Origin of the sequence: Aquabacterium sp. (assembly GCF_036279655.1) — a bacterium.
In the GTDB taxonomy this organism is placed as follows: Bacteria; Pseudomonadota; Gammaproteobacteria; order Burkholderiales; family Burkholderiaceae_C; genus Aquabacterium.
Window position 1 is genome coordinate 1 of the sequence record NZ_DASUIT010000131.1, and the last position, 50,240, is coordinate 50,240.

The window sequence follows — 50,240 nt, forward strand, 5'->3', positions numbered from 1 at the left end:
TCAACGCCGGGGGCAACCTCAGCGTGTCGGGCTCCAGCGCGGGCCTGAGCACCACCACGACCAGCGGTGGCAGCACCACCTTCGGTGCCACCGCCGTCAGCGGCAACCTGGGCATCACCAGCGCGGGGGCCACGGCCTTCAATGGCGCCACCGGCGTCACCGGCAACCTGACGCTGTCCAGCGCAGGCGCCGTCACGCAGAGCGCGGCCCTGGATGTCGATGGCACCACCGGCGTGTCGGCCAGTGGCCAGGCCGTCACCCTGAGCAACACAGGCAACGATTTCACTGGCCTGGTCACCGTCACCGGTGCCGGCGTGTCGATCACCGATGTCAACGCCCTGAGCGCTGCGCTCACGGCTTCGGGCGCCAGCACCCTCACCGCCGGGGGCAACCTCAGCGTGTCGGGCAGCAGCGCGGGCCTGAGCACCACCACGACCAGCGGTGGCAGCACCACCTTCGGCGCCACCGCCGTCAGCGGCAACCTGGGCGTCACCAGCGCGGGGGCCACCGCCTTCAACGGCACCACCAGCGTCACTGGCAACCTGACGCTGTCCAGCGCGGGCGCCGTCACGCAGAGCGCGGCCCTGGATGTCGATGGCACCACCGGCGTGTCGGCCAGCGGCCAGGCCGTCACCCTGAGCAACGCAGGCAACGACTTCACTGGCCTGGTCACCGTCACCGGTGCCGGCGTGTCGATCACCGATGCCAACGCCCTGAGCGCTGCGCTCACGGCCTCGGGCGCCAGTACCCTCACCGCCGGAGGCAACCTCAGCGTTGAAGGCACCAGCGCCGGTCTGAGCACCACCACAACGGGCAGCGGCACCACCACCTTCGGGTCCACCAACGTCACAGGCGGGGGCAACCTGCTCTCCAACAGCGCCGGCGCGATCGGCCAGAGCGGTGCGCTGAATGTGTCAGGCATCTCCACCCTGACCGCAGGCAGCGGTGCCCAGGCCATCACGCTGACCAACGCCAGCAACGATTTCACCGGCACCGTCACGGCCACCGGCTCGACCGTCGGGCTCGTCGACACGAACGCCCTGAGCACCGTGCTCAATGCGACCGGCGTCAGCACGATCCAGGCGGGCGGCAACCTCGGTGTCTCGGGCAGCACCGGCAGCCTGACCGCCAACGCCGACAACGGCACCACCGTCTTCGGCACCACCACGGTCACCGGCAACCTCGTGGCCACCAGCGATGGCGACCTGAGCAGCACAGGCCTCGTGACAGTCTCTGGCACCACCAGCGCCACCACCACCGACACCAACGCCACCATCACGCTGAACCAGTTGGCCTCGACAGGCGCCGTGGATGTGCACACCAACGGCACCGACGGCCACGTCTCCGTGAGCAATGCCTCGGCCCTGACGCTGGACGCCAGCGACATCCAGGGCAACCTGAGCGCCAGCGCCCAGGGCAACCTGAGCCTCACGGACAACGTCAGTGTCAGCGGTGGCAACCACATCCGCCTGCGCGCCATCGGTGCCACCAGCGACATCAGCACCAGCACCACGCTGTCGAGCACCACGGGCGAAATCAACATCCGTGCCGATCGCCATGTGGCGCTCGGCGCCTCGGTCACCACGGGCGGCAACGTTTTTGTGCAGTCGGGCGGCAACACCTCTCAAAGTGCAGGCACGGTCTCGGCCGGCAACATCGGCATCGTGGCGACAGGCTCGGTCACGGGCCTGAATGTGGATGCCAACACCACCGCACTGATCAAGGCAGGTCTGGACATCTCGGGCCAGATCACGGCAGACACGGCAGCCCTGCAATCGACCGGCGGTCTGGTCAATGTCAGCACCTCGGTGGACAACCTGAATGTGCAGGCCACAGGCAACGTGACCGTGGTCAACGACAAGACCCTGATGGTGGGAGCCAGCTCCGGCGGCAATGTATCCATCACCGCCGATGGCGAACTGACGGTGGACAACATGGCCGCCGTCAGCCTGGGCGCCAGCGACGCGGGCGTGCTCACGAGCAAGGCCTTCGAGTCGGCCGAAACCATCGGCGCACAGAACGGGGTCCAGACCGGCTCGGCCAGCACCTCGACGCTGACCCTGGTCAGCGGCGGATCCAACAACGACCTGACCCTCAACGGGGTGGTCAGCACCGCGGGTGGCGGCAGCATCAGCGCCTCGGGCAAGGTCATCCTCAACAATGATCTGACCTTGACGCAAGGCACCCTGTCCATCACCGCAGACGACGTCCCGGGCTTCGTGAGTCGCCCCGGTCTGTTCGGCCTGGGCAACGCGGCCGTCCAGATCACCGAAGGCGTGATCGAGCAGAGCGCCGGCAGCATCACCACGGGCGTGGCCTCGACCCTGGTGGTCAAGTCATCGCAGAACGGCTCGATCTACCTCACCGGTGACAACAACATCCTCGGCGGACTCTCCGTGGTCAGTGGCGCGTCCGGTGATACCGACACCACCCGCTTCAACACGCCGGTCGCGGTCACCGTGAGCGAGGTGAGCATCAAGTCCTCCGAGATCAATGTGGCGGGCCAGCCCGACATCACCAATCCGACTGCCACACCGCTGGGCATCGAGGCTGACAGCGTGGTGCTGGAGACCAGCAAGATCAACACCAGCACCTACGATGGCGTGATCCGTGGTCGCATGCCCTTTGACAAGACGCAGCAGTTGACCTTCACCTCGCTGCCTTCGCTGACGATCAAGATCCCCAGTGCCTCGCTGGGTGGCGGCGGCAGTCCCTTGTTCGTGGGCGGCGGGGTCAGCACCTCGTGGATTCAGACCCAACTGGGCGATGGCACCATCGATGGCCTGGTCACGGTCACACCCACTGGCGTGGGCCAGGACAAGGCCATCGTCTTCCTGGGTGGGCCGGAGAACATGGTGCCCATCTACCCCGGCAGCGGCAAGCCCACTGAAATCCGCGTCTTCTACAACGGTCTGGCCGCAGCCACCCCCGAAGAAGAAGCCGCGCTGAGCTCGGTGCTGTCCATCATCGAAGACCAGCGGCGCGTGCGCTTCGAAGAAACCGTGCGGACGGAAAACGTCTCCTCGCGTCTGCGCTCGGGCGTGATCGCCGAAGTGGGCTCGGGCCGCCCGGCCACGGAAGGCAGCGATTCGATCCGACCACCGGCGTCCTGCACACCAGCCGCCGGCTCCTTGAGCTGCCAGTGACGAAAAGGGCACACGGGATGGACCGCTTTCAGGGTAAAAATGCAGTTCGCCCTCGAATGGCTTCACCTTTGTGCCCGACATGATCCGAAAACCCGCCCGTCCCACCTTCCAGCGCCGCCGTCGCCGACTGCTCGGCTGGCCTCTGGCCACCTGGGCATCGGGCGGGCTGAGCAGCCAGGTGCTCGCCCAGGGATCGCTCTATGGACGGGTCAATGGTGACGCCGACGGCGGCGCCCCCACCCGGCTGGCCTTGCTGATCGGCAACCGCATCTACCCCAACCCCTTTGATCTGCCCCCGGTGCACAAGAACGTGCGGGACCTGCAGGCTGTGCTGGAAAAGCGTGGCTTCAAAGTCACATCCGCCGTCGACCTGGACCCGGCCAATCTGCGTCGGGTGATCACGCAGTTCGCCAAGGAGGCGGTCAATGCGCCCCCGGATGCCTCGGTGCTGTTTTACTTCACCGGCCACGGCATGCAGGTGGATGCCGAGAACCTGCTGCTGGGTGCAGGCATCAACCCCAGCGCCAACGAACCCGTGCTGCTCGACAGCAGCCTGCACTTCAAGCGCGATGTGATCGACATCCTGCCTCGCCGCCCTGCTGGCCTGACCATGACGGTGATCGACGCCTGCCGCACCAATTTGCGGGCCGCGCTCAAGGCGGGTGATGGTTTCAACCAGGTCGAAGCCCCGCTGGGCTGCCTGATCGCCTTCTCCACCGGTGCCGGCAAGCCCGCCATCTCGCCGTCGGTCGAAACCCAGAACACCTTCTACACCGGATCCCTGGTCAAGGTGCTGTCCACGGCCTCGGACGACATCACCTTTTCCGACATGTTCCGCCTGGTCAAGTTGGATGTACAACAGACCATGCTCAATCACCCCATCCCCGCCATCCGGCAGATGGCGCAGTTCCCCTTCATCGCGGAGAACCTGCGGGTGCGCATGCGCCTGTCGCTCAAGGCCGCCGAGGTGACCGCGCCGGTCAAGTTCACCAATGTGGACGAATCGACCGAATGGCAGGCCCTGGAAACCAGCTCCTGGCCCACGGACGTGATTCGCCTGGCCGACACCTACCTCAAGCACTACCCCAAGAGCACCCTGGCGGGCAGTGCCGAGGTGGCCAAGGACGGCGCCACCGAGGCCGAAAAGGCCATGAAGCGCAACGACGTCAAGCTCTACCGCAGCGCCTTCTTCCCCAAGTCCGACAACCAGACCCTGTGGCTGGAAGTGCGCAAATGCGCCCGGGGCGACAAGGATGCGGCCGCGCGTATCGCGCGCATGTACCGCCAGGGCGATGGCGTGCCCAAGGACGACAACCGCTATGAAGGCTGGCTGCAGTTTGCCGCGGCCCTGGGCAACGGTATTGCCTCCTATGAGCTGGCCATCCACTACCGCAACCAGGACCAGCCTCTGCTGGCCTCCCAGTTCGAGACCCGCGCCAAGGAGCTGGGCTACACCCCGCCCCCGACGCTGGATCATTCACGCAAGTAATCCTCCACAGGCCCGACCATGACCTGGACCAACAAAGTCATCTGGACGGAGGGCATGTTCCTCCAGCCCCAGCACTTCCAGCAGCACGACCGCTACCTGGAGCAGCAGTTGCGCGACCGCCTGCAGTCGGCCTGGCCTTACGGCTGGGGCTTTGGCGCGCTCACCCTGGACGAAGCCGCCCTCAACCTGGGCAAGCTGGCCGTGGCCTCGGCCCAGGGCATGCTGCCCGATGGCACGGCCTTCTCCCTGCCGGGCAACGATGCGGCGCCCGCCGCCTTCGATGTGCCCGCCGATGTGCGCAATGAACTGGTCGTGCTGGCCCTGACCCTGCAACGCCCCGGCGTGATCGAATCCGACGCGGAAGAAACCGGCGGCTCCCTGGGCACCCGCTACAAGGTGGTCGAGCTCGAAGTGGGCGACAGCAACACCAACGCCGACCGCGATGCCGCCCTGCAGATCGGCCGGCTGAACCTGCGCCTGATGCTGGCGCGCGACGCCGTTGAAGGCTATGCCACCCTGGGCGTGGCCCGCGTGATCGAGCGCCGCGCCGACAACAAGGTCGTGCTCGACCCCAACTACGTGCCGCCCCTGCTGCACGCCCGCGCCCACGTCATTCTGGACGGCTACACCCGTGAGCTCTACGGCCTGCTGCACCAGCGCGGCGAAGCCCTGGCCTCGCGCCTGGCCCAACCCGGCCGCAGCGGCACCGGCGAAATCGCTGACTTCCTGCTGCTGGAGACCGTCAACCGCAATGAGCCGCTGTTTGCGCACCTGCAGAACGTCTCGCAACTGCATCCCGAGCGCCTCTACAGCGCCTGCCTGACCCTGGCGGGCGACTTGTCGACCTTCCGGGACAAGCGCCGCCCGACGATCTACCCCGAATACAACCACGATGATCTGGCCCGCACCTTCCGGCCCGTCATCGATGACTTGCGGCAATCCCTGTCGATGGTGATGGAGCAGACCGCCATTCCCATCGAGCTCCAGGACCGCAAGTACGGCGTGCGCGTGGCCCTCATCCCCGATGTGGAATTGCAGCGCCATGCCCAGTTCGTGCTGGCCGTGGCCGCCCAGATGCCGGGTGAAGCCCTGCGCGGGCGCTTCCCGACCCAGGTCAAGATCGGCCCGGTCGAGCGCATCCGCGATCTGGTCAACCTGCAACTGCCAGGTGTCACCCTGCGTCCGCTGCAGGTGGCCCCACGCCAGATCCCCTATCACGCAGGCTTCAACTACTTCGAGCTGGAAACCCGCAACAACGAACTGTGGAAGCAACTGGAGACCTCCGGGGGCATGGCCATGCACATCGCTGGCGAGTTCCCGGGCCTGGAGCTGGAGTTCTGGGCCATCCGCGCCTGAGGCCCACCGGCCTTGATCTGAATTGCAGGAAAGCATCGTCATGAGCGATCAAGATCCGTTTGCCGCGTTCGAATCCGAGCGCACCGTCATCAAACCCAGCGCAGGCCGTGGCCGCGCCGGCGCCCCTGCGGGCGGCGGTGCCGGTGGTGGCGGGGGCCCCGGTGGCCCGGGCGGTGGGGGATTCGGTGGAGGGGGTGGCGGCGGTTTCGGCGGCGGCCCGGGCGGCCCCGGCGGCGCCATGGGGGGACCGGCCGGTGGCGGCAAGGAAGCCCCCCTGGCCATCGATGCCCTGATGAGCGCCAGCCTGAACCCGCTGGTCTCGGCCGCCATGCCCTTGCTGACCACGGCCCCGCGCATCCGTCACATGGTGCAGCACCCCAATCCGGCCGGCCTGAAAGACGCGTTGTCAGAGGGTATCCGCAAGTTCGAAAGCCAGGCCCGCGCCGACGGCCTGCCCAACGAACAGATCATTGCCGCCCGCTACGTGCTGTGCACGCTGCTGGACGAGTCCGCCGCCAGCACCCCCTGGGGGGGCTCGGGGGTGTGGTCAGCCCAGAGCCTGCTGGTGCAGTTCCACAACGAGACCTGGGGCGGCGAGAAGGTCTTCCAGCTCATGTCCAAGCTGGCCGAGAACATCCCGGCCAACCGCAACCTGCTGGAGCTGCTCTACGTCTGCCTGGCCTTCGGCTTCGAAGGCCGCTACCGCGTGCTCGACAACGGCCGCGCCCAGCTCGATGCCGTGCGCCAGCGCCTGTCGCAACTGCTGAGACAAGGCCGCCCCGAACCCGACAAGGCCCTGTCGCCGCGCTGGAAGGGCGAAGAAGCCCAGGCCAGCCGCCTGCGTGACGGCATCCCCCTGTGGGTCATCGGCGCCTTCGCCGGCCTGCTGCTGCTGGGCATCTACATCGCCTTCCGTTTCAGCATCAACAGCCATTCCGACCCGGTCTTCTCGGCCCTGCAGGCCATGGACGCCAAGGTCGGTGCCCTGGCCGCGCCCACACCGCCGCCGGCCGAACAGCCGCGTCTGGCGGGCTTCCTCAAGCCAGAGATCGACGCCGGGCTGGTCAATGTGCAGGATCTGGCCGACCGCTCCATCATCACCATCAAGGGCGATGGCTTCTTCGAGCCCGGCAGCGCCGACATCGCCGACAAGGTGCTGCCCCTGCTGGTGCGCATCGAAGCCGCCCTGCAATCGGTGCCTGGCTCGGTGCTGATCACCGGCCACACCGACAACCAGCCCATCCGCTCGCTGCGCTACCCCTCCAACTGGCACCTCTCGCAGGACCGCGCCAACGCCGTGCGCACGGTGCTCAGCGCCAACCTGCCGGCCGACCGCCTGCGCGCCGAAGGCCGCGCTGACGCCGAAGCCGTCGCCGAGAACACCACCCCCGAGGGTCGGGCCAAGAATCGCCGCGTGGAGATCACGCTGTTCGTGCAACAGGCGCAAACCAACAACGGCGGCAAGTGACGATCATGAAGAAAGTACTCTCCTTCCTCCTGCATCCCATCTTGCTCGGTCTGCTGGGCGTGCTCGCCCTGTCGGCCCTGGTCTGGTGGGTGGGCCCCCTCATCGGCTTCGGTGAGAGCAAGCCCTTTGAATCGACCTGGGTGCGTCTGAGCATCATCGGCGTGATGTTCGCCATCTTCGCGCTGAGCTTTGGCATCGGGGCCTGGCGTCGCAAGCGCGCCAATGCCGCCCTGCTCGAAGGCATGGCCAAGGGCCCCAGCGCCGCCGACAAGGAAGCCGCCACACTGGACGAGCGCTTCACGCAGGCCGTCAAGGTGCTGCAGGAATCGGGCGGCAAGAAGAACTCCATCTTCCAGCGCGGCCAGTTCCTCTACGAGCTGCCCTGGTACATCTTCATCGGCGCGCCCGGCTCGGGCAAGACCACGGCCTTGCTCAATGCGGGCCTGACCTTCCCCCTGGCAGAAAAGCTCGGCCAGGCCAGCGTGCGCGGTGTGGGTGGCACCCGCAACTGCGACTGGTGGTTCACCGACGAATCCGTGCTGATCGACACCGCCGGCCGCTACACCACACAGGAATCCGACAGCGATGTCGACTCCGCCGCCTGGAAGACCTTCCTGGCCCTGCTCAAGAAGTCGCGCCCCCGCCGCCCACTGAACGGCGTGCTGCTGACCATCAATGTGCAGGACGTGCTGCAGCAAAGCCCGGCCGACCGCAAGGAACACGCCGCCAAGCTGCGCGCGCGCATCCAGGAGCTGCACACCCAGTTGGGCATCCGCCCGCCCGTGTATGTGCTGCTGACCAAGACCGACCTGATTGCCGGCTTCAACGAGACCTTCGGCAACATGGGCAAGGAAGAGCGCGACCAGGTCTGGGGCTTCACCTTCCCCTACGCGCCTGACAGCGACAACGACCCCTTGCGCGAGTTCCAGTCCGAATACGCCGCCCTTGAAAAGCGTATCCGCGAGCGCGTGCTCGAACGCATGGAAGCAGAGACCGATGTGCTCAAGCGCGCGGCCATCTTCGCTTTCCCACAGCAGTTCGCCGGCCTCAAGGGCCTGCTGGGCGGCTTCATGGAGCAGGTCTTCAGCGGTGGGGGTTCGCTCGAAGAGCGGCCCATCCTGCGTGGTGTGTACTTCACCAGCGGCACCCAGGAAGGCACCCCCATCGACCGCGTGCTGGGCACCCTGGCACGCACCTTCGGTGTCGAGCGTCGCCTGACCGCACCGGCAGGCGCGCGTGGCAAGAGCTTCTTCCTGAACCGCCTGCTCAAGGAGGTCGTGTTTGCCGAGCAAGGCCTGGTCGGCGAGAACCGCGCCGTCGAGGCACGTCGCCGCAAGCTGCGCCTGGCGGGCGTGGCGGCCATCGCGCTGCTCAGCGTGCTGCTGGTGGCAGGCTGGAGCGTCAGTTATGTGCGCAACAAGGCCTATGTGGCCGAGGTCGATGCCCGCCTGCCCGAGCTCAAGAAGCTGGTCGATGGCCTGCCCCCTGCCACCAATGGCGACGTCACCCCGCTGCCCGGCGTGCTGGGCACGGTGCGTGCGGCAGCCACGCCCACGGGCTTCACGCTCGATGACGTGCCCCTGTCCTACGGCTTCGGCCTGTTCCAGGGCCGCAAGCTTGATGCGGCGGCCGAGCAGGGCTACAACCGCCTGCTGGACCACGCCATGATGCCGCGCGTGGCGCGTCGCCTGGAAGAGCGCCTGCGCGCCGTCAACCAGAACAATCTGGAGCTGGCCTACGAAGCCCTCAAGGGCTACCTGATGCTCTACACGCCCGACAAGTTCGACCCGGAGGCCATCAAGCCCTGGATCACGCTGGACTGGGACATCAACCTGCAACGCAGCCTCACCCCCGAGCAGATCGAAGCCCTCAACAAGGACCTCGACGCCATGCTGGCCCGTGGCGCACCGCAACCCTCGGTGCCCATGGACAAGGAGCTGGTGGCCAGCGTGCGCGAGATGCTGGCGGCCTACCCGCTGGAGTACCGTGTCTTCAGCCGCCTCAAGCGCCAGAAGCTGGGCGCCGACCTGGCCGAGTTCTCCGTGGCCTCGGCCGGCGGCCCCAACTCGGCCCAGGTCTTCGAGCGTGCCAGTGGCCAGCCCCTGACGAAGGGCATCCCCGGCCTGTTCACGCGAGAGGGCTACCACAAGGCCTTCAAGGATTCGGTCAACAAGGTCGTGGACCAACTGGCCGCCGAAGAAGGCTGGGTGCTGGGCACCAAGTCCTCGGGCCTGGCCAGCATCAAGGACAAGGCCATGGGCGGCAACAACGAGATGGGCGACCGCGTCCGCCGCCTGTTCCTGGAGGAGTACATCAAGGTCTGGGACGCCTACTTGGCCGATGTCCGCCTGGTCAAGCTCGGCGGGCTGGACCGCAGCCTGCAGGTGGCCCGCGTGCTGGCCGCCCCGGACTCCCCCCTGGCCGCCTACCTGCGCGGCGTGGCACGGGAAACCCATCTGGTGCTGCCCAAAGGCGAGAAGGCCGACAGCGGCACGATCGCCGGACGCCTGGGCATGAAGGCCGACAAGGCCAAGGAAGAAATGGCCGCCCTGGCCGGCGGCGGCGACCAGCCCGCACCCACCGATGGTGGCTCGGGTGGCCCCATCGAGCAGATGGTCGACGACCACTTTGCCCACATCCACCGACTGGTGGAAGGCTCGCCCGCCCCCATCGAGGACGTCACCAAGATGTTCAACGAGGTGTATGTGCAACTGGCCGCCGTGGACGCAGCCCAGAAGAGCAAGGCCCCCCCGCCTCCTGGCGGTGGCGGCGGTGGTGCCCTCAAGGCCGCGGCCGGCCTGCAGCCCGAGCCCATCAAGTCCATGCTGGAATCGCTGGCCGATGCCGGCGCCTCGCAAAGCCGCGTGGCCGAGCGCCAGGGCCTGACCTCCGCACTCAAGCCCGTCAGCGAGTTCTGCTCGCGGGCCATCGCGGGGCGCTACCCCTTCGCGCGCGGCTCCAAGGCCGATGTGCTGCCCGACGACTTCTCGCAGATGTTCGGCGTGGGCGGCATGATGGACGACTTCTACCAGCGCAACCTCGCGGCCCTGGTGGACACCGGCACCGACCCCTGGAGCTTCAAGCCCCTGCCTGATGGCAGCAAGCCCGCAGGCGGCGCGGCCCTGCCAGACTTCCAGCGCGCTGCGCGCATCCGTGATGTCTTCTTCCGCAGCGGTGGCCGCACCCCGGCCTTCCGCGTGGACATCCGTGCGCTCGAACTCAACGACGGGCTCAAGGAGCTGTCGCTGGACATCGATGGCCAGGTCATCAAGTTCGTGCCAGGCAACACGGCCGCTGCCACCGTGCAATGGCCGCCCGTGCGCCTGGCCTCGCAGGTCAAGGTGATGACCCTGCCGGCCAGCTCGCCCCTGATGTTCGAAGGCACCTGGGCCCTGTTCCGCCTGTTCGACCGCTTCGACGTGCAGTCCACCGGTCAGAGCGAGCGCTTCCAGGTGCTCATGAACATCGACGGCAAGCGCGCCCGTCTGGAAGTGATCGCCAGCAGCGCCTTCAACCCCTTCCGCCTGCGCGAGATCCAGCAGTTCCGCTGTCCGGGGGCGCTGTGAGCGGCGCCGACACCTCGGCGACCCCGGGCTGGTATGGCAAGTTGCCCTCCACGGGCGACTTCGCCTCCCGGCGCTTGTCCCACGAGCTGATCGAAGCCTGGGACCGCTGGCTGGCCGAGGAGATCGGCGAGCTGCGCCAGGAATATCCCGACGACTGGCTGCAGGCCTACCTGGACAGTCCGACCTGGCGCTTCGTGCTCAGCGCCGGCCTGCTGGGCGAGGCTCAGCCTCAGGCCATGGCGGGCATCCTCATGCCCTCGGTCGACCGCGTGGGGCGTTACTTCCCCCTGAGCATCATGGCCCCACTGCCCAGCCTGCCTCAGGACGCCGCGCAGGCCGACGCCCTGCTCAACTGGCTGCACGCCCTGGACGATCTGGCGGCCGATGTTCTGCAGGAAGACTGGCCCATCGACGACATGGAGCAGGCACTGGCTCGCCTGACACCGCCCCAGTGGTCCACCACGGACCCGGCCCTGAGCCAGGCCTTGTCGCGGCTGAGTGCGGGTGACACCCGCATGGTGGCCCTGCCCCTGCCCGAAGCGCGTGCCGCCATGGTCCAGACCCTGGGGCAGGCCCTGCTGGGTTGGGGCCTGCAAGCCCCACCTCAAGGCGCACTGGGACGTCAGATGGCCCCCGGCCTGGCGTGGTGGTGGAGCGACCCGCAGGCCACGCACCGCGAGCGCCAGACCCTGCTCAGCCGGGGGCTGCCCAGCGGGCAGGACTTCAGCGTGCTGCTGGGGTCGGTTCACCACAATGGCATGGCATCCAGCCAGGACCTCGGCGATACTGCACCTTTCGATCACCCCGCCGCCTGACGACGTACGATGAGCAGCGATCCATTTTCCAATCTGCCGCCCGCCGATGACAACGAGCGCACGGTGATCAAGCCGGTCAACACGATGTCGACCGGCGCGTTTCCCGCTGGCAGCCCCACGGGTCCTTCGCCCACCCTGATGCCGTCGAGCGCCCCCAGCTCCGGCAACCCCAAGGGCGACCACGACAGCATCCTGCCCGTGGGCACCTACCTGGGCGAATTCGAGATCACCGACCTGGTCGGCCAAGGGGGCTTCGGCATCGTCTACCTGGCCTGGGACCACTCCCTGGAGCGCCGCGTGGCCCTCAAGGAGTACATGCCCGCCGCGCTGGCCATGCGCACTGAAGGCATGACGGTGCAGGTCAAGGCCGCACGTCACCAGGAAACCTTCGAAGCCGGTCTGCGCAGCTTCGTGAACGAAGCCAAGTTGCTGGCCCAGTTCGACCACCCCTCCATGGTGAAGGTGTACCGGTTCTGGGAAGCCAACAGCACGGCCTACATGGTCATGCCCTTCTACGAAGGCGACACCCTCAAGGACATGCTGGCGGGCATGGACACCCCGCCCGACGAGGCCTGGCTCACGGCCATGCTGGTGCCCCTGACCGAGGCCCTGGAGGTGCTGCACAACCAGCAGTGCTACCACCGCGACATCGCCCCCGACAACATCATCCTGCTCAAGGGCTCAGGCAAACCGCTGCTGCTGGACTTCGGTGCCGCACGCCGCGTCATCGGTGACATGACCCAGGCCCTCACGGTCATTCTCAAGTCCGGCTACGCGCCCGTGGAGCAATACGCCGAGGTGCCCGGCATGCGCCAGGGCCCCTGGACCGACGTCTACGCCCTGGCTGCCGTCGTGTACTACTGCATCCACGGCAAGACGCCCCCACCCTCGGTGGGCCGCCTGGTCAACGACAGCTATGTGCCACTGGTGCAGTCGGCCGCAGGCAAATACAGCGAGCGCTTCCTGGCCGCCGTGGACCGCGCGCTCATCGTCAAGCCCGACGAGCGCACGCAGAGCATGGGCGAATTCCGCCAGTCACTGGGGGTGGGCGCAGGCTATGTGCCTCCCACCGAGATGCCCGACCCGCACGGCCGCGCGCGCAAGAGCAGCGGCTCGGCGGACAAGGGAGGCAAGCCAGCCGCAGGCAAACCCGCCAGCTCAGCAGGCGACAGCGGCGGCACCGGCAAGCGCCTGCCCCTGATCATCGGCGGCGCCGTCACGGCCGTGGCCGTGCTGGCCGGCATCGGCTATGCCGTGCTGGGCGGCTCGGGCGAGCCAGCAGCCGCCAGCGCAGCGTCGGCACCGGCCAGCACCGTGGCGGCTGTCACACCGGCGCCGACCACCCCGGCGGTCACGCCCGCACCGGTGCCTGCCGCACAAGATGCGCCCCCCACCGACCCCTTCGATCCGATCAAGGAGTTGCAACACATCGTCGAGCATGGCTCGGCGGGCTTCACGGTCGAGGCCACCGCCACCAAGCCGCGCTTCAAGATCGGCAAGGACCGCCTGAGCTTCTCCTTCACCTCGTCCAAGCCTGGTTATGCCTATGTGCTGCTGGTCAGCACCGACGGGGCCTTCATGAAGCTCTTCCCCAACCGCATGGCCCAGCACAACCGGGTGGATGCGGGCGAACACATCACCCTGCCCCACAGCTCCTGGCCCATGGACGTGGCAGGCCCGGCCGGCACGGACCACTTTGTCGTGATCGTCTCGACCTACCCGCGCGACTTCTCGGCCGCGGGCGAACGCGTGGACGGCGGTTTTGCCGAATTCCCGCGCGAACAGGCTGAGGCGGCCTACATGGCCCACCGTGGCGGCGGATCCGTCTTTGCCGGCAAGGCCATCTGCAACAACGGCACCCCCTGCGCCGACGAGTACGGCGCAGCCACCTTCACCCTGGAAGAGTACGAGTGAGCACGTCATGAGCCAAGACTGGACACCTGACTTCGGAACCCTGGACCGCAGTGCGCCCACCTGGGCCCCCAAACGCCCGGTCCGCATTGCCTTGCTGGGTGACTTCAGCGGCCGCGCCGCCGCCGGCATCCTGGACACGGGTGCCGCCCTGGCTCGTCGCAAGCCCCTGTCGGTCGAATTCGACTCCCTGGAAGACGCCCTGGCACGCCTGGACGTGAAGCTCAACCTGCCGCTGGGCGACAGTGGCAGCGTCGAGATCAGCTTCCCGGACCTGGACGCCTTCCATCCCGACCAGCTCTACCGTGAGCTCGATCTGTTCTCGCAGCTCTCCGGACTGCGCAAGCAACTGGGCAACACCGCCACCTTTGCCAAGGCCGCCGCCCAGGTGCAAAGCTGGGCCGGCACCGGCGCAGGCAAGGCCTCGCGTGCCAGCCGCCGCAGCAAGGCGCGGGGCGCCACACCCGCCATTGACGGCAAGCTCAGTGACTTTGCCCGCCTGGTGGGCCTGCCCAGCGTGCCCGACACCGCCAGCTCCACGGTGGACGAGCTGGTGCGCGGCATCGTGGCCCCCTTCGTGGTCGCGGCCCCCAATCCGCAAAAAGAAGCCCTGATCGCCTCGGTGGACGGTGCCCTGTCCGACGCCATGCGCGCCGTGCTGCACCATGCCGACTTCCAGAGCCTGGAAGCCCTGTGGCGCGGCACCGACTTCCTGCTGCGCCGCCTGGAAACCGGCCCCGGCCTGCAGGTGCATCTGATCGACATGAGCGCCGAGGAGTTCGCCGCCGATCTCAGCGCCGCCAGCGACCTGGCCGACACGGCCCTGTACCAGTGGCTGGTCGAGCAACCCTCGCAGGACAAGACCGGCGGCTACAGCCTGCTGTGCGGCCTGTATCAATTCGAAGCCACCCCGCCACATGCCGAGCTGCTGGGCCGCATGGCCAAGATCGCCAGGCAGGCCAACGCGCCCTTCGTGACTGGCATGGCGCTGGATGCGCTGACCGACCGCAAGCGCCCACCGCACGAACTGGTGCAGCAGGCCCTGCATGCGCTGCAGGACATGCCCGAGTCCAGCCACCTGGCCCTGATGGGTCCGCGCTTCATGCTGCGCCACCCCTACGGCAAACGCAGCGACCCGATCAGCGCCTTCGACTTCGAGGAATTCACCCCCGAGGGCGGTCTGCGCACCATGCTGTGGGGGCACCCCGCCTTGCTGGCAGCGGCCGCCTTCGCGGGCCAGGATGGCCTGCACATTGGCGATCTGCCCTTCTACCATTTCAAGGACGAGCACGGCGACACGATTGCCCTGCCCTGCACGGAGCGCCTGCTCAACACCGACGGCGCCACCACGCTGCGTGACTGGGGCATCACGCCCCTGCTGGCCCACAAGGGCGCCCCCGAGTTGCGGCTGGCCGGGCTGGACTCGGTCAATGGCCAGCCCCTGGGCAAGGCCTCGGTGGCATCGCCCCGTCCCCGCGTCACCATCGACACGTCCGTGGGCGTGGGCAGCAAAGCCGGCGCCCGCGTGGGCATGACCGTGAGTGCCCAATTCAAGAAGCCCGAACCCGAAGCCCGCACCACGGTCAGCGAGGAGGCCGAGGCCCCCGCCACCGCCACGGCGGGTGACGACGACCTGGACGCCCTGCTGGCCAGCCTGGGCGGTGAGCCCTCACCGGCCGCCGAGCCCACGAACAGCGCGGACGACGATCTGGACGCCCTGCTGGCCAGCCTGGGCGGCGACAGCAGCAGCGAGGCCAGCCCCGAGGCCGCCGCGGAAGACGATGGCATGGACCCCGAACTGGCCGCCCTGCTCAAATCGCTGGAGTGAGCCAGCGCCCCCGCCGAGCCCCCGATCCACCCCATGCCCCTCTGCCCATGAGCCCATTTGCACCCGCAGTTCGCACCCCACGTCCCTCCCGCTGGCTGGCGCCTCTGCTCGGCCTGCTGCTGACCTGCGCGCAGACGCTGATGCCTGCCCAGGCCAAGCCCACCGCTCCGGCCGCTGCAGAAGCCGCGAGCGTCCCTGCCAGCGCGGCCTCGGCGCCCGTGCGGGTGATGATCGAAGGTGCCACCGGGCCGGTGCTGCGCGTGGCCATCAAGCCCGCCAAGCCATTTGCCTACGAAGAAGGTGGGCACTGGAAGGGCTACAGCGTCGATCTGTGGATGGCGATTGCGCAGAAGAACAAGTGGCAGTTCGAGTGGGTGCCCATGGACACCGTGCCACAGACCCTGGAGAGCCTGCAAAAAGGCGAAACCGACGTCGGCGTAGGCGCCTTGAGCATCACCGAAGAGCGCGAGAAGGTGCTCGACTTCTCCCACCCCTTCTTCGAGTCGGGTCTGCAGATCATCACCCCGGCCGCCACGGCGGGCTCCATCTGGGTCGCCCTGGAGGGCCTGATGTCGGCGCCGGTGCTGGGAGGCATCTCCGGGCTGCTGATCGCCCTGGTGCTGGTGTCCTGGCTGCTGTGGTGGCTGGAGCGCCGGCGCAATGAAGAGAGCTTCCCCATGCCCGTGGGCGAAGGCATGAAAGAGGCCGTCTGGTGGTCCACCAATGTGCTGATCGCCGGCGGCTGCGAGAACAAGGCCCCTGTGGGCACCCCGGGCCGTCTGGTCGCGGTGGTGTGGATGCTGGGCGGCATTGCCTTCACCTCCTACATCACGGCCGTGTTCACATCGACGCTGACCGTCTCGCGCATGCAGACCGAGGTGCGCGGCATCAGCGACCTGCAGGGCCAACTGGTCGGCACGATCGAAGGCAGCTCCAGCGACGTCTTCCTGAGCAAGGCCGGCATCCCCCTGGAAGGACACGAAAATCTGGACTCCGCCATGGCCGCCCTGATGGCCAAGGAGGTCAAGGCCGTGGTCTACGACGCCCCCATGCTGCGCTACTGGATGACCACCCATGTGAGCGAGGCTGAAAAACTGGGTCTGGCGGGTGACACCTTTGCCCGTCAGCATTACGGCTATGCCATGCCCGTGGGCAGCCCTCGTCGCAAGCAGATCAACGAGGCCTTGCTCGACCTGCGTGCCGACGGTTTCCTCGAAGAGCTGGAAAAGCGCTGGTTCGGCTCCAGCCAGAATCAGCAAGGCACGCCTTGAGCTGGATCATCCCCCTAAATTCGAGCTCGCCGCCGTCCGCGCGAAAAGCTATCATTGACGCATTACACGTAAGGAGTGTCTGACCATGAAACGCACCATCACCTCTGATTTGCAAGCTGTGCGCAATCGCCTCGCGGTGGCCTGCCTGCTGACGGCGGCGCTGGGCACCGTGCCTGCCGCGGCCTGGGCGCAAGATGCCGCCACGCCTGCCGACCCTGCTGCTTCCAGCGCGTCCGTGGATGTGGGCTCGGCCGTGCCCGACGTGGCTGCTGTCAAGGAAGGCCTCTTTCCCGAAGACGCCTGCAAGGAACTCGAAGCCAACGGTTTCAAGTGCATGGGCTTCAAGCCCGCCATCAAGTACTCGCTGCCCGCCTCCTCGTTCGCACTGGGCTCGGCCATCCTGCCTGAGCTGCTCAAGCGCCAGCTGGATGTCTTCGCCGAAGTGCTCAAGGGCAAGCGCGGCACGGGACGTCAGGTCAAGATCATCGGCCACGCCGACGCTTCCGGCTCGCAAGCGGGCAACCTGACGCTGTCGCAGCGTCGTGCCGAATCCGTGCGTGCCTACCTGGTGCAAAAGGGTGCGGACCCTGCCATGCTGGCCGCTGTGGGCATGGGCTCGGCTGACCCCAAGAACAAGGCCAACCCCTACTCCAGCGAGAACCGCCGCGTCGAGATTGGCCGCGCTCCGGCCAAGTAAGCCCTTCTGTTCAAGCCGCTACGGTGGCCTGAAGAGCGCGCCCCCACAACACCCCGCTGGTCGGGGTGTTGTCACGTCTGGGCATGCGAGTATCGCGACTCACTTGCCCATATAGGCCCGAACCACCTGAAAATCGGTGCGGACGCCGCTGAGCGAAGGCGCATCCTGGAGGCTGCGTACCGTCACCTTGAAACGTCCGGGTGCCAGCTTGATGGCCTGCAGGCGCGACACCAGGACGCCCGATCCGATGGACGTCTCCTTGGGTTGTCGGATGTCACCGTCATGCACCACCGCGCCCGGCTGCCCACCCGTCATCGATACCACGGTCAGGCGCAGAACCAAGGGCACTCCAGGGGTGACCCATTCGCCGGTGGCCGCGTCCTTGCGGTTGCCGCCCGTCAGATCCCAGACCCGGTGGCGATCCTGCGGCTGATCCGGGTTGTAGAAGAAACGCAGATTGAAAGCATAAAAAACCTCTTCACGGACATCGAACTCCGCTTCGATGCTCTGCTCGGCCCGCCACGCCTCAAATGGCTGCGCAAACGGCGGCTTGAGGACCTCGCTCCCACTGACGCAGCCACCGCCGGCCCCGCCCACCACCAGCAAGGCCAGAGAACGCCCGCAGGCTCGGCGCAGGCCCTGCCACCACGAGGTGTTCATCACACGCCCGCGCTCAAGACCACAGCGTCACAAGGCGCCATCTTGCAGCGCCCACACGGTGAGCGCACTGAAGTTGTCATGGCTGGGCTTGTGGGCGGCGTTGCGCAGCACCAGCGCCTCCAGCATGGCCAGCCACTCGCGCGGGTCCTGCACCTGCGCCAGGGTCTCCTGCATCAGGGCCTCGTCCACATACTCCCACAGGCCATCGGTGCACAGCAGGAAGACATCGCCAGGGGCGATCATCCAGGGGTCCGGGCTCACGCCGATGCTCAGGTCCTCTTCGGGCGAGCCCAAGGCGCACAGCAACTCGCTGCGCTGGGGATGGCTGCGCATCTGATCGGCGCGGATCAGGCCCGCATCGGCCAGGGACTGCACCACGCTGTGGTCACGGGTCTGGGTGCGCAAGGCCCCCCGGCGGAAGACGTACAGGCGTGAGTCGCCCACGTGGCCCCACAGCGCCATCTGCGTGTCCAGATCGATGAACAGCGACACCACGGTGCTGTGCATGTGCTCCAGCTTGCCGCCACGCCGACGGTTCTCGTGGATGTAGCGGTTGGTGTCCAGGATGAGTTCATGAACCCCGCCCGGCCCCGTGACAGGCTCCTGGATGCAGCGCTCGATGATGTACTGCACCGCCAGCTTGGACGCCACATCGCCGCCACCATGGCCACCGGCGCCATCGGCCACCACACAGCACAGGTGGTGGTCCGAGTTCCAGTGCCCGCAGGCATCTTCGTTGTAGTTGCGCCCGCCCTGGCGGGAGATGATGGCCAGGTCCAGCTGGATCTGGCCGGGTGAGGCGAACACGGTGTCAGCAAACAGATTCGACATGATCGGCCTCAGACATCACGTTGAAGTTGGTCGATGTGCTCTTCGTAAGCACGCAGGAACTCCTTGCCGAAGAGTTCATGGAAATCATCACTGGCTTCTGCGGAGATGTGGCCGTACAGCTCGGTGAACACATCCCACATCTTGGCCTTGCGAGACGAAGGCAGCAGCGTGGCCAGCACCGATTTCTGCGTCAGCTTGCCCTCCAGCACGGCAGGGTCGAAGCGCTTGAGCACCCCCTCCAGCGCGGCGCGCATGCCTGCGACGAAGGCGAACTGGTGCGCGCGCAAGTCGTCATAGGCATCGCGCATGGCGGGGGCGGGTGGCATGAAGCCCCGGGCCGGTGGACTCAGCAGGTGGTTGAGCGCCACCTCTACCGAGGGCGAGAACTTCAAGGGGTTGTTCTCCTTGGCCACGATCATGGTCATCTCGGCACGGATCTCGCGCTTGAGTGCCGCGCGCGCCACCAGCAGCTCGACGGTGCCGCGCGTGGCTTCATGCACCAACTGGCCCAGCAGCTTCATGAACTCGGGCGTGAGCGACTGCACGGGCAAGGCCGGCATGCCCAGGCCTTCACGCAGGGCCGCGATGAGCGCGGCCTGGTCGGTGGGCACGGCCGCACCCACCGCTGGCGCCGCTGCAGGGGCCACGGTAGGTGCGACCACCGGGGCTGTGACCGGCGGGACGCTGGGTGGCACTGCCGCCCGTGCCGGAGCCTGAGCAGGAATGGACGCCGCGGGCGTCACCCCAATGCCCAGATCCGCCAGGCCCAGCGGGTCATGGGCCCCCGCCACCGGGGCCGTTGTGCCAAAGCTGTCGAAATCGCCCAGGCTGGGCGCCCCTGAGGGCGGGGTCACGGGCACAGCAGGATGCATGCCACTGCCGTTGCCCTTGGAGCGGATGACTGTGCGGCTGTCTTCCGCGCCCGAGTCCCAGGACAAAACTGCGCCCCGCGTGCCAGCGCTGCCGCCGACCACGGGGGGCGCCTTGACACCGGCCGAAGGCATCGCGGCGGCGGGTGCCGCCGGGGTCGCGACCTTGGGCGCCGCCATGGGCGCTTCCATGAAAGGCTGGTTCAGGGCCGACACATTGTCCGGCGCGGCGGTCGCCGAGGCGGCCGTCACCGTGTTGAGCGAACGCAAGGGGTCGACATGGTTGGCCATATTGGGCGCAATCGCGGCGGGCGCGAGCACCGAATTGGCCAGCGGATCGCCCCCAGCAGAGCCCAGACCGAACATGGCATCGATCGATGAGGCGGTGTTGGCCTTGCCGCCCCCCAGATCGCCCATACCAGGGATCAAGGGCGCCGCCGCGGCCCCGCCGAGTTCCAGCCCCAGACTGTTGGTGGCACCCAGCGTGCGCGACAGATCCTGCGCCTTGGGCGGGGCCACCGGATCGGGTGCAAAGGGATCCCAGTCATCCGGGATGCCGCCCGCGGGTGGGGCGGAGGCTGGCGCGACGGGCGCCTGTCCGAAACCACCCGAACCGCCACCACCAAAGCCGAAGGGATCCGATGCCGGCGCCGCCGGGGCGGACGAGAAACCGAAGGCCGCCATGGGATCGGCTGCCGCCCCGGAGGTGGGCAAGCCGCCACCGCCGCCAAAGCCCCCCATGGGCGCGGCAGGGCGCGGCGCTGGCGCGGCCGCCGGAGCCGAGAAGGCCATGCCCCCCAGATCGGCAAAGGGATCGGATGCCGAGGTGTGCGACACCCCTCCACCGGCCCCCATGGCCGTCACCGCATCCACCTTGATCGCATAGCCACCGATCTGCAACTGATCGCCGCTGGCCAGCGGCGCCTCGACCCCATTGCCCAGGGGCCGACCGTTGATCAGCACCGGGTTGCTGCCCCGGTCGACCAGCGCATAGCTCCCGTTGCGAAACACCACCTGGGCATGCACCCGCGAGATGGAGCGCTCCGGGTCCGGCAGCACCAGTTGATTGGTGTCGGCCCGGCCGATGCTGCCGCCCAACTCGTCGAACTGTGCGGCCAGCGCCTGCGGCAGGGGCGCTCCGTTGTAAGTCTGTACTGTCAGTTTGATCACGATCGTTGTTCCGTCATTCGGTGCGGTGCCAGGGCGGGCTCAGCGCAGGATATACAGCTTGCCCTCGACCTGGGCCAGACGCAAGGGCCACGCCACCTGCGATTTAAGGGGGTCTTCGCCCGAGGCGGTCTGGAGTACGGGGCGGCCATCAGGAAGGAGAGGCTCGATCAGCCGCCCCTCGGCCAGGGGCCGCAGCACGAAGCTGTCCGGCTCGGCGGGCAAGACGGTGGCCAGACTGCCCGCTTCAAACAACTGCTGCAGATGTTCGCGGATGCCTTGCGCCCAGGCCGTGGGTGTGCGCTGGTAGGCCAGGGCCAGCTCTTCGATGCGCAGGCGGCTCAGTTGCAGGTAGTTCTCGGCATCGCCTCGCTGGAAGTCGATGGCCAGGCCCTGCAGCAACTCCAGCACCTGGCGCGTCAAGGTCGTACTGGGGGTGATCACCGGTGCATCCAGCCAGCGCCAGCGCGGGAAGTTGACCGGCAGCTCCACATCCTTGGAGAAGCTGAAGGGCCACTCGAAGGCCTCATTGACGGCGGGTGACCACGACAGTTGCGACAACACCCGCGCATTGGGATCGGACGGAGACTGCCCCTCGTTACACAGCGCCAGGCTCAGGGTGACAGCCAAGTCGCCACGGCTGCGACGGGGCAGCACCGGCGGCAGCTCACCACTGGCCGACTGCACCCCCGCCACAAAACTGAGGCGATTGCGGCCGGACACCAGATACTCGTGCACCGGCAGGGTCATCGCCCCACCTTCGAGCCCGGTGCGTGCCACGGGCAAGCCATTGAGCGACGCTTCGACCGGGCACCCGCGGGACCAGACCCGCAACATCATCAGACGGTCCATGGTTGCTGCGCTGCCCTCAGGGAATCATCTCGGTCACTTGACCAGCAAAGGTCACCGAAATCACGCCGCCCCAAATACAGTTGAGCTTGGAGACGTTATCGAGGGCCGGAAACTGGTTGAGCATGACGGTGGCTGCACCTGGCACCCAAGGCGCGGGGGTCACCGGGATGCAGGGCATGGGCGTCAACACGCCCATCGCCGCAGCGGTCGCCGCCGCCACGGTCGGGTTGGACGGACTGGTGCACATCCCGAAGGGCCGGATGTTCACCATCGGGATGTGATCCATGATGTTGGCCGCTGGCTGGTTGCTGGTCATCATGCGGTGCAGCGGCAGCACACCGAGCGTGCTCGGCGCCATACCGAACGTGCACATCAGCACGGCGTTGTTACAGACATGTTGGGGCATCTTGATTCACTCCTGTCTTGTGGTGAGGCTCAGCCTGCACTCCAGTCAAGCAAGGTCATGGCGGGCCACAGCGCACGCTCGATGCATGTGTGCCCCCGCAAGGGATCCATCACCATCAGCGCCACCTTGCAGGGCTCGATCTTGAGCGTGCAATACCAGGCCCAGCCCTGACCATCGGGACGCGGGCGCAGCCCGGCCTCGCCCACCAGGGCGCCGGGCGCGCTGCCGGAGGCCTCGCACATGACGGCCAGCTCCGGGCTGCTCAAGCCCTCCATGGCCACCTGGAAGGGAAAGCGCCAGGCCGTCTTGACCGCCGTCAGCAAGGACGGCAGTTCCGACTCGGGCAGGTCACGCAGGAGGTCGGCATTCATGGCGGCCTGGCCGGCGGCATGCAATTCGATGCGCGCCTGGGCCCCACCATGCTTGAGCACGCCCTGCACGGTCAGCTCGGACGCACAGGCCACCAGACGCAGCAAGGCCTGCACGCGCAGGAAGCCCACGCTGCCCTGTGCATCGATGGCCTCACGCATGCCCCAGGTCCACGCCGAGGTGCCATGCATCAGATTGGGGGTGATCTCCAGCCGGGGTTGCAGCAGCACCTCGCTGCGGTTGAGCTCGGTGAACCAGCCCTCCATGCCCTGGATGAGCGCCTCGTTGAGCTGCATCCAGCCGGCCTGCCAGGGCCCGGTGGGCTGGGGCTGGCCATCACGCTCCAGCCGCACCACGGGCGGAGGCACCGCGCCGCGCACAGAGGCGTCGGGCCACTGCCACATGGGTTGCGACGAGGTTCTGAACTCCGCCAGCCACTGCTCGGCGGGAAACACGCTCACCACGGCGTCCTGCGCGCCCAAAGGGGCGCCGAACCGTCGCAGGCCGCAGGTTTCCGCCCGGATGTGCAGGTAACGGGGCACGGACTCCCGACACAGGGCACCATGCGGGATCAGCGTGCTCACCGGCCCGCCGGGCTTGGCCGCCACCACTTTGGCGGGGCCTTGTGTCGGGGCACGCGGCGGCACAAAAGGCTCGGCGCAATGCAGTGGCAGCTTGATCTGGCGCGCCCCCATGCCCGTCAACACCTGCCCGCCCACATCGCTCTTGATTTCGACGCGTGGGTGACGGTGCTCATCGCAGACCGTGTCGACCGCGCAGCGCAGGTGAAGCCAGGCCTTGTGCCCTTGTGCCGCCGGATAGGCCAGCGCGGCCACCTGCCGAGGCGCCACCTCGGCGCCAGGGGGCTGAGGCACATCGGTGCGATAGCGCTGAGGCTCGATCGTCATGGGGGCATGGTTGATCAGCGCCCCCTGGCCCGACCAGGCCAGGCGGTACTCGCGCCGCCAGCCCTGATCGCCCAAGGCCAGATCAAAGGCGCTCAGATCACACACCTGACGAGGCTGGGCCTGCACCGCCCCCGTACCCTCGATCCAGGCGGAGGCCGCCGCCGATGCCGGTACGGCCTCCATGGCCGCATCGGCTGCATCGAACTGCTCGGGGCCCAGGCCGGGCGCAGCGCGCTGCACCAGCACCTCGCGGGACTGCAGGGCCAGTTGCTGCGCCTTCACCGGCGGCGTGCGGCGCTCATCGCGCAGGATCTCGGCCGCCCACTCGAAGCCCGGCTTGTCATCGAAGGCCGGCCCCCACACGCACCACAGGTTCACATAGCGGGCCGCATGCGCCGGCTCCAGCAGCCCGTAGCGATGAGCCTGTTGCAGCGCTGCATCCACGAAGCTCATGCACCGGTCACCCAGCTTGGCCGCCAACTGGGGCCATTGCGCCTGCAGCACCGTCACCAGCGCGCGCGCGAGCCGCTCGCGCTGCTGCGTGAGGACCCAATCGTATTGTTCGGCAGACAGTCTCAGCATGGGCATTCCATCAGGCACCGGCCGCGGCCATGCAGTCACGTGGCGTCTGCACCAGTTGCCCGGCGCTCAGCGTCATCCAGTGCCAGGTTCGGGACCCCACCACCACCCAGTCGGTCAGTGGCCCGTACAGTTCATCGAGCTGCAAGGGATCGGCACGCGGCAACAAACCGAGCCACAGATCGGGGTCATACCAGGTCCACTTGCGCTGCGAGCCGTCAGGCAGCCCCACCTGCAGCAGACGCCGGGCGTGCTCGCGCATGGGCATCAGGGCCAACGGCCCGATGCCCAGCACACCCCAGCCCGGATAGGCCACACCGGCCTCCTGCAGCAACCAGTCCGTGAACTTCCCCTCGGGGCTCAGCTCGGCCAGATACGGGGCCACCGCCGCCTTCTCGGGCGGCTGCGCGCCACGCCACAGACAATCCCAGCCCTTGACGTCGGCGTCCTGCAGACGCTCCTTGAGCTTGGGCACGACCGCGCCATTGATCACCGCATACACGCGCGAGGCCGGACTGGCCCACAGCATGGACTTCAGATGGGCATACGACTGCTGCATGGGTCCTTAACTGGCATCAGCTGGCATTGGGATCTTTGTCCGCCGGGGGTTCCTCGGCCTTCTCTGGTGTGGGCGGTGCCGGTGGGCTGGCCGCCGAAGCCGACCCGCCACTGCCGCCGCCATTGATGTTGACCATGGGAGCGTCAATGCTGATGGTGCCCGGGCCGATCACGATCGAGCCCGCCCCCGCCTTGAGCGTGAGCGTCATGCCCGCTTCGATGGTCACGTTCATGCCACCCTTGATGTGGACGTTCATGCCGCCTTCGGCCTTGAGATCCTGGCCCGCCTTGACGTCCATGCCCTGAGCCGCATTGATGCCCATGGCCGCGCCACCGTCAATGCTCAGCTCGCCTCCAGCACCAATGCCCAGCGCACCACCGATGGCCTGAATGTAGTCACCGCCCACATCATGGTGGTGGTCCGCGCCATAGGTGGTCTTGACCACCCCGCCCACGGTCTGGTCCATGGTGCCGCCGATGGTTTCCTGGCGCTTGCCCCCCACGGTGATGGACTGGTCGACCTTGACCGTATCGGTGTCATTGTTCTCGACCTCGCGGTGGAAATCCTTCTGGGCCTGCAGCCAGATGTACTCCTTGCCCGGGTCATCGCAAAAGCGCAACTCGTTGGCGTCGGTGGCCGTGGTCGAGCCCATCGAGCGGGTCAGGATGCCCGTCAGGAAGGACTTGTCCGGCAACTGGTAAGGCGGCATGAACTCGGCGTTGTAGACACGGCCCGTGATGAGGGGCTGGTCCGGGTCGCCTTCCAGGAAGCTGATCACGACCTCGTCGCCGATGCGCGGGATGCTGATGGCGCCAAAGCCCTTGCCCGCCCAGGGTTGCGAGACCCGCACCCAGCAGGAGCTCTTGTCGTCCTTCTGGCCCAGTCGATCCCAGTGGAACTGCACCTTCACTCGACCGTACTTGTCGGTGTAGATGGGCTCGCCCGAGGGCCCGACCACCTTGGCGGTCTGGGGGCCATAGACCATGGGCTTGGGCGTGACACGCGGCGCACGGTAGGTGTCGGCCGTCGGCATGGCCTGGAACTCGCAGGAGTACTGCCCCTGGCTGCCTTCCTCGCCGCCGATCTGCACGCCTTCTTCCACGAAGATGTTGGTGCCGATGACCAGGTATTCGTCGTCCAGGCTGTTGTCGGGCAGGCCCTTGACCTTGAAGGTGTAGCCGCAGGTCACGCCACGCGCATCGGTCTGCGCCGAGGCCACGCGGAAGCCCGCCTGCTGCTCCTGAGCGCGCACCTTGGCGTAGGCCACGCCATCGCCATCCTGCGTGTATTCACCCGGGTAGTCGAACACCTCGAAGCTGGCCTGGTCGTGCGAGCGGCTGACCGTGTGGGTCTTGCTCAGGGAGGTGCTCGGGCGCTCGAAGTCGAAGTCGGCCAGCACCACCTTGGTGGGCAGCACCTGCACCCCCGCGCTCCAACTGTGCACGGACTCCATCAGATCATCGCGGTCAGCCCAGTTGGCACGGTAGGGCACCTGCGCATAGCCGGACACCGACCCGTGGGCCGAGATGCTGTCGCACAGCACCATCTCGTGGCCGCTCTCCGTGTGCTCGAAGTAGTAGTAGATGCCTTCCTGCTCCAGCATGCGGGAGACGAAGTTCATGTCGCTTTCGCGGTACTGCACGCAGTAGACCCAGGGCGTGTAGGACGCGGTCAGGCTCTTCTTGAACTTGGACAGGCCGCTGTGGTCGCCGAAGACTTCTTCGACGATCTGCACCACGGTCTTTTCCTGGAAGATCTTGCAGTCCTGCGTGCGCGAGAGGAACCAGAACCAGGGCCGCAAGGTGGCCTGGTAATGGAAGTACTGCTTGGTGCGACGCCCGGACTGGGCAAAGCGTGCGACCAGGCCGTTGAAGTAGCGCGTGCCACCCTCCGGCTGGGTCACGGCCACCGTCATGCTCTTGCCGAGGAAATCCGCCAGCTTGAGATCGGGCTTGTCGCACAGGATCTCGACCTGGTATTCGAAGGGGCGTGACAGCCCCTCCGACCCCGACATCGAGAGCAGCTGCATCTGGCCCTTGCCCCCGACATCGCAAATCAGTTCAGCGATCTGTGCCATGACATTCCTTTCAAATCGTCAAGCGGGCCTGGATCTGCAGTGCAGCGCCGGGCCCGCCACGGCTCACGCGAAGCCGTAGGTGAAGTCTCCATCGGCCACATCCAGCGTGACGCCCTTGAGCTCCTGGCCCTGGCTGACGCGCGTGAGGTACTCGATCGAGATCTTGGGCAACACGGTGTTGGTGAGGATGGCATCGATGATGCGACCACCCGACTCCGGGTTGTCGCAGCGCTTGACGATGAGCTTGACCGCCTCTTCGGTGTAGGTGAAGGGGATGCGGTGGTTCTCTTCGACGCGCTTCTTGATGCGGTTGAGCTGCAGGCGCACGATCTTGGCCATCATCTCTTCCGACAGCGGGTAGTAGGGGATCGTGACGATGCGGCCCAGCAGCGCGGCCGGGAAGATCTTGAGCAGCGGCTCGTGCAGGGCCTGGGCCAGGCCATCGGGCTCCGGCGCCATCTCGGGGTCCTTGCACATGTTCATGATCAGCTCGGAGCCGGCGTTGGTCGTCAGCAGGATGATCGTGTTCTTGAAGTCGATGTAGCGGCCTTCGCCGTCTTCCATCCAACCCTTGTCGAAGACCTGGAAGAAGATCTCGTGCACATCGGGGTGGGCCTTCTCGACCTCATCGAGCAGCACGATGCTGTAGGGACGACGACGCACGGCCTCGGTCAGGATGCCGCCTTCGCCATAACCCACATAGCCCGGAGGCGCGCCCTTGAGCGTGGACACCGTGTGGGCTTCCTGGTACTCGCTCATGTTGATGGTGATGACGTTCTGCTCGCCACCGTAGAGCGCCTCGGCCAGGGCCAGGGCGGTTTCGGTCTTGCCGACACCCGAGGTGCCGCACAGCATGAACACACCGATGGGCTTGTTGGGGTTGTCCAGGCGCGCACGGGCGGTCTGGATGCGCTTGGCAATCATGTCCAGGCCATGCTGCTGGCCGATCACGCGCTTGCCCATGGTCTCGCCCAGGCGCAGCACGGTTTCCAGCTCGTTCTTGACCATGCGGCCCAGCGGAATGCCGGTCCAGTCGGACACCACGGCCGCCACGGCCTGGGCATCCACGGAGGGCAGGATCAGCGGGTTCTCGCCTTGCAGCACCACCAGCTTGTCCTGCTCGATCTTCAGCTCGGCCAGCATGGCGGCACGCTGAGCATCGTCCAGCGCAGCGGCCTGCGAGGCGGCACTGTCCACCGGGTTGTCGGTGCCACGCAGTTGAGCGCGCAGGGCCAGGATCTTGTCGACCACGGCCTTCTCGTCCAGCCAGCGCTTTTCCAGCTCGGCCAGGCGGGCGCGTTCGGCGTCCAGCTTGGCCTGGGCTTCGGTGCCCCGGTTGCCCACCTCGATGCCCACAGCGGCTTCACGGCCGATGATGGCCAGCTCGATCTCCAGGCCATCGATGCGATGGCGGCTGTCTTCCACGGCCGGCGGCGTGGCGTGCTGGCTGACGGCCACACGGGCGCAGGCCGTGTCCATCAGGCTCACGGCCTTGTCGGGCAACTGACGCGCGGGAATGTAGCGGTGCGAGAGCTTGACCGCGGCCTCGATGGCCTCGTCGAGCAACTGCACGCGATGGTGCTTTTCCAGCACGGAGGCCACGCCACGCAGCATCAGCACGGCCTTGGTTTCATCGGGCTCGGGCACCTGCACGACCTGGAAACGGCGGGTCAGGGCGGGGTCTTTCTCGAAGTACTTCTTGTACTCGGCCCAGGTGGTCGCGCCGATGGTGCGCAAGGTGCCACGCGCCAGGGCGGGCTTGAGCAGGTTGGCCGCATCGCCGGTACCGGCCGCGCCCCCCGCGCCCACCAGGGTGTGCACTTCGTCGATGAACAGGATGATGGGCTTGGGCGAGGACTGCACCTCGTCGATCACCTGGCGCAGGCGCTGCTCGAACTCACCCTTCATGCTGGCGCCGGCCTGCAGCAGGCCCAGGTCCAGGCTCAGCAGGGACACGTCCTTGAGCTGGGGCGGCACATCGCCTTGGGCCAGGCGCTGTGCAAAGCCCTCGACCACCGCGGTCTTGCCCACACCGGCCTCACCGGTCAGGATGGGGTTGTTCTGGCGGCGGCGCATCAGGATGTCGACGATCTGGCGGATCTCGTCGTCACGACCGGAGACCGGATCCATCTCGCCCTTGCGGGCCTTGTCGGTCAGGTCCACCGTGAACTTCTTGAGGGCCTCCTGCTTGCCCATGGCGGCCGGGGCCATGGCACCGGCCTCGCTGCCGGGCTGAGCACCGCCACCCAGGGCGCTGCCATCTTGCGCACCCATGCTGGCCTCGGCGCTGGCGCCACAGATCTGGTCGAAGCTCTCGGCCAGGTCATCGCCCTTGATCTTCTCGAACTGACGCGAGATGGCGATCAGGGCATTGCGCAGCGAGTTGGTGCGCACCATGGCCAGCATCAGGTAGCCCGAGCGCACCTGCGCATCACCGAACTTGAGCGTGCTGTAGACCCAGGCGCGCTCGATGGCCATCTCGATCTGCTCGGAGAAGTCCGAGATCGCGGTCGAACCACGGGGCAGGCGGTCCAGTGCCGCCGTCACGTCCTTGGCCAGCACCGAAGCGTCCAGCCCGAAGTGCCGGATGATCGCGTCGACATCCGACTCGTTGTTCTGCAGCAGCTGCGTGATCCAGTGGACCAGCTCCACATAGGGATTGCCGCGCAATTTGCAGAACACGGTCGCCCCTTCGATGGCTTTGTAGCCCAGGGGATTGAGCTTGCCAAACAAGGCCACCCGGCTGATTTCACTCATGGCTCGATCCTTTTATTGCAAAGATAGATGTTCAACGTTCATGATCAGGTCGGCCGCATCCCGCGGGCGCTGGCGCTGGTTGAACCAGCTGCTGCGCCCCAGGGCTCCGGCGACCTGAGACCTCCCGAGAGACCAGGCGGGCACATCCTCCTTGCGGAGAATGAGCTGCAGGTCCCACGCAAACTCGAAACCGACATACTGCCGCACCAGCGCCTTGAGGGCCTTGAGCCCCTGAGAGCCCGGCAGAAAGTCCTGGTATTGGGCCAATGACACGGGCCCGATGACGATGCGGAACTTGTGCTGCACGTCCCAGACCTGCGCACCCAGCACCGCCCCCCGCCCCAGGCCCTGCTGGCCATGGCGCGTCAGGCGCGAGCGCTCGTCCTTGTGCAGCGGCATCCAGTGGCCGGCAAACTGGTCCACGCGCACCGTCACCCCGAACTGCACCTGGATCCAGGCCCGCAGGCCATCGGCATCCCGCACCTGGCGGGCCAGGCGACCAGCGTAGTACAGCTTGGCATGGTCGGGCAACTCGTCGCGCTGACGGAAAGCCGCCCCCCCCAGGCCGAACAGCGCGCCCAGCCAGCGCTCGATGCTGGCATCGTCGGCGCGGTCCAGCATCACCGCCGGCTGCGACCGTGTCCAGGCACGGTAGAGCAGCAGGCCGAAGCGGTGCAGCAGCATGTCCAGAAAGCGCTGCATGGTCGGATCACCCTGGTGCATGCTGCGCTCGCGCACATACTCCGTCAGGTGGATGGGCAAGGCGCCATTGGGGCCCAGAAAGCCGATCACGCGCTGCACCAGCCGGGCCGGGCCATCGCCCGGCGGCAGAGTCTGGGCAATGGGGGCCGGCGGAAAGCTCAGCGTCGGGTCTTGCGCAAAGCGCACCGGCTCATCCTGCGGGCGCAGAGCCTGCCCCAGACGCGGCAGATGCGGATGCGCGCCTTCGATGCGGCGCAGGGCCTGGAACAGATCGAAGTCGTACGGCCGCTCATTCAGGCGCTGCCACAGCGCCTGGATCTGAACGTCGTCGCGCACCGCGCTCACAGCACCGGCCTCGCGCCCGGCTGGGGCATCCAGCGCATGACCTCGCCACGCGTCAGCGACTGCAGCACGGTCTGCGCATAGGTGTTCATGGACACATGCCGCGCCATGTAGTGGTGCAGCACAGAAGCGAACAGGAAGGCGCTGCCCCCTTCAAACGACAGCTCATCGAGCGTGAGCTGGATCTCGATGCCACGCGCAAAGGCAATCGGCCCCGGCACAGGGTGACGACGCACCACCGGCTTGGTGGCCACCTGACGCAGCCCCTCGATCTGGCGCTTGGTGGCCGGATCACAGGCCATGGCAAACAGATACATCAGCTCGCGCAGCGCCTGCCCACCCTGCACCGGATCAGTGTCGACGATGGACAGGTAGTTGAGCGACAGCAGATTGAGCAACTGCCAGGCCGCCGAACCATCACGCAGGGAGCTCAGGGGCCGCGACGGTCCCGCCGCCACCTGGATGCCCGAAATGGGCGCGGCCGTGTCCAGCGTGAGGCCCGCCCCCGCCGGCATGAACACCGGCAGATCGCGGTTGGTACAGGTCACCTGCAGCGAGAGCTGGCGCAGCGTGTGCGGGAAGGGCGATTCGCGCGCATCGACCAGGGAGAGGAAGACCTCGGAGCCGACATAACCAGAGCGCGCCCCCTCGCGGCGCACCTTGTCCGAGGCCAGGCGCGGCTGACGCACCGCGCTCCAGTAGGCCTGATGGCCGGCCGGGGCACCGTGCGGCGTGGCGAACAGCGGGTAAAAGGTGACACTGTCGTTGGACTGGGTCACCCCCTCCACCGAGCTCACACCATGCACTTCGAAATCCACCGGCGCCGAACGCTCGGGCACCACGTGGAACTCGAAACTGCTGTCATTGACCTGCACACGGTCGGCGCGATGCGGGAACAGATTGACCGCCGGCACGCAGTGCAGTGCAAAGTTGTTGGCCTCGACCACGCCTTCCAGACCCTCGCCCTGACGAGAAAACAGCAACACCAGTTCGCACTCGTTGCCAGCACAGGCGGCAAAGCCCGGGTTCAGGCCATTGACGTCGACAAACAGGAAGCGCTGCGGGAAGGCAAAGTACTCCTGCATCAGACGCACACCCGACAGGCCGCGCTGCGTCACCGGCAGCAGGGCCTCGTCGTCGGTGTAGCCCACGGGCTGGACGGCCTCCTTGGTGAGCAGACGGCGGCTGCTCTCACCCGAACGACCGGGCGGGCCCACCAGCACGCCCACGCAGGCGCCCAGGATCAGCTCCTGCAGCTTGAAGGCCACATCGGTCAGCCCTCCCAGATAGAAGCGCAGGCTGTCGAGCCCCACCTGGGCAAACGTCAGCCCGGCGGGCAGGGTCAGGCGCAGGCGCACACCAGCGCGCGGACGCTCTTTCAGCGCCAGGGTCGACAGCGACAGATCGGCGGCGTTGATGAAGTACTCGGCCGACGTCACCGTGATGGGTGTCAGTGTCACGTCCTGCCCAGTGCGGAACTGGCAGCGCGTCGAGCTGATCGAGGGCGCCGCCCCGCTCATCGCGGTCCCCCGGGGGATCACCACGCCCTTGAGCAGATTGGGATCGGGCAAGGGCTGCATCTGCGCCACCAGCATGGACGGCACCGGGGCACTGAGGTTGGGGCAGACCATGTCCAGCAGGCGCTGCGACAACTGTGGAAACTCTGCATCGAGCTTGAGCTGCACGCGCGCGGCCAGAAAGGCCGAGCCCTCCAGCAGCCGCTCGACATAGGGATCGGCCACTTCCAGGCCCTCGATGCCCAGACGGGCCGCGATCTTGGGGAACTCGCGTGCGAACTCCGCGCCCATCTCACGCAGATAGCGCAGTTCCTGGTTGTAGTAGCGAAGCAGTCGTGGGTCCATGGGATGCTCGGGTTCTCACGATTGCATGTCAGGCACGCATGTCTCGCACGGCGGCCTGACCGGTTTCAACGTCCATGGCCGCGCTCAGCAGCAGCTCCAGCGGCACGGGCTGGTTCCACATGTGGCCACGGATGACCAGCTTGAGCTGGTTGTGGTGGCTGCGCGCATGGCCATCGATCTGGGCCTCGACCTCCAGGGTGTTGCGGTCGATGCGGGGCTCGAAGTCCAGGATGGCCTGCTTGATGTCGGCACTCACGGCACGCAGATCCAGCCGCCCCACGGCTTCACCCGACAGGGACGGCAGACCGTAGTTGAGCACCGAGGCCTGCGCAAAGGGCGCCTGCTTCCACATGGCCAGTTCTGCTTCGATGTAGCCTGGCCGGGTCACCTTGCCCACCCGACGAGATGGCTCGGCGCGGTTGGCATTGAACAGCCAGGACAGATCGCGCAGCACAGCGGCGCGCAACTGCTGGCGCGACAGCACCCGCGCGTCCAGCGGTTCGGTGCTGGTGCGCGGATCGTTGTCGGTCAGGCGGTCCAGCAACGAGGGCTGCAGGCGCTCCTGGGAGGTGAGTTCGGCCATGGGTGATGCTCGGCGTCAGGCTCAGACCGCAGGGGCCGGCTCCTGCAGGTCTGCATCGCTGGAGGCCGGTGGCTCCAGTTCGATCAGACGCGTGTTAAGCAGGCTGTGGTCACCCAGGTTGGAGGTCAGCAGGCGCTGGCCCAGCCCGGCGTAACGCTCGCTGCCAGCCCCGCCCAGCGGTGTCCATTCGGTCTTGCGCGACAGCAGGATCTGAGGGTCTTCGCTGGACTGCGAACCAGGGTAGCGCGAAGGAATCATCGCCACGACCTCGCCCCCATTGTCGAAGGTCAGGTAGGCCGGCGACCACACCATGTCACGCAGGTCCTGAGGCACGTCCAGCGAGATCTTGGTCAGACGCGAGAAGGGGATCCAGTAGTACTTGCCATTGACGAAGGCCTCCAGCACGGGGCCCAGGCGCGAGTCGGCATCGGCGATCCACTCGAAACGCTCGCCATCGATGGCGCCGGGCACGGCAGGCGCGGCCTCGAAGGCGCGCGCGGCCAGATCATCGGCCAAGGCCTGGTTGCCCTGCCCTGCCTGCAGCAGGGATTCGATCAGCATGGCCAGCCATTGGTCTGGGTGACCGAAGACCATGGGCGCGCGCTTGCCGGCAAAGACCTCGGCCCGCAGCAGCTCACAGCGCAGGGCATGGCCCACCATCTCACGCATGGGAATGGCCGCAGGCATCAGGTCGGCTGCCACATTGAGCTGCGTGTGTGCACGCTCCCACTGGCCCAGCACGCACAACAGTTGCGCCATGAAGATGCGCATGCGTGCATCGGCCGGCTTGGTCTTGACGGCCGCGATCAGGTGCTTGAGCGCCGTGGCCGGGTCGCCGTCGCGAAGGGTGGTTTCCGCCAGTTCCAGTGCGTCAGACATGAGCAGCTTTCTTGTGAGAGAAGAAGGAGGATGTGCCCGGGTTCATCTCAGAACCCGTGACCACAATCGGTACAGAAGCGCGCCGCGCGTGGCATCACGCTGCCACACGAGGGACAGGACTTGTGGGTGCTGGCCATGTCAAAACCACACTCGTGACAGAAGCGCCCACCCTGGCTGGGCACCTGGCAATTGGGGCAGCGCTGCACATTGTCGGCGCTCTCGCCGTAGCCGCCCGAGCCGCCCACAGGCTGGCGCCCTTGCGCCTGCTTCAGGCAGTTGTTGCACTGGCCCTCGTCTTCGTTCCAGCAGTCACCGCAGAACATGTCCTTGCAGGTGGGGCACTTGTGGAAGTAGCGCTGGGCTTCGGCCTGGGCTTCGAGGAAGGCCTCGTCGTGGGCGCCCCGCGAACTGGCATCGGCCACCGTGCCGGTGGCCCGCCCCGCCTTGCTCAGGTCGGAAAACAGAAAGGCCAGCCGAGACAGCCAGCCCGTGATCTGCCCGACGCGGTGCGGCTTGAACTTGCTGCGCCAGGTGAAGTCGCAGCCCTGGCAATAGAACTCGAACTGGAAGCCCGCAGACAAGGCATCCTTGCTGCTGAGGTCTCGGTAATTCTTCATTCGGTTCATGGAAACAGCCCTTGTCGTGAAACGCCCGCCCGATCCAGAGGATCAGCGGCCGATCTTGTTCTTCTTGATGTATTCGTCGATCAGCTTGATGACCGCATCCTTGTCCAGGCCGGCGGACTCGTTCCTGGCGGCCTCGAAGCGCTGCACGCCCAGCTCGGGCTTGTCTTCCAGGCTGGCCGCTTCCATCGTGACGCTGCGCGAGTTCATCAAGGTGAACTTCTGTGCGCCCGAGCCGCTCGTGGTGCCGGGCGTGCCGCTGCGCCCCCGGTACTGGATCGAGACTTCATCGTAGTTGAAGGTCCACACCTCGCTGAGCACGACCTCATCGTCGTCGCTGTCGACCTCCAGGTCATAGGACATCAGCAGCACGCCCTTGAGGTCCATGCGCACCATGAGGCTCTTTTGCGTGCGCTGCACCAGGATCATGGTGGCCGTGGGAATGCGCTTGCCCGATTCCAGATAACCCAGCATGCCCGTGGTGGCGCCATCGACCGGCTTCTTGATCGAGATGCCCTTGCCCACGGCCTGCTTGGTGCTGCCGGCCGAATCCTTGGAGGCGGCCTCTTCCAGGCTCATGCCCCAGGCCCAGTCGATCAGCTCGATCTGGCCCACGAAGTCGACTGCCTCGGCATCGCCACTGATGCCGACCGAGGACAGGTTCAGGTAAATCTCTGCGTATTGCATCTCGGGCCTCTCAGGTCTCGTTCAGATCGATCGCGTCCTGGAACTGCGACCGGTAGATCTTGGCCGTCGACTTGTAGCGGCCATCGGCACCGATCGCGTACTGCTCGACCTTGATCTTGGCGTATCGGATCGAGATGTCCTCTTGCAAGATGATGGAGTTGCCCATCGAGTTCATGTTCAGCGTGACCGACTCCAGCCGCGCCTTTTCAATCTCGATGGCAAAGGCCTGACGCAGGGTGCCCTCGGTGTCATTGACACGGTGGGCCACGGTGATGCGCGCCTTGACGATCGGATCGCGCGACTGCAGACAACTCATCAGCTTGATCGATGAGGCATCGAAGCGTTTGGTGAGCGACAGCGGCGAAAACGCCGGTTTGCGGATGGGGTCGGCGTTCTTCTGGGGGACGTCCTGGTTCACGCCCAGGGACCAGTCAAAGTCCAGCAGAACGATCTGCCCTTCGAACCCCTCGAATTCGCTCTCGCCCGTGAGCTTGCCATTCTTGGCGAACTCGACGTTCAGAAATATTTGGCTCCAGCCCATGATGCTCGCGACCTCGTTGAGTCATGCCCTGTGAACACAAACCACCGCGTGATGCCTGTCGTGCGGGCCCGCTGCCAAGCAGACCCACACGGCAGGCATCAACGACTAAGCGTCCGTGTGCGTTTTGACAACGCACACGGACGCCAGCCGGATGATTCGCCTTACTTGACCAGCTTGTTGCCGGCGATGTCCCACTGGAATTCACCAGCGTCGGACAGCTTGCCGTCGTTGCCTTGGGCCTTGTACTTGATGTAGATGTCCTTGCAGACCATTTCCACGTCCTGGCTCACGGCACCGTCTTCACCGCCCTTGGTCGACACCTTGGTCGTGAAGGCTTGCTTCATTTCGATGCGGAAGTATTCCTGGGGCAGGTCATGCGCGCCAGTCTGCTTACACATCACGATTTCGACCTTGCCGAAGTGCACACCCTTGACGATGTTGCGCAGGATCTGGGGGGAGGACTTGTCGAAGTAGTGCGAGAAGCTCAGGGCACCCGGCTGGGCCTTGCCCACGGCAGCACCGCCACCCTTGAGGAAGCTGGACTCAGCTTCGATGTCCCAGCTCCAGTCGCCGATTTCGATCCAGCCGGCGCTGCCAGGAAAGTTTTCCTGCAGCGATTCACCGGTAGGGACGCCTTCAAATTTGATAAATGCATTACCCGGCATGATTGACTCCTAAATTGGTCAGAGTTAACAAAAAATGGGCTGGATCAGCCCTTCTTCTCAGAAGGCAGTTTGGAGACCAGCCGCAGAGAAACCGTGAGACCTTCAAGCTGATAGTGAGGCTTGAGGAAGAACTTGGACGAGTAGTAGCCCGGTGCGCCTTCGACCTCTTCGACCACCACTTCGGCAGCGGCCAGAGGACGCTCGGCCTTGGTGACCTCGGAAGAGTTGACGGGATCGCCATCGACGTAGTTGCCGATCCAGTCATTGAGCCAGGTCTGCATGGCGTCACGCGACTTGAACGAACCTACCTTGTCGCGCACGATGCACTTGAGGTAGTGAGCGAAACGGCAGGTCGCGAACAGGTAGGGCAGACGGGCAGCGAGCGCGGCGTTGGCCGTGGCGTCGGGGTCGTCATACTCGGCAGGCTTTTGCAGGGACTGGCCACCGATGAAGGCTGCGAAGTCCGAGTTCTTGCGATGGATCATCGACAGGAAGCCGTTCTTGGAGAGTTCGGCTTCGCGACGATCGGAGATCGAGATCTCGGTGGGGCACTTCATGTCCACGCCGCCGTCGTCGGACGGGAAGGTGTGGGTGGGCAGGTTCTGCACGGCGCCGCCAGACTCGATGCCGCGGATGCGCGAGCACCAGCCGTATTCCTTGAAGGAGCGGTTGATGTTGGTGGCCATGGCGTAAGCGGCGTTACACCAGCTGTACTTGCCGTGGTCGCCACCGGCGGTGTCTTCCTCGAAGTCGAACTCTTCGACCGGGCTGGTCTTGGCGCCGTAGGGCAGGCGCGCCAGGAAGCGCGGCATGCACAGGCCCAGATAGCGTGCGTCGTCGGACTCACGCAGCGAGCGCCAGGCGGCGTACTCGGGGGTCTGGAAGATCTTGGTCAGGTCGCGCGGGTTGGCGAGCTCCTGCCACGATTCCATCTGCATCACGGTGGGCGCTGCGGCAGCCAGGAAAGGGGCATGGGCTGCGGCCGCGACCTTCATCATCTCGCCCAGCAACTCGACGTCCGGCGGGGTGTGGTCGAAGTAGTAGTCGCCCACGAGGCAGCCGAAGGGCTCACCACCGAACTGACCGTACTCTTCTTCGTACATCTTCTTGAAGATGGGCGATTGATCCCAGGCAGTGCCCTTGAAGCGCTTGAGCGTCTTGCCCAGGTCCTGCTTGGAGATGTTCATCACACGGATCTTGAGCTGCTCGTCGGTCTCCGTGTTGTTGACCATGTAGTGCAGGCCACGCCAGGCAGATTCCAGCTTCTGGAAGTCCTCGTGGTGCAGGATCAGGTTGACCTGCTCGGAGAGCTTCTTGTCGATCGCGGCAATCATGGCCTCGATGGACTTGACGGCATCGGCACTGACGATGTTGGTGTTGGCCAGCGCCTGGGCAGCCAGGGTCTGGACGGCCTGCTCGACGGCGCTCTTGGCCTCGTCGGTCTTGGGCTTGAATTCCTTTTGCAGCAGCGAGGTGAAGTCGTTGCCTTCGAGGGTGACGCCAGCCAGCGCCGCGCTTTGTTGTGACTGTTCAGCCATGTCGATTCACTCCAGGGGCGTTGTTTATTCGGCGTCTGCGGGTTTGGCGCTGGATGACAGCGAAGCCAGCAGGGCTGGATCGTTGAGCACCTTGGCGATCAACTCTTCGGCACCGGTCTTGCCGTCCATGTAGGTGATCAGGTTGGACAATTGCGTGCGGGCTTCGAGCAGCTTGTTGAGGCCCTCGACCTTGCGGGCCACGGCCGCCGGCGAGAAGTCGTCCATGCTTTCGAAGGTGATGTCCACGGGCAGGTTGCCTTCACCCGTCAGGGTGTTGGGCACCTGGAAGGCCACGCGGGGCTTCATGGACTTCATGCGGGCGTCGAAGTTGTCGACGTCGATTTCCAGGAACTTGCGATCAGCCACGGCGGGCAGCGGATCAGCCGGTTTTCCGGACAGGTCGGACATGACGCCCATCACGAAGGGCAGTTGCACCTTCTTCTCAGCGCCGTACAACTCGACGTCGTACTCGATCTGCACGCGGGGAGCGCGGTTACGCGCAACGAATTTTTGACCGCTCATTTGTATGACTCCGTTTCAATGACCATTCGGCTCACTAAGCCACATTACATCAAGGCGAGGAAGACTCTACCCTTACCCGACTGGGGCCCCCAAGAACTAGGGGGGCGATGCACTTCAGTATCCACTGTCGTCCATCCCTCCAGCCACGGAGTTGGGGTCCACGCCCATGATTTTGGCCACTTCGTTGAGCGCTTCTGGCGCCAGCTCCTTGACCAGCTCCAGGAAATTCTTGTCGATCAGCTTCTGCGCCCGGCGCAGGAACATCTGCGCGGGGTTGGTGGGCTCGGTGCGCTCCAGGTAGGCGCACACCAGGTCGATGGCCTTGATGGCGTCTTCACGCGTGTCGATCGAGTCCCCCAGGCCGCCCCCACCGCCGCGGGAAGCGCGTCGCGACGGGGCCTCCTCGTGGTCATCGGTGCTGCTGCCACCCGCCAGATCACCCAGCAGGCTGTCGAGGTCATCCAGACCACTGCCACCGTCGGCACTGGGGGTGACCTTGGCCAGGGCCGACAGCATCTCCTTGAGGGTGTCGCAGGAGGGACCACGGCCATAGCCTGCGCGCTCATCCAGCAGGTTCAGCAGATGATCGAGCTCGTCGCGTGTACGCGACGCCAGGTCACGCAGGCCCTCGTCTTCGGCCACGGCATCCCGCAGCATTTCCTCGATGCCCGACACGGTCATGGGCGACTCGTCCTCGCGGGCAGGCACGCTGCCGAGCGCCACTTCCAGGTCCCGCACGGTGAGCTGGCCGATGGCCCGGCTGCGGAAGATGAGTGACTGACGGATGTCGCCCAGCAGGGTGGAGGCATCCTCCAGCTGCGCCAGCACGTTGAGGCGGGCGTAGGCATCACCATCGTCCGGGTCTGGCTTGGGATGGGCATCATCCCAGTAGCGTTCGAGCAACTCGCGGATCAGGCGCAGGGTGTGCGGCAGGGAGCTCAGCCCCTCGCGGTGCAACTGGCCACGTCCCCACAACAGCGCCACGCGGATGTCCCGCGTGCGGTTGAGCAGGGATTCGGACAGCTCGATGACCCGGCTCCAGTCCGGCGGTTCCGCCGCAGAGAACTGGGTCTCGGGCTTGCCTTCGGACGCCTTGGTCAGGTCCAGAAACTCGTTGTCGTATTCCAGGTCCTCGCCGCACGGGGGGTCTCCCAGGGGCTCCAGCCAGGCATCGACTTGGGCAGCACAGTCACTCATGAGATTGCCGTAGGTGTGTTGATGATGGTGTTTGAGAATGTAGCTTAGCGACTGCAAGTGACATCTGTGCTGACGGTGCTCATGGTGTTGCGCAATCCCCGCAGGGTCAAGCCTACGGTTTAGGGGCGTCACCTGCGGCCTGCGCTATCCTGAGCCCATGCCCGCAATCCTGACGGTCACCATGAACCCGGCCCTGGACCTGTCCACCTCGGTGGACCAGGTGATGCCCACGCACAAGCTGCGCTGCGCGGCGGCCCAGATCCACCCGGGTGGCGGCGGCATCAATGTGGCCCGGGTGGTGCACCGGCTGGGGGGTGACTGCCTGGCCTTGTACCCCGCCGGCGGCGTCACGGGTCAGTCACTGAAGCAACTGCTGGACGCCGAGCAGGTGCCCCATCGCTGCATCGACATCGCTGCTGAAACACGCGAGAGCTTCTCGGTGCACGAGCTCAGCAGCGGGCTGGACTTTCGCTTCGTGCTGCCCGGCCCGACCTTGCAGGCGCCGGAGTGGCAAGCCTGCCTGGCGGCCATCGGGTCCCTGCCCGAAGCGCCGCGCTACCTGGTGGCCAGCGGCAGCCTGCCGCCGGGCGTGCCCGTCGACTTCTACGCCCGCTTGAGCGCGCAAGCCAAGGCCCAGGGCAGCCACGTGGTGCTGGACACCTCGGGGCCGGCCCTGGCGGCGGCCCTGGCGGAGGGCGTCTACCTGTTCAAGCCCAGCCTGCGCGAACTGCGCGACCTGACCGGCCAGGCCCTCGCCGATGAAGCTCAGTGGTGTGCGGCCGCGCGGCAACTGATCGACCAGGGACAGGCCCAGATCGTGGCCCTGTCCCTGGGGGAAGACGGCGCCATGCTGGTGACGGCCGATCAGGCCTGGCGTGCGCCGGCCCTGCAGGTGACGGTGGCCAGCACCATCGGCGCCGGCGACAGCTTCCTGGGGGGGCTGGTCTGGGCCCTCAACCAGGGACAGGATCTGAGCGAGGCCTTTCGCCATGGCATGGCCTCGGGGGCCGCGGCGCTGCTGAGCCGTGGCACCACGCTGTGCGACCCCCAGGACGTGGCCCGCCTGCACCAACAGGTGGTCTTGCGCTCACTGTGACACGTCGGCCAGCGCGCGGCGCGGGCTCAGCCATTGGACCGCCTCGTCGGCAGGCACCGGCCTGCTGTACAGATAGCCCTGGTACTGGTCGCAACCATGGGCCCGCAGGAAGTCGAGTTGATCCTGGGTCTCCACGCCTTCGGCGATGGTGCGCAACCCCAGGCTGTGGGCCAGGTTGATCACGGTCACTGCGATCACCTCGTCCTGCGGATCGAACTTCAGGCCTCTCACGAAGGACTGGTCGATCTTGAGCTTGTCGATGTCGAAGCGCTTGAGGTAGCTCAGCGATGAATAGCCCGTGCCGAAGTCGTCGATGGACAGGGCCACGCCCAGGCGCTTGAGGCCATCGATGGTGGCGATGGTGAAGTTCGAATCCTCCATGGCCACGCTCTCGGTCAACTCCAGCTCGACCATGTTGGCCGGCAGGCCGCTGAGCTGCAAAGCCTCGATGACGGCATCGCGCAGGCCCGGGTCCTTGAACTGTGCCATCGACAGGTTGACCGCCACCGGCACGATGTCCAACCCAGCCGCTGCCCAGGCCGCGTTTTGCTGCAAGGCGGTGCCGAGCACCCAACGCCCGATCTCGCGGATCAGGCCCGAGGCTTCGGCCACGGGAATGAAGCGTCCCGGGGGCACCAAGCCCCACTCCGGATGCTGCCAGCGCACCAGCGCCTCCATTCCCACCAGGCGCCCGCTGGCCACATCGATCTGGGGCTGGTAGTGCAGCACCAGTTGATGGCGCTCGACGGCCAGCCGCAGGTCGCGCTCCATGACCAGGGTCTCCTTGACCTGATCCTGCACGCTGCGCGAGAAGAAGCGGAAGGTGTTGCGCCCTTCCCGCTTGGCCTGGCTCACCGCCGACTCCGCCGCCTGGGTCAACTGCACCAGGTCCGCCCCGTTCTCCGGGAACTCGGCAATGCCGACGCTGGCGGTCAGGCGCAACTCCTGCCCCCTCACGTCCACGGGCTCGGCCACCGCGCTCATCAGGCGCATGGCCACGGTGGCCACATCCCGGGCAGTGATGTGAGGCAAAAGGATGATGAAGTCATCCCCCCCCAGGCGCGACACGGTGTCCTCAGGTCGCAGGGCGGTCAGCAGGCGCTGCGCCAGGGTCACCAGGACCTCATCGCCGACCTCATGCCCCAGCGATTCATTGACATGCTGGAAGTGATCGACGTTGAGGTGCATGACCACCACCGGCGCATGCGTGCGCCCCGCCGTGGCAAACGCCACCTTGGCCCGGTCGAACAGCAGGGTGCGATTGGGCAATCCGGTCAGGATGTCGTAGTTGGCCAGACGCTGGATGCGCTCCTCGGCCGCCTTGCGCCCGGTGGAGTCCATGAAGATGCCCATGTACTGCTGCACCTGCCCCTGCGCATCCTTGATGACCGTGATGATCAGCCACTGGGGATAGATCTCGCCGGATTTGCGGCGGTTCCAGACCTCGCCTTCCCAGTGGCCTTCTTCACGCAGTTGCTGCCACATCCCCTCGTAGAAGGCCTTGTCGTGGCGACCCGACCGCTGGATCGCGGGTGTCTTGCCGATCACCTCTTCGGGCTCATACCCGGTGATGCGCGTGAAGGCACGGTTGACCGACACATAACGGTTGTGCGCATCGGTGATGCTGATGCCTTCCTGGCTGGCGTCGAACACATGGGAGATCAGGCGCAGACGTTCCTCGGCCTGGTAGCGATCGGTGATGTCCGTGAGCAGGATCAGGCGAGCCTTGATGCCGTCGAACTCCAGGCTGTGGCCCGCGATCTCGACCCAGAACAAGGAGCCGTCCTTCTTGCGGTGCCGCCACACCCCACCAAACAGCTGGCTGCGGCCGCTCGCCTCATGGTCCGCCAACATGGCCTGGAAGCGCGCGACATCCTCCGGCGGGCGGATGTCCAGCACCGTCATGGCCAGGAACTCGTCACGGCTGTAGCCGTACTTGTTCACGGCGGCCTCGTTGACCGACAGGAACCTCAGGCTGTCCTCATCGTAGATCCACATGGGCTGCGGATTCAGGCGGAAGAGGTTGCGGTAGCGTCGGTCTGCCTCGATCATGGCCAGCTCGACCCGCTTGCGCTCGGAGATGTCCAGCCAGGCGCCATGGATCTGCGCGGGCCGTCCGTCCGCATCCCGCTGCAGGATCAGATGATCGTTGACCCAGCGATAGACGCCATCGGCGTGCAGGAAGCGATATTCATGGTGGACGCTGCCAGACTCGAACAAGGTCTGCTGTGCCCTCTCCACCTGCGACAGATCGTCAGGGTGGACATGCTGGCGCCAGAAATCCGGCTGTGCCATCCATTGATCCACGCGATAGCCCATCATGGGTTCGATCTGATCGCTCACGAAATCGGTCACGAAGCCCTGCCCGGTGGGATCGGCACGGAGCGAATAGATCACGGCCGGGGCGACCTCCAGCACACGCGCCAGGCGATCTTTCTCGCGCAAGGTTTCGGCTTCCAGGCGCGAGCGCTCGCGCTCGGCCTGACGGACCAGCACATAGATCAGCAGCGTACTGGCCAGCACGAAGGCCACGCCCTTGACCGACTGTGCCGTCTGGCGGGCGTGCGGATCCTGGATCAGGAATTCCAGGATCCGATCGGAAATCAGGATCCAGGCCACCCCGAAGGCCAGGAACAGGCCGACGATGCGTGATGCGTTCATGAACGGGTCTCGCCTCCTGAATATTGTGGGTCTGCAGACGCCAGTATGCGCGATTCAGGCCAAGGGGGCCAGCAGCCCCTGGAGGTCCTCCGCGCTGAACTTGACCGAACCCGCCTGGTCCGTGCCGAGCACGCCTTCGGCCAGGGCCGCCTTGCGCGCCTGCAGGGCCAGCATGCGCTCTTCGATGCTGCCCTCAACCACCACCTTGTAGACAAAGACCGGCTGGTCCTGCCCGATGCGGTGCGCCCGGTCGGTGGCCTGCTGTTCCACGGCGGGGTTCCACCAGGGATCCAGGTGGATGACGGTGTCGGCTGCGGTGAGGTTGAGGCCCACGCCGCCGGCCTTCAGACTGAGCAAAAGCACCGGCACCTCGCGCGCCTGGAAACGCGCCACGACCGTCCCCCGCTCATTCACCGGCGTGTCGCCCGTGAGCGACAGGCAGGGCAGATCCAGCGCCATCAGTGTCTGCTCGACCAGCCCCAGCATCTCGGTGAACTGGGAGAACACCAGCACCCGACGCCCTTCGTCCACCATCTCGGGCAGCACGTCCTGCAGCCAGGCCATCTTGGCGCGCTCCATCGTGGCGGGGGTGGCCACACCCTTGACCAGGCGAGGATCGCAACAGACCTGGCGCAGCTTGAGCAGGGCATCGAGGATGGCGATCTGCGAACCCGCAAAGCCCTTGCGCTGGAGCACGCGACGCACCTGCTCATCGGCCGCCACGCGCACGCTCTCGTACAGGGCGCGCTGCTCGCCCTCCAGGGCCACGCGGCGCACCACCTCGGTCTTGGGGGGCAGCTCGGTGGCCACGTCCTGCTTGCGTCGGCGCAGGATGAAGGGGCGCACGCGGCGTGCCAGCAACTCGGCCCTCAGGGTCTCGCCGTTCTCTTCGATGGGCTTGCGCCACTGGCGCGTGAAGCTGCGCGCATCGCCCAGAAAGCCGGGCATCAGGAAATCGAAATGCGTCCACAGCTCGCCCAGGTGGTTTTCCAGCGGCGTGCCGGTCACGCACAGGCGGTGCCGGGTGGGCAGCCGACGCAGGGCCCCGGCCGCGCGGCTGCCCGCGTTCTTGACCATCTGCGCCTCGTCCAGGATCAGCAGGTGCCAGGGCTGCCGCGACAGCACGTCGATGTCGCGCCACAGCAGGGGGTAGGTGGTGAACACCACATCGTGCTCGGCCAGGCGGTCGAAGTCGCGCGCGCGGGCGCTGCCTTGCAACACCAGCACCCGCAAGGTGGGCGCGATGCGCGCCGCTTCAGCCTGCCAGTTGGCGATCAGCGAGGTCGGCAACACCACCAGGGCCGGCACATCCAGCCGCCCGGCGCGCTGCTCGATGAGCAGGTGTGCCAGCACCTGGGCCGTCTTGCCCAGGCCCATGTCATCGGCCAGGATGCCCGCCAGATGGTGCTCGCGCAGGTACTGCAACCAGGCCACGCCCTGCAGTTGATAGGGACGCAAGGACAGGCCCAGACCCACCAGGGCGCCCGCCTCGATCGGCGGGGGTGTCCCCGCCGCCTTCAATCGCTCGGCCAGCGTCTGGAGACCGGCCGCACCCTGAAGTTGCCAGCCACCATGGGGCCCGGCACGGCGGGCCTGCGTGTCGGCCAGGCCCTGGCGCAAGGCCTCCAGGCGATGTGCTTCCCAGGTCGAGAGCTGGATCGGCCCACTGGCTCGGGCCTCGCGGTAGGGGTCGGTGAGCAGATCCACCATGGCGCCCACGATGGCCTTGATCGGGGCCGCCGGGGCATCGATGCGCCGCCCCCCGGGCGCGCGCAGCGAGATCATGGCGTCATCGGCGATGGCCGCGATCTGACGCGCATCCAGCCAGCGGCCATCGCGCCGGATCAGGTCGGCCAGCATGGGTGCCAGGTCCAGGGTCTCGCCCTCCACCTCCACCCCCAGGCTCAGCAGCCAGGAGCCCTGGCGGCGCGGGGCGGTCAAGGCACCGAGTTCGGTCACACGCGGACCCAGGGGTGCCACCAGTTCGCGACCGGCCTCCTCGCCGGTGTCCGGGTCGATCACGATGCGCCAGGCGTCGACCACCACACTCTGATGGGCAAAGCCGGGCCACACGACGATGGACCAGCCTGCGGCCTGCAGGCGCGGCACCTGATCGGCCCAGAAGTCTGCGAAGTGGGCCTCTTCGGGCAAGGACCACCAGATCGTCTGCCCATCGGCCAGGGTGGGGCTGCGCCACTGGATGGCTTCGGCGGGCAGCGGCCGCAGACCCGAGGCCCACAGGGCATCGCGGGCATCGGCCTCACCTGCCAGATCGCGCTGCAGGGTCACCCGCTGGCTCCAGGCGCCACGCAGCACCTCGGTGGGTTTGGGGCGCGCATTGAGCACCTTGGTCGGAGCGGGTGTCTCCCAGTTCAGGCCGACGTCGGTGGTGTAGAGCCAGTCCACACGCGCCACGGTGACCTGGGTGCTGCGCGGCCCGAAGCCTGGCACCGCGCGCAGGCCCAGAACCCCATCACCGCGGGTGAGGGTCTGCAAAATCAGGCGAGGGCGAAAACGCCCGGGGACCCAGGGGTCCGATCCGCCAGGCCCCGCGTGCTGGGATGACAAAACACCACTCCTCGGAGGCTGTGAACAAGGCGCATTGTATTGAGCCCGACTTCAAGTTAGGGGGCGAGGTTCGGTTGCCTGCGCACCCGCGCGGATGTAGTCTCAACGCTCATCCATCGATTGCATGACATTTCTTCAGGAGGACCGACATGCCCATCAGCAAGGACGACATCAAACGTCTGGCGGGGTTCGAGTTGAACGCCCTGCTCGCCGCTGGCACGCTGCCAGCGGACCTCTTTGACGGTGCCCGCATTGGCGCCGCCCCGACCGTGATCTACGACGTGAACGGCTCCCCCCTGTTCCACCGAGTACCGGTGACGCGGGGCAAGCAGCGCGTGGCCTTTGCCGACATCGCCGCCGACGAATCGCTCGGACACCCCTTGCTGGCGGTGTCCCAAGGCGTCGACTGGGATGAACAAGCCGTGGTGGCCGCCGCCGTGGCCGCAGCCAAGGCCAAGTACCGCACCCTGGCCTACGACAGCACCCGCATCGTGGCCTACAGCTACCCCAAGATCGCAGTGCAGTTCCTCAAGGGGCAGGACGAAGTGCTCATGCTGGAGTGGATGACCTGGGCCCCGGTGCCCCCGCTCAAGCCCAAGGACAGCAAGCGCCCGCAAGAGCCCGGCCAGTTCGAGCGCTGGAGCCTGCTCGACAGCCTGCCTGCCGCCACCCGCCGCGCCAATGTCAAGAAGTTCAGCGTGCGGGCCGATCAATGGAAGGCGACCGAACTCAGCAAGCTGACGCCCGCGCTGCTGAGCAAGACCAAGTTCCTGGAGATCGCGCGGTTCAAGCTGGTCGAGACCTACGAGATCCACTACTCGCCTCGACTCGAAGACCACGCGATCTGCTTCGAGCTGCGCGGCCAGGAGACCAATGTCTGGTGCGTGGGGGCCAGCGTTCAGATGCTCCTGCTGTTCTACCGCTACAACTACACCCAGACCCGCCTGGCCACCGAGCTGGGCCTGGGCACGCTCGCCTCGCCCAATGGCCTGCCTTATGGTCAGGAGCAGAAGGTCGTGGACACCATCGAGAAGCTGTCGTCCAAGGCCCTGGATGCCACCATGGTGGCCAACCCGGGCTGGAGCGTGTACTACAACGACCTCAAGGCCAACCGTCCCATGATCAGCTTCATCCCGGGGCACTCGCGTGCCGTGGCGGGCTACACCCGCAACCAGTTGGCGCTGGTGGGCTTCACACCCTTCCGCGGCCTGCTGGTCTACGATCCCTGGCCGCCCACCGGTGGCGTGATCACCCGCTGGGAAAACTTCGACACCACCACCTACCGCTTTGCCTTCACGGCGGCGCTCAAGCATGTGTGATGTCCAGCAGGTGACACGTTGACCGCCCGACAGGCCAGCGACACGGCCCGGCAAGCGCTCCAGAGTGGCGCCCTCGGTGACGCCTGGACGCGCGCGCATGGGATGGTCGCGCCCGCCATCCCCATCGAAGCCCCGCGCGGCCACACCCACGCGTGGTTTGTCCCGGTGCTGTACCAGGACCGCCTGCTGGGCTACGCCGAGATCGGCCTGGACCTGCGCGTGCATCGCTACGCCAGCTTCATGCGCCGTGAAGGGCAGATCGAGGACTGCCCGCCCGCCACCCACTGGCTGGATCCGGCCAGCGTGGCACAACGCGCCGCGCCCTGGCTGCAGCCGGGGGACACCAGCGGCACGCCCTACCTCAGCCACGACACGCACCCCTCGCGCCTGGCCTGGGCCGTGCCCGTCCAGACGCCTCAGGGCCCGGAGCGGCTGATCTACGTGGCCGGTGACGCCGTGTATCCCGCACGGGCCGCAGGGGACGGCAACGGCGCGACCTGAGCACGCCACAGACCCCATGCGGTTCTAGGGATAGTGGTGCCTGACAACGACGCCTAGACTGCGATCTCTCCCCACGCGATCGGCTGGCACAGCCGAAGCCATCGGGGTGGCGGCAAGCTGCACACAGCGAGGTCCCCATGAGCGTCAAGATCCCATCGAGCTTTGACTTCGGCGTTGACCTGGGTGTCGATCTCGACATCTCCGGCATCCCCACCTCCTTCAACATCGCCACCAAGGTGGAGCCCCTGTCCCTGCATCTGGACATGGCCCCCATCGAGGTCAAGCCCATCGACTTCTCTTTGCGCCTCAAGGAGATCCCCGCCATCCGAGCGCACCTGCCGTTGGACTACCGCGTGGGTCTGGCACTGCTGGGCAAGGAAGTGCTGTGCGTGCGCTTGTGTGGCCAGGGTCAGGTGATCACCGAGCCCTATGTGGCCAACCCCTGCGAGGCACGGCCATCGGCCTTGCAGCATCAGCCTGACCTGCAGACCCTCGACCGCCTGGTCTCGGAGGCCGGCCGTGGCTGAGCGCCCCCCCAAGTCACCCGCGTGGGAGGCCCAGTTCATCGGCCCTCCCGGCCGCCTGCGCCTGGCGGGCGTGAATGCCGAGCAGTGGCAACAACTGCAGGATCTGCAGTTGCCCGAAGGTCTGCGCTCCGGCCGTGCCGGTCCGGCCTTGCGTCGTGGCCGCGATCCATCTCGAACCCGCCTGCGCCTGCCCGCCGGCACGCCGCCAGGCGACTACGAAGTGCTGGCGCGCTGGGCCGATGGCCGGCAACAGGCGGTCACCGTGTCGGTACAGGCCAGACCCCGCCTGCGTGTGACCCCTTCGGTGCTGCGCCTGGTGGGCCTGCCCGACGCATCCGTGAGCGCACGCCTGCTGCTGAACAACCGCGGCAATGTGCCCATCGACATCAGCTCGGCCCTGGTGACCGGTCTCTTCGACGACGACGGCATCGAGACCGCGCTGGCCTCGGTCTACCGCATGGAGAGCACCGACGTGAGCCAGATCGTCGGCCACGCCTTCGGCAAGCTGCGTGAGGCCCATGGCGGGCTGCTCAAGCTGCGCGTGCGCGACGGTGCGGGGCTTCTGGCACCGGGCGAACAGCGGCTCATCGATCTGGAGACGCGCCTGGCGGACAAGCTGCAGCCGGGCCACAGCTACCACGGTGTGCTGGAGATCGGCAGCCATGGCATCGCCATCGAAGTACTCGTGACCAAACCCCTCACAGGAGTGACGACATGAAGGATTGCAAACCCTGCCAGGGCCAGGACAACAAGGGCATCGAAGACGGCATCAAATCCCTGTTCAACGCACAACTGCTGCTGGGCAAGGAATTGCTGGGCCTGCTGGGCGATGTGGGCAGCGCAGCCATGGACAAGGCGGGCCAGTTCCGCCTGTCCAAGGGCGACTGCGGCTGCGACATCCCCGAGCCCTGCTGGATGCCCCAGTCACTGGGAGACGTGCGCTGCCGACTGGCCCCGGGCGATCGCGGCACGGTGTGCCTGGTGGTGACCAATGGCGACTTCAGGCCACACCACTACCAGTTCGCAGCCACCGGCAAATCGGCCGCCCATGTGAGCTTCTCGGTAGCGGCCGCCACGCTGGGGCCCAAGGAGCGCATCGCCGTGACGGCCACCTTCACCGCACCACGCGACCCCAAGGATGAAGAAGACTGCCGCTGCATCGACCACGAACTGCTGTTGTGGGTGCGCGGTTGTCGCAATCACTACCTGCGCTGGAGCGTGGATGAGGTCGCCAAGAGCGCCTGCTGCTGCCACGAGGTCATCGTCAACGACGACCCCGACTACGTGCAGCACTGGTATGACCATTTCTATGTGGCACGACCCTGCCTGGGTGCGGCCTCTGCGCCCGGCACGACGGGCACCAGCACCGTGGGAGTCATCCGATGAGCCGCGTCACCGACCTGATCAAGGGCGCCGTCGAGCTGAACCTGCGCTACACCTCCACCCTGCTGCACCTGTCCAAGGACTACCTCAAGGATGCCGGCGTGGTGCTCACGCGCGACGAGGCCCCCGCACCTGAGCCGGCTCCAGGCACCCCACCCGGCACCACCCGCCCGCCGCTGCTGATCGCAGGCCAGCGGGGCGATCTGGCCAACGCGGCGTTTGCCATCAACAACCCCGGCGACAAAGACATGAGCGTGCACCTGCTCGTGCAGGGCGAGCTCAGTGACGATCAGGTGCGCCTGAGCCCGGACCGTTTCACCCTCCAGGCCGGCGCCGGCACCATCGTGCGCGTGCTGGTGAGCATCGACGAGCGGCTGGAGGTGGACAGGGACTACACCGGCCAGGTGGTGGCGCCCGGCCTGTCCACGCAAGGGGTGCCCTTCATCGTGCGGCGACTGGCCGG

General features: G+C 66.5%; 39 protein-coding genes. 17 read left to right on the top strand and 22 right to left on the bottom strand.

What is annotated here, in order from left to right; all coding sequences use genetic code 11:
• The 10 genes from VFW84_RS14545 to VFW84_RS14590 form a co-directional block, all read left to right on the top strand.
• On the top strand, positions 1 to 3,146 hold a 3,146-nt coding region (locus VFW84_RS14545), incomplete at its 5' end, for a hypothetical protein (protein WP_329681181.1).
• A 79-nt stretch (positions 3,147 to 3,225) separates the two neighbouring features.
• Positions 3,226 to 4,635: a caspase family protein gene (locus VFW84_RS14550; RefSeq protein WP_329681182.1), complete on the top strand. Its 1,410-nt coding sequence runs from the start codon at positions 3,226 to 3,228 to the stop codon at positions 4,633 to 4,635.
• An 18-nt stretch (positions 4,636 to 4,653) separates the two neighbouring features.
• The gene (gene tssK / locus VFW84_RS14555) at positions 4,654 to 5,991 is read left to right on the top strand and encodes a type VI secretion system baseplate subunit TssK (RefSeq protein WP_329681183.1); all 1,338 of its coding nucleotides are present in this window, start codon (positions 4,654 to 4,656) and stop codon (positions 5,989 to 5,991) included.
• Between the two features lie 40 nt (positions 5,992 to 6,031).
• On the top strand, positions 6,032 to 7,459 hold the full coding sequence (locus VFW84_RS14560) for a DotU family type VI secretion system protein (protein ID WP_329681184.1): 1,428 nt from the start codon (positions 6,032 to 6,034) through the stop codon (positions 7,457 to 7,459).
• A 5-nt stretch (positions 7,460 to 7,464) separates the two neighbouring features.
• On the top strand, positions 7,465 to 11,025 hold the full coding sequence (gene tssM / locus VFW84_RS14565; protein WP_329681185.1) for a type VI secretion system membrane subunit TssM: 3,561 nt from the start codon (positions 7,465 to 7,467) through the stop codon (positions 11,023 to 11,025).
• Positions 11,022 to 11,840 carry a type VI secretion system-associated protein TagF gene (gene tagF, locus VFW84_RS14570; protein WP_329681186.1) on the top strand — a complete coding sequence of 273 codons (819 nt, stop codon included), beginning with the start codon at positions 11,022 to 11,024 and terminating at the stop codon, positions 11,838 to 11,840. Before tssM ends, tagF begins: the two co-directional genes overlap by 4 nt.
• A gap of 9 nt (positions 11,841 to 11,849) precedes the next feature.
• Positions 11,850 to 13,754 (top strand): serine/threonine-protein kinase, encoded by a 1,905-nt coding sequence (locus VFW84_RS14575; protein WP_329681187.1) that lies wholly within the window; start codon positions 11,850 to 11,852, stop codon positions 13,752 to 13,754.
• 7 nt (positions 13,755 to 13,761) lie between these two features.
• Positions 13,762 to 15,579, top strand: a complete 1,818-nt coding sequence (locus VFW84_RS14580; protein WP_329681188.1) for a type VI secretion system contractile sheath domain-containing protein — start codon at positions 13,762 to 13,764, stop codon at positions 15,577 to 15,579.
• Between the two features lie 47 nt (positions 15,580 to 15,626).
• On the top strand, positions 15,627 to 16,850 hold the full coding sequence (locus VFW84_RS14585) for a transporter substrate-binding domain-containing protein (protein WP_329681189.1): 1,224 nt from the start codon (positions 15,627 to 15,629) through the stop codon (positions 16,848 to 16,850).
• Positions 16,851 to 16,935: 85 nt separating this feature from the next.
• Positions 16,936 to 17,547, top strand: coding sequence for an OmpA family protein (locus VFW84_RS14590; protein ID WP_329681190.1), 612 nt, complete (start codon positions 16,936 to 16,938; stop codon positions 17,545 to 17,547).
• Positions 17,548 to 17,646: 99 nt separating this feature from the next.
• Here the strand turns inward: VFW84_RS14590 and VFW84_RS14595 are convergent, their stop codons facing one another.
• The 20 genes from VFW84_RS14595 to tssA all read right to left on the bottom strand — a co-directional run bounded on the left by VFW84_RS14595 (position 17,647) and on the right by tssA (position 39,722).
• The gene (locus VFW84_RS14595; protein ID WP_329681191.1) at positions 17,647 to 18,207 is read right to left on the bottom strand and encodes a DUF5625 family protein; all 561 of its coding nucleotides are present in this window, start codon (positions 18,205 to 18,207) and stop codon (positions 17,647 to 17,649) included.
• Positions 18,208 to 18,234: 27 nt separating this feature from the next.
• A complete protein-coding gene (locus VFW84_RS14600) occupies positions 18,235 to 19,038 on the bottom strand; it encodes a PP2C family protein-serine/threonine phosphatase (RefSeq protein ID WP_329681192.1) in 804 nt (267 codons plus the stop codon).
• A gap of 8 nt (positions 19,039 to 19,046) precedes the next feature.
• Positions 19,047 to 21,077: a type VI secretion system-associated FHA domain protein TagH gene (gene tagH / locus VFW84_RS14605; RefSeq protein WP_329681193.1), complete on the bottom strand. Its 2,031-nt coding sequence runs from the start codon at positions 21,075 to 21,077 to the stop codon at positions 19,047 to 19,049.
• Positions 21,078 to 21,116: 39 nt separating this feature from the next.
• A complete protein-coding gene (locus VFW84_RS14610; RefSeq protein WP_329681194.1) occupies positions 21,117 to 21,926 on the bottom strand; it encodes a hypothetical protein in 810 nt (269 codons plus the stop codon).
• Between the two features lie 16 nt (positions 21,927 to 21,942).
• Positions 21,943 to 22,332 carry a DUF4280 domain-containing protein gene (locus VFW84_RS14615; RefSeq protein WP_329681195.1) on the bottom strand — a complete coding sequence of 130 codons (390 nt, stop codon included), beginning with the start codon at positions 22,330 to 22,332 and terminating at the stop codon, positions 21,943 to 21,945.
• A 29-nt stretch (positions 22,333 to 22,361) separates the two neighbouring features.
• The gene (locus VFW84_RS14620) at positions 22,362 to 24,191 is read right to left on the bottom strand and encodes a hypothetical protein (protein ID WP_329681196.1); all 1,830 of its coding nucleotides are present in this window, start codon (positions 24,189 to 24,191) and stop codon (positions 22,362 to 22,364) included.
• 10 nt (positions 24,192 to 24,201) lie between these two features.
• On the bottom strand, positions 24,202 to 24,747 hold the full coding sequence (locus VFW84_RS14625; RefSeq protein ID WP_329681197.1) for a DUF4123 domain-containing protein: 546 nt from the start codon (positions 24,745 to 24,747) through the stop codon (positions 24,202 to 24,204).
• Positions 24,748 to 24,763: 16 nt separating this feature from the next.
• Positions 24,764 to 26,824 carry a type VI secretion system Vgr family protein gene (locus VFW84_RS14630; protein ID WP_329681198.1) on the bottom strand — a complete coding sequence of 687 codons (2,061 nt, stop codon included), beginning with the start codon at positions 26,822 to 26,824 and terminating at the stop codon, positions 24,764 to 24,766.
• A 63-nt stretch (positions 26,825 to 26,887) separates the two neighbouring features.
• The gene (gene tssH, locus VFW84_RS14635; protein WP_329681199.1) at positions 26,888 to 29,581 is read right to left on the bottom strand and encodes a type VI secretion system ATPase TssH; all 2,694 of its coding nucleotides are present in this window, start codon (positions 29,579 to 29,581) and stop codon (positions 26,888 to 26,890) included.
• Positions 29,582 to 29,593: 12 nt separating this feature from the next.
• Positions 29,594 to 30,619, bottom strand: coding sequence for a type VI secretion system baseplate subunit TssG (gene tssG, locus VFW84_RS14640; protein WP_329681200.1), 1,026 nt, complete (start codon positions 30,617 to 30,619; stop codon positions 29,594 to 29,596).
• A 5-nt stretch (positions 30,620 to 30,624) separates the two neighbouring features.
• Positions 30,625 to 32,487, bottom strand: coding sequence for a type VI secretion system baseplate subunit TssF (gene tssF, locus VFW84_RS14645; protein ID WP_329681201.1), 1,863 nt, complete (start codon positions 32,485 to 32,487; stop codon positions 30,625 to 30,627).
• 28 nt (positions 32,488 to 32,515) lie between these two features.
• Entirely contained in the window at positions 32,516 to 33,070 is a 555-nt protein-coding gene (tssE, locus tag VFW84_RS14650; RefSeq protein WP_329681202.1) for a type VI secretion system baseplate subunit TssE, read from the bottom strand.
• A 21-nt stretch (positions 33,071 to 33,091) separates the two neighbouring features.
• Positions 33,092 to 33,949: a type VI secretion system accessory protein TagJ gene (locus VFW84_RS14655; protein WP_329681203.1), complete on the bottom strand. Its 858-nt coding sequence runs from the start codon at positions 33,947 to 33,949 to the stop codon at positions 33,092 to 33,094.
• 47 nt (positions 33,950 to 33,996) lie between these two features.
• Entirely contained in the window at positions 33,997 to 34,575 is a 579-nt protein-coding gene (locus tag VFW84_RS14660) for a zinc ribbon domain-containing protein (RefSeq protein ID WP_329681204.1), read from the bottom strand.
• A 42-nt stretch (positions 34,576 to 34,617) separates the two neighbouring features.
• Positions 34,618 to 35,259: a type VI secretion system tube protein Hcp gene (locus VFW84_RS14665; RefSeq protein WP_329681205.1), complete on the bottom strand. Its 642-nt coding sequence runs from the start codon at positions 35,257 to 35,259 to the stop codon at positions 34,618 to 34,620.
• Between the two features lie 10 nt (positions 35,260 to 35,269).
• Positions 35,270 to 35,800: a type VI secretion system tube protein Hcp gene (locus VFW84_RS14670; protein WP_329681206.1), complete on the bottom strand. Its 531-nt coding sequence runs from the start codon at positions 35,798 to 35,800 to the stop codon at positions 35,270 to 35,272.
• Positions 35,801 to 35,961: 161 nt separating this feature from the next.
• Positions 35,962 to 36,465: a type VI secretion system tube protein Hcp gene (locus tag VFW84_RS14675; RefSeq protein WP_329681207.1), complete on the bottom strand. Its 504-nt coding sequence runs from the start codon at positions 36,463 to 36,465 to the stop codon at positions 35,962 to 35,964.
• A 44-nt stretch (positions 36,466 to 36,509) separates the two neighbouring features.
• Positions 36,510 to 38,003 (bottom strand): type VI secretion system contractile sheath large subunit, encoded by a 1,494-nt coding sequence (tssC, locus tag VFW84_RS14680; RefSeq protein ID WP_329681208.1) that lies wholly within the window; start codon positions 38,001 to 38,003, stop codon positions 36,510 to 36,512.
• Positions 38,004 to 38,027: 24 nt separating this feature from the next.
• Positions 38,028 to 38,525: a type VI secretion system contractile sheath small subunit gene (tssB, locus tag VFW84_RS14685; protein WP_329681209.1), complete on the bottom strand. Its 498-nt coding sequence runs from the start codon at positions 38,523 to 38,525 to the stop codon at positions 38,028 to 38,030.
• Between the two features lie 114 nt (positions 38,526 to 38,639).
• Positions 38,640 to 39,722, bottom strand: coding sequence for a type VI secretion system protein TssA (tssA, locus tag VFW84_RS14690; protein ID WP_329681210.1), 1,083 nt, complete (start codon positions 39,720 to 39,722; stop codon positions 38,640 to 38,642).
• A gap of 157 nt (positions 39,723 to 39,879) precedes the next feature.
• Here tssA and VFW84_RS14695 point away from each other — a divergent pair, with 157 nt between their 5' ends.
• Positions 39,880 to 40,818, top strand: a complete 939-nt coding sequence (locus VFW84_RS14695; RefSeq protein ID WP_329681211.1) for a 1-phosphofructokinase family hexose kinase — start codon at positions 39,880 to 39,882, stop codon at positions 40,816 to 40,818.
• Here VFW84_RS14695 and VFW84_RS14700 read toward each other — a convergent pair.
• Both VFW84_RS14700 and VFW84_RS14705 read right to left on the bottom strand, forming a co-directional pair.
• Entirely contained in the window at positions 40,810 to 43,479 is a 2,670-nt protein-coding gene (locus tag VFW84_RS14700) for a sensor domain-containing protein (protein WP_329681212.1), read from the bottom strand. The two genes, VFW84_RS14695 and VFW84_RS14700, sit on opposite strands and share 9 nt — an antisense overlap.
• A gap of 54 nt (positions 43,480 to 43,533) precedes the next feature.
• A complete protein-coding gene (locus VFW84_RS14705) occupies positions 43,534 to 46,047 on the bottom strand; it encodes a DEAD/DEAH box helicase (RefSeq protein WP_329681213.1) in 2,514 nt (837 codons plus the stop codon).
• 149 nt (positions 46,048 to 46,196) lie between these two features.
• Here VFW84_RS14705 and VFW84_RS14710 point away from each other — a divergent pair, with 149 nt between their 5' ends.
• The 6 genes from VFW84_RS14710 to VFW84_RS14735 form a co-directional block, all read left to right on the top strand.
• Positions 46,197 to 47,366 carry a C39 family peptidase gene (locus tag VFW84_RS14710; RefSeq protein ID WP_329681214.1) on the top strand — a complete coding sequence of 390 codons (1,170 nt, stop codon included), beginning with the start codon at positions 46,197 to 46,199 and terminating at the stop codon, positions 47,364 to 47,366.
• Positions 47,367 to 47,384: 18 nt separating this feature from the next.
• Complete coding sequence (locus tag VFW84_RS14715; RefSeq protein ID WP_329681215.1) at positions 47,385 to 47,867, top strand: hypothetical protein; 483 nt, start codon at positions 47,385 to 47,387, stop codon at positions 47,865 to 47,867.
• A 137-nt stretch (positions 47,868 to 48,004) separates the two neighbouring features.
• Complete coding sequence (locus tag VFW84_RS14720; RefSeq protein ID WP_329681216.1) at positions 48,005 to 48,394, top strand: hypothetical protein; 390 nt, start codon at positions 48,005 to 48,007, stop codon at positions 48,392 to 48,394.
• The gene (locus VFW84_RS14725) at positions 48,387 to 49,112 is read left to right on the top strand and encodes a hypothetical protein (RefSeq protein WP_329681217.1); all 726 of its coding nucleotides are present in this window, start codon (positions 48,387 to 48,389) and stop codon (positions 49,110 to 49,112) included. Before VFW84_RS14720 ends, VFW84_RS14725 begins: the two co-directional genes overlap by 8 nt.
• On the top strand, positions 49,109 to 49,780 hold the full coding sequence (locus VFW84_RS14730; protein ID WP_329681218.1) for a hypothetical protein: 672 nt from the start codon (positions 49,109 to 49,111) through the stop codon (positions 49,778 to 49,780). The genes VFW84_RS14725 and VFW84_RS14730 overlap by 4 nt, the downstream gene beginning before the upstream one ends.
• On the top strand, positions 49,777 to 50,240 hold a 464-nt coding region (locus VFW84_RS14735; protein ID WP_329681219.1), incomplete at its 3' end, for a hypothetical protein. The genes VFW84_RS14730 and VFW84_RS14735, both read left to right, overlap by 4 nt.

Bases quoted from the DNA above. Each gene is read 5' to 3' on its own strand.
- VFW84_RS14550 (WP_329681182.1), top strand. From the start codon at position 3,226: ATGATCCGAAAACCCGCCCGTCCCACCTTCCAGCGCCGCCGTCGCCGA.
- tssK (WP_329681183.1), top strand. From the start codon at position 4,654: ATGACCTGGACCAACAAAGTCATCTGGACGGAGGGCATGTTCCTCCAG.
- VFW84_RS14560 (WP_329681184.1), top strand. From the start codon at position 6,032: ATGAGCGATCAAGATCCGTTTGCCGCGTTCGAATCCGAGCGCACCGTC.
- tssM (WP_329681185.1), top strand. From the start codon at position 7,465: ATGAAGAAAGTACTCTCCTTCCTCCTGCATCCCATCTTGCTCGGTCTG.
- VFW84_RS14575 (WP_329681187.1), top strand. From the start codon at position 11,850: ATGAGCAGCGATCCATTTTCCAATCTGCCGCCCGCCGATGACAACGAG.
- VFW84_RS14580 (WP_329681188.1), top strand. From the start codon at position 13,762: ATGAGCCAAGACTGGACACCTGACTTCGGAACCCTGGACCGCAGTGCG.
- VFW84_RS14585 (WP_329681189.1), top strand. From the start codon at position 15,627: ATGAGCCCATTTGCACCCGCAGTTCGCACCCCACGTCCCTCCCGCTGG.
- VFW84_RS14590 (WP_329681190.1), top strand. From the start codon at position 16,936: ATGAAACGCACCATCACCTCTGATTTGCAAGCTGTGCGCAATCGCCTC.
- VFW84_RS14595 (WP_329681191.1), bottom strand. From the start codon at position 18,207: ATGAACACCTCGTGGTGGCAGGGCCTGCGCCGAGCCTGCGGGCGTTCT.
- VFW84_RS14600 (WP_329681192.1), bottom strand. From the start codon at position 19,038: ATGTCGAATCTGTTTGCTGACACCGTGTTCGCCTCACCCGGCCAGATC.
- VFW84_RS14610 (WP_329681194.1), bottom strand. From the start codon at position 21,926: ATGGACCGTCTGATGATGTTGCGGGTCTGGTCCCGCGGGTGCCCGGTC.
- VFW84_RS14615 (WP_329681195.1), bottom strand. From the start codon at position 22,332: ATGCCCCAACATGTCTGTAACAACGCCGTGCTGATGTGCACGTTCGGT.
- VFW84_RS14620 (WP_329681196.1), bottom strand. From the start codon at position 24,191: ATGCTGAGACTGTCTGCCGAACAATACGATTGGGTCCTCACGCAGCAG.
- VFW84_RS14625 (WP_329681197.1), bottom strand. From the start codon at position 24,747: ATGCAGCAGTCGTATGCCCATCTGAAGTCCATGCTGTGGGCCAGTCCG.
- VFW84_RS14630 (WP_329681198.1), bottom strand. From the start codon at position 26,824: ATGGCACAGATCGCTGAACTGATTTGCGATGTCGGGGGCAAGGGCCAG.
- tssH (WP_329681199.1), bottom strand. From the start codon at position 29,581: ATGAGTGAAATCAGCCGGGTGGCCTTGTTTGGCAAGCTCAATCCCCTG.
- tssF (WP_329681201.1), bottom strand. From the start codon at position 32,487: ATGGACCCACGACTGCTTCGCTACTACAACCAGGAACTGCGCTATCTG.
- tssE (WP_329681202.1), bottom strand. From the start codon at position 33,070: ATGGCCGAACTCACCTCCCAGGAGCGCCTGCAGCCCTCGTTGCTGGAC.
- VFW84_RS14655 (WP_329681203.1), bottom strand. From the start codon at position 33,949: ATGTCTGACGCACTGGAACTGGCGGAAACCACCCTTCGCGACGGCGAC.
- VFW84_RS14660 (WP_329681204.1), bottom strand. From the start codon at position 34,575: ATGAACCGAATGAAGAATTACCGAGACCTCAGCAGCAAGGATGCCTTG.
- VFW84_RS14665 (WP_329681205.1), bottom strand. From the start codon at position 35,259: ATGCAATACGCAGAGATTTACCTGAACCTGTCCTCGGTCGGCATCAGT.
- VFW84_RS14670 (WP_329681206.1), bottom strand. From the start codon at position 35,800: ATGGGCTGGAGCCAAATATTTCTGAACGTCGAGTTCGCCAAGAATGGC.
- VFW84_RS14675 (WP_329681207.1), bottom strand. From the start codon at position 36,465: ATGCCGGGTAATGCATTTATCAAATTTGAAGGCGTCCCTACCGGTGAA.
- tssC (WP_329681208.1), bottom strand. From the start codon at position 38,003: ATGGCTGAACAGTCACAACAAAGCGCGGCGCTGGCTGGCGTCACCCTC.
- tssB (WP_329681209.1), bottom strand. From the start codon at position 38,525: ATGAGCGGTCAAAAATTCGTTGCGCGTAACCGCGCTCCCCGCGTGCAG.
- tssA (WP_329681210.1), bottom strand. From the start codon at position 39,722: ATGAGTGACTGTGCTGCCCAAGTCGATGCCTGGCTGGAGCCCCTGGGA.
- VFW84_RS14695 (WP_329681211.1), top strand. From the start codon at position 39,880: ATGCCCGCAATCCTGACGGTCACCATGAACCCGGCCCTGGACCTGTCC.
- VFW84_RS14700 (WP_329681212.1), bottom strand. From the start codon at position 43,479: ATGAACGCATCACGCATCGTCGGCCTGTTCCTGGCCTTCGGGGTGGCC.
- VFW84_RS14710 (WP_329681214.1), top strand. From the start codon at position 46,197: ATGCCCATCAGCAAGGACGACATCAAACGTCTGGCGGGGTTCGAGTTG.
- VFW84_RS14720 (WP_329681216.1), top strand. From the start codon at position 48,005: ATGAGCGTCAAGATCCCATCGAGCTTTGACTTCGGCGTTGACCTGGGT.
- VFW84_RS14730 (WP_329681218.1), top strand. From the start codon at position 49,109: ATGAAGGATTGCAAACCCTGCCAGGGCCAGGACAACAAGGGCATCGAA.